The 44,241-nt window shown below is 70.1% G+C and carries 41 protein-coding genes, 1 rRNA gene and 3 pseudogenes; 16 read left to right on the top strand and 29 right to left on the bottom strand.

Translation table 11 applies throughout. From position 1 onward, the window contains the following. Nucleotides 1-86: ribosomal RNA gene (rrf, locus tag AC07EJ_RS44365) — 5S ribosomal RNA — on the top strand; the annotation flags it as partial. 87 nt (nucleotides 87-173) lie between these two features. On the opposite strand, the gene AC07EJ_RS44360 is transcribed toward rrf, so the two are convergent. From AC07EJ_RS44360 to AC07EJ_RS44345, 4 genes are all read right to left on the bottom strand, one after another. Beyond that, complete coding sequence (locus AC07EJ_RS44360) at nucleotides 174-836, bottom strand: response regulator (RefSeq protein ID WP_478886366.1); 663 nt, start codon at nucleotides 834-836, stop codon at nucleotides 174-176. Further along, a complete protein-coding gene (locus AC07EJ_RS44355; RefSeq protein ID WP_478886368.1) occupies nucleotides 833-2,095 on the bottom strand; it encodes a sensor histidine kinase in 1,263 nt (420 codons plus the stop codon). Before AC07EJ_RS44355 ends, AC07EJ_RS44360 begins: the two co-directional genes overlap by 4 nt. Nucleotides 2,096-2,180: 85 nt before the next feature. Beyond that, nucleotides 2,181-2,966 (bottom strand): ABC transporter permease, encoded by a 786-nt coding sequence (locus tag AC07EJ_RS44350; RefSeq protein WP_478886365.1) that lies wholly within the window; start codon nucleotides 2,964-2,966, stop codon nucleotides 2,181-2,183. After that, on the bottom strand, nucleotides 2,963-3,892 hold the full coding sequence (locus AC07EJ_RS44345) for an ATP-binding cassette domain-containing protein (protein WP_389480847.1): 930 nt from the start codon (nucleotides 3,890-3,892) through the stop codon (nucleotides 2,963-2,965). Before AC07EJ_RS44345 ends, AC07EJ_RS44350 begins: the two co-directional genes overlap by 4 nt. 104 nt (nucleotides 3,893-3,996) lie before the next feature. Here AC07EJ_RS44345 and AC07EJ_RS44340 point away from each other — a divergent pair, with 104 nt between their 5' ends. After that, nucleotides 3,997-4,554 carry a GNAT family N-acetyltransferase gene (locus AC07EJ_RS44340; protein ID WP_478886364.1) on the top strand — a complete coding sequence of 186 codons (558 nt, stop codon included), beginning with the start codon at nucleotides 3,997-3,999 and terminating at the stop codon, nucleotides 4,552-4,554. Between the two features lie 6 nt (nucleotides 4,555-4,560). Here the strand turns inward: AC07EJ_RS44340 and AC07EJ_RS44335 are convergent, their stop codons facing one another. The 6 genes from AC07EJ_RS44335 to AC07EJ_RS44310 all read right to left on the bottom strand — a co-directional run bounded on the left by AC07EJ_RS44335 (nucleotide 4,561) and on the right by AC07EJ_RS44310 (nucleotide 11,840). Then, on the bottom strand, nucleotides 4,561-6,141 hold the full coding sequence (locus AC07EJ_RS44335; RefSeq protein ID WP_478886367.1) for a type IV secretory system conjugative DNA transfer family protein: 1,581 nt from the start codon (nucleotides 6,139-6,141) through the stop codon (nucleotides 4,561-4,563). A gap of 93 nt (nucleotides 6,142-6,234) precedes the next feature. Continuing rightward, the gene (locus AC07EJ_RS44330; RefSeq protein ID WP_389480842.1) at nucleotides 6,235-7,662 is read right to left on the bottom strand and encodes an ATP-binding protein; all 1,428 of its coding nucleotides are present in this window, start codon (nucleotides 7,660-7,662) and stop codon (nucleotides 6,235-6,237) included. Nucleotides 7,663-7,677: 15 nt separating this feature from the next. Beyond that, nucleotides 7,678-9,237, bottom strand: coding sequence for an SCO6880 family protein (locus AC07EJ_RS44325; RefSeq protein WP_389480840.1), 1,560 nt, complete (start codon nucleotides 9,235-9,237; stop codon nucleotides 7,678-7,680). After that, nucleotides 9,234-10,586, bottom strand: coding sequence for a hypothetical protein (locus AC07EJ_RS44320; RefSeq protein WP_389480838.1), 1,353 nt, complete (start codon nucleotides 10,584-10,586; stop codon nucleotides 9,234-9,236). Before AC07EJ_RS44320 ends, AC07EJ_RS44325 begins: the two co-directional genes overlap by 4 nt. Continuing rightward, on the bottom strand, nucleotides 10,576-11,388 hold the full coding sequence (locus tag AC07EJ_RS44315; protein ID WP_389480836.1) for a DUF8175 domain-containg protein: 813 nt from the start codon (nucleotides 11,386-11,388) through the stop codon (nucleotides 10,576-10,578). Before AC07EJ_RS44315 ends, AC07EJ_RS44320 begins: the two co-directional genes overlap by 11 nt. A gap of 143 nt (nucleotides 11,389-11,531) precedes the next feature. Beyond that, complete coding sequence (locus tag AC07EJ_RS44310) at nucleotides 11,532-11,840, bottom strand: hypothetical protein (RefSeq protein ID WP_100595588.1); 309 nt, start codon at nucleotides 11,838-11,840, stop codon at nucleotides 11,532-11,534. Nucleotides 11,841-12,457: 617 nt separating this feature from the next. Here AC07EJ_RS44310 and AC07EJ_RS44305 point away from each other — a divergent pair. Both AC07EJ_RS44305 and AC07EJ_RS44300 read left to right on the top strand, forming a co-directional pair. Then, entirely contained in the window at nucleotides 12,458-13,480 is a 1,023-nt protein-coding gene (locus AC07EJ_RS44305; protein WP_393586560.1) for a C40 family peptidase, read from the top strand. A gap of 235 nt (nucleotides 13,481-13,715) precedes the next feature. Continuing rightward, nucleotides 13,716-14,435, top strand: a complete 720-nt coding sequence (locus tag AC07EJ_RS44300; protein WP_478886363.1) for a phosphatase PAP2 family protein — start codon at nucleotides 13,716-13,718, stop codon at nucleotides 14,433-14,435. 378 nt (nucleotides 14,436-14,813) lie between these two features. On the opposite strand, the gene AC07EJ_RS44295 is transcribed toward AC07EJ_RS44300, so the two are convergent. Together AC07EJ_RS44295 and AC07EJ_RS44290 are read right to left on the bottom strand one after the other, a co-directional pair. Further along, nucleotides 14,814-16,388, bottom strand: coding sequence for an FAD-binding oxidoreductase (locus tag AC07EJ_RS44295; protein ID WP_389480829.1), 1,575 nt, complete (start codon nucleotides 16,386-16,388; stop codon nucleotides 14,814-14,816). A gap of 72 nt (nucleotides 16,389-16,460) precedes the next feature. Further along, nucleotides 16,461-16,622, bottom strand: coding sequence for a hypothetical protein (locus AC07EJ_RS44290; RefSeq protein WP_389480827.1), 162 nt, complete (start codon nucleotides 16,620-16,622; stop codon nucleotides 16,461-16,463). A gap of 100 nt (nucleotides 16,623-16,722) precedes the next feature. On the opposite strand from AC07EJ_RS44290, the gene AC07EJ_RS44285 reads away from it, so the two are divergent. Next, the gene (locus AC07EJ_RS44285) at nucleotides 16,723-17,580 is read left to right on the top strand and encodes an SCO4651 family lipoprotein (protein WP_478886362.1); all 858 of its coding nucleotides are present in this window, start codon (nucleotides 16,723-16,725) and stop codon (nucleotides 17,578-17,580) included. 97 nt (nucleotides 17,581-17,677) lie between these two features. Next, a complete protein-coding gene (locus AC07EJ_RS44280; protein WP_389480824.1) occupies nucleotides 17,678-17,884 on the top strand; it encodes a hypothetical protein in 207 nt (68 codons plus the stop codon). Between the two features lie 118 nt (nucleotides 17,885-18,002). Here the strand turns inward: AC07EJ_RS44280 and AC07EJ_RS44275 are convergent, their stop codons facing one another. Further along, nucleotides 18,003-18,353: a metal-sensitive transcriptional regulator gene (locus AC07EJ_RS44275; RefSeq protein ID WP_362898339.1), complete on the bottom strand. Its 351-nt coding sequence runs from the start codon at nucleotides 18,351-18,353 to the stop codon at nucleotides 18,003-18,005. A gap of 188 nt (nucleotides 18,354-18,541) precedes the next feature. On the opposite strand from AC07EJ_RS44275, the gene AC07EJ_RS44270 reads away from it, so the two are divergent. Continuing rightward, the gene (locus tag AC07EJ_RS44270) at nucleotides 18,542-19,162 is read left to right on the top strand and encodes a DUF47 domain-containing protein (RefSeq protein WP_362898337.1); all 621 of its coding nucleotides are present in this window, start codon (nucleotides 18,542-18,544) and stop codon (nucleotides 19,160-19,162) included. 8 nt (nucleotides 19,163-19,170) lie between these two features. After that, entirely contained in the window at nucleotides 19,171-20,169 is a 999-nt protein-coding gene (locus AC07EJ_RS44265) for an inorganic phosphate transporter (RefSeq protein ID WP_389480821.1), read from the top strand. Between the two features lie 239 nt (nucleotides 20,170-20,408). Here AC07EJ_RS44265 and pstB read toward each other — a convergent pair whose 3' ends face one another. The 12 genes from pstB to mshD all read right to left on the bottom strand — a co-directional run bounded on the left by pstB (nucleotide 20,409) and on the right by mshD (nucleotide 33,083). Continuing rightward, nucleotides 20,409-21,185, bottom strand: coding sequence for a phosphate ABC transporter ATP-binding protein PstB (gene pstB, locus AC07EJ_RS44260; RefSeq protein WP_376260719.1), 777 nt, complete (start codon nucleotides 21,183-21,185; stop codon nucleotides 20,409-20,411). Nucleotides 21,186-21,210: 25 nt separating this feature from the next. After that, entirely contained in the window at nucleotides 21,211-22,281 is a 1,071-nt protein-coding gene (gene pstA / locus AC07EJ_RS44255) for a phosphate ABC transporter permease PstA (RefSeq protein WP_389480818.1), read from the bottom strand. Then, entirely contained in the window at nucleotides 22,278-23,285 is a 1,008-nt protein-coding gene (gene pstC, locus AC07EJ_RS44250; protein WP_389480816.1) for a phosphate ABC transporter permease subunit PstC, read from the bottom strand. Before pstC ends, pstA begins: the two co-directional genes overlap by 4 nt. A gap of 99 nt (nucleotides 23,286-23,384) precedes the next feature. After that, complete coding sequence (pstS, locus tag AC07EJ_RS44245; protein WP_389480813.1) at nucleotides 23,385-24,515, bottom strand: phosphate ABC transporter substrate-binding protein PstS; 1,131 nt, start codon at nucleotides 24,513-24,515, stop codon at nucleotides 23,385-23,387. Between the two features lie 239 nt (nucleotides 24,516-24,754). Then, on the bottom strand, nucleotides 24,755-25,216 hold the full coding sequence (locus AC07EJ_RS44240) for an NUDIX hydrolase (protein WP_478886361.1): 462 nt from the start codon (nucleotides 25,214-25,216) through the stop codon (nucleotides 24,755-24,757). Continuing rightward, entirely contained in the window at nucleotides 25,213-26,313 is a 1,101-nt protein-coding gene (locus tag AC07EJ_RS44235; protein ID WP_478886360.1) for a CHAD domain-containing protein, read from the bottom strand. Before AC07EJ_RS44235 ends, AC07EJ_RS44240 begins: the two co-directional genes overlap by 4 nt. After that, the gene (locus tag AC07EJ_RS44230) at nucleotides 26,294-28,666 is read right to left on the bottom strand and encodes an RNA degradosome polyphosphate kinase (protein WP_389480806.1); all 2,373 of its coding nucleotides are present in this window, start codon (nucleotides 28,664-28,666) and stop codon (nucleotides 26,294-26,296) included. Before AC07EJ_RS44230 ends, AC07EJ_RS44235 begins: the two co-directional genes overlap by 20 nt. A 113-nt stretch (nucleotides 28,667-28,779) precedes the next feature. Next, nucleotides 28,780-29,736 carry an ABC transporter permease gene (locus AC07EJ_RS44225; protein ID WP_478886359.1) on the bottom strand — a complete coding sequence of 319 codons (957 nt, stop codon included), beginning with the start codon at nucleotides 29,734-29,736 and terminating at the stop codon, nucleotides 28,780-28,782. Then, on the bottom strand, nucleotides 29,733-30,722 hold the full coding sequence (locus AC07EJ_RS44220; protein ID WP_389480801.1) for a hypothetical protein: 990 nt from the start codon (nucleotides 30,720-30,722) through the stop codon (nucleotides 29,733-29,735). Before AC07EJ_RS44220 ends, AC07EJ_RS44225 begins: the two co-directional genes overlap by 4 nt. Continuing rightward, nucleotides 30,719-31,639: an ABC transporter ATP-binding protein gene (locus AC07EJ_RS44215; RefSeq protein WP_389480798.1), complete on the bottom strand. Its 921-nt coding sequence runs from the start codon at nucleotides 31,637-31,639 to the stop codon at nucleotides 30,719-30,721. The genes AC07EJ_RS44220 and AC07EJ_RS44215 overlap by 4 nt, the downstream gene beginning before the upstream one ends. Next, entirely contained in the window at nucleotides 31,636-32,022 is a 387-nt protein-coding gene (locus AC07EJ_RS44210; RefSeq protein ID WP_266569342.1) for a GntR family transcriptional regulator, read from the bottom strand. The genes AC07EJ_RS44215 and AC07EJ_RS44210 overlap by 4 nt, the downstream gene beginning before the upstream one ends. Nucleotides 32,023-32,150: 128 nt before the next feature. Next, on the bottom strand, nucleotides 32,151-33,083 hold the full coding sequence (gene mshD, locus AC07EJ_RS44205; RefSeq protein ID WP_389480796.1) for a mycothiol synthase: 933 nt from the start codon (nucleotides 33,081-33,083) through the stop codon (nucleotides 32,151-32,153). Nucleotides 33,084-33,257: 174 nt separating this feature from the next. On the opposite strand from mshD, the gene AC07EJ_RS44200 reads away from it, so the two are divergent. From AC07EJ_RS44200 to AC07EJ_RS44170, 7 genes and pseudogenes are all read left to right on the top strand, one after another. After that, entirely contained in the window at nucleotides 33,258-35,087 is a 1,830-nt protein-coding gene (locus AC07EJ_RS44200) for a bifunctional metallophosphatase/5'-nucleotidase (RefSeq protein WP_478886358.1), read from the top strand. 90 nt (nucleotides 35,088-35,177) lie between these two features. Beyond that, nucleotides 35,178-36,443, top strand: a complete 1,266-nt coding sequence (locus AC07EJ_RS44195; RefSeq protein ID WP_478886357.1) for an LmeA family phospholipid-binding protein — start codon at nucleotides 35,178-35,180, stop codon at nucleotides 36,441-36,443. Between the two features lie 165 nt (nucleotides 36,444-36,608). After that, entirely contained in the window at nucleotides 36,609-36,749 is a 141-nt protein-coding gene (locus AC07EJ_RS44190) for a hypothetical protein (RefSeq protein ID WP_478886356.1), read from the top strand. A gap of 286 nt (nucleotides 36,750-37,035) precedes the next feature. Further along, nucleotides 37,036-37,182 (top strand): hypothetical protein, encoded by a 147-nt coding sequence (locus tag AC07EJ_RS44185; RefSeq protein ID WP_478886355.1) that lies wholly within the window; start codon nucleotides 37,036-37,038, stop codon nucleotides 37,180-37,182. A gap of 97 nt (nucleotides 37,183-37,279) precedes the next feature. After that, nucleotides 37,280-39,112 (top strand): ABC transporter ATP-binding protein, encoded by a 1,833-nt coding sequence (locus tag AC07EJ_RS44180; protein WP_478886354.1) that lies wholly within the window; start codon nucleotides 37,280-37,282, stop codon nucleotides 39,110-39,112. Nucleotides 39,113-39,157: 45 nt separating this feature from the next. Further along, nucleotides 39,158-39,571: pseudogene (locus AC07EJ_RS44175) on the top strand (Scr1 family TA system antitoxin-like transcriptional regulator); the annotation flags it as partial. After that, nucleotides 39,568-39,669, top strand: coding sequence for a DUF397 domain-containing protein (locus AC07EJ_RS44170; RefSeq protein WP_389480779.1), 102 nt, complete (start codon nucleotides 39,568-39,570; stop codon nucleotides 39,667-39,669). The pseudogene AC07EJ_RS44175 and the gene AC07EJ_RS44170, both read left to right, overlap by 4 nt. Before the next feature lie 22 nt (nucleotides 39,670-39,691). Here AC07EJ_RS44170 and AC07EJ_RS44165 read toward each other — a convergent pair whose 3' ends face one another. The 4 genes and pseudogenes from AC07EJ_RS44165 to AC07EJ_RS44150 all read right to left on the bottom strand — a co-directional run. Continuing rightward, nucleotides 39,692-41,161, bottom strand: a complete 1,470-nt coding sequence (locus AC07EJ_RS44165) for a sensor histidine kinase (RefSeq protein WP_389480776.1) — start codon at nucleotides 41,159-41,161, stop codon at nucleotides 39,692-39,694. Further along, nucleotides 41,158-41,892 (bottom strand): response regulator transcription factor, encoded by a 735-nt coding sequence (locus AC07EJ_RS44160; RefSeq protein ID WP_393586574.1) that lies wholly within the window; start codon nucleotides 41,890-41,892, stop codon nucleotides 41,158-41,160. Before AC07EJ_RS44160 ends, AC07EJ_RS44165 begins: the two co-directional genes overlap by 4 nt. Before the next feature lie 112 nt (nucleotides 41,893-42,004). Beyond that, nucleotides 42,005-43,102: a S1C family serine protease gene (locus tag AC07EJ_RS44155; protein WP_478886353.1), complete on the bottom strand. Its 1,098-nt coding sequence runs from the start codon at nucleotides 43,100-43,102 to the stop codon at nucleotides 42,005-42,007. A gap of 308 nt (nucleotides 43,103-43,410) precedes the next feature. After that, a pseudogene (locus AC07EJ_RS44150) lies at nucleotides 43,411-43,503 on the bottom strand (IS200/IS605 family transposase); the annotation flags it as partial. A gap of 241 nt (nucleotides 43,504-43,744) precedes the next feature. Between AC07EJ_RS44150 and AC07EJ_RS44145 the strand changes: the two are divergent. Further along, nucleotides 43,745-44,241 (top strand): annotated as a pseudogene (locus AC07EJ_RS44145) (RNA-guided endonuclease TnpB family protein); the annotation flags it as partial.

Here is a 44,241-nt window from a genome sequence, read left to right as displayed (position 1 = left end):
GTTACATTCCGAACCCGGAAGCTAAGCCTCACAGCGCCGATGGTACTGCAGGGGGGACCCTGTGGGAGAGTAGGACGCCGCCGAACTATTTTTGATAAAAAGCCTCATTCCCCGAGTGAAAACTCGGGGAATGAGGCTTTTTTGCGTTCCCGACCATAAAGCAAGCCGCAGATTTACGCTGGCTCCACCAGCTTCGCGTCGTACGCCAGGATCACCGCCTGGACCCGGTCCCTCGCTCCCGTCTTCGCCAGGACGCGGCTCACATGCGTCTTCACCGTCGACTCGGCAAGGTGCAGACGTGCAGCGATCTCCGTATTCGTCCAGCCCTGGGCGATGACCGTGAGGACTTCGCGTTCGCGGTCTGTGAGGGAGGCGATGCGCGGGTCCGGGACCTGAGGAGTGTTCGTGGCCGGCAAGTGCTGTACGTACGCGTCGAGGAGACGGCGCGTCAGGCTCGGGGCGACCACCGCGTCGCCCGTTGCCACCGCCCGGATCCCGGAAAGGAGATCCTCCGGCAGCGCGTCCTTGACGAGGAAGCCGGACGCTCCCGCACGCAGGCCGTCGTACGCGTACTCGTCGAGGTCGAACGTCGTGAGGATCAGGACCCGGGTGAGGCCGCCGGACGCGACGATGCGGCGGGTGGCCTCGATGCCGTCGAGGCCCGGCATGCGGATGTCCATCAGGACGACGTCCGGCTTGAGACGTGCCGTGCGGCGGACCGCCTCGGCGCCGTCGCCCGCCTCGCCGGCGACCGTCAGGTCGTCCTGGCTCTCCAGCAGCATGCGGAAACCGAAGCGCTGCATGGGCTGGTCGTCGACGATGAGCACGCTGGTCACGGGGAGGGTTCCTTCGGGAGGTGGAGACGGACGCGCCAGCCGCCCGGGGGCGTGGGCAGCGGCCCTGCTTCAAGTGTGCCGCCGTAGAGGGAAGTTCGCTCGCGCATGCCGGGCAGGCCGCGTCCGGAGCCGAGGTCCGGTGCCGGCCCTCCGCGGCCCGTGTCCGTGACGCTGACGCGTACCCCGTCGTCCCCGTACGTGACGTCGACGGCCGCGAAAGCGCCCGGACCGGCGTGTTTGAGCGTGTTGGTGAGCGCCTCCTGCACGACCCGGTACACCGTCAGCTCCCTTCCCGGGGCCAGGGAGCCCGGCTGGCCGCGCAGTGCGAGGCGTACGGGCAGGCCCGCCGCGCGTACACCGTCGACCAGCTGGTCCAGGTCCGTGAGGGTCGGCTGGGGTGCCAACTCGGCTGGGGGCCCGGCCTCTTCGCGTAGCACGTCGAGCAGGCGGCGGAGTTCCGCTAGGGCCTGACGGCTCGTCGTGGCGATGGCGTCCAGTGCCTGGCCGGCCCGTTCGGGGTTTTTGGCGGCCGCGTAGGAACCGCCGTCGGCGAGGCCCGTGATGACGGAGAGGTTGTGGCCGATGATGTCGTGCATCTCTCGCGCGATGCGGGTGCGTTCCGCCGCCGCGGCGAGCTGGGCCTGCTGGTCGCGCTCGACCTCCAGGCGGCGGGCGCGCTCGACGAGGGACGACGTGTACTCCTGGCGGCTGCGGACCGCGATGCCGAGCAGTGCCACCAGGGTGATCGACCACACCTGCGGGACGATCTGCTGGTCCCAACTGCCCTTCGGGTAGCGGGCGACGCCCACGACGACAGGCAGCAGCGTCAGCGCGCAGGCGCCGGCAAGGAGCTTGAGGGGGCGGCGCAGCGCGACGTTGAACACGACGATGAGCTGGACCAGCGCCGCCTGGAGGAGGGCGCCCGTCCAGCTGTTCACGACACCTGCGGCCACCATCATCGCGAGCGCCGTCACCGGGCGGGTGCGGCGCCACAGCAGGGGCACCGTCAGGGTGAGGCTCACACAGAGGAGCAGCGGGCCCGGTACGTCGGTGTTGTGGGCGATGTTGCGCCAGCCGCCACCCGTGTAGTCGATGAGGGCGGCGGTCACGAAGAAGCCGCTCAGGAGCAGGTCCCAGACGAGCGGGCGGCGCCGGTCGAAGGCGCGCACCCGCTCGGTGAGCCGCTGGACGTAGGCGGTGAGGTGGAAGGGGGCTCGCTCGGGCTCCTGAGTCCTGTCGCCCGTCACCTCGCCCGTCATCCGGCCTGTCACCTCACCCGCTACCTCGTCCGTTATCTCGTCCGTCACCGCTTCATCCTCGTACGGGAAAGGGTTCCGCGGGGCGTCATACGTCGCGGCGCCTGAGGAGGAGGGCCGCGGCCGTGAGGACCGCGGCGGCCCACAGAGTCAGGGAGAGGAGCCCCATGGCGGGCGAGACCGCGTCGGCGAGCCGGGTGGCGGAGCCGAGGGATTCGGCGGACTGGGTCGGGAAGTAGTTGACGGCGCTGTCCACGGCGTCGTACGGGAGCATGCCGAGGACCTCGGGGAGGATCAGCACGGCGCCGACGAAGGCGCCGATGGCGGCCGGGACCGAGCGGAGCAGGGCGCCGAGGCCGAGGGCGATCAGGCTCATCAGGGTGATGCCCGCGGCGTTGCCCGCGAGGGCGCCGAGGACGCCCGGTCCCGTGAGCGAGGTCGCCTTGTCGCCGTCGGAGAGCCAGATCTGCGCGACGAGGAACGTGACCACGTTCGTCACGAAGCTCAGGGTGAACGCGACGGCAGCGAACACGGCGGCCTTGGACCACAGGACGGGCGGCCGGCGCGGGACCGCCGTCAGGGAGGCGCGAATCATGCCCGTCGCGTACTCGCTCGCCGTGACCAGGATGCCGAGGACGGCGACGCAGATCTGCGAGAGCTGGGTGCCGAGGAGGACGAAGACGACCGTGTCGATCTCGGAGTCGTCGCCGTCGTACGTCGAGCCCATGGTGATGCCAACGGCGAGGACGAGGGCGCTCGCCACGGCGAGGGTGATCCACGTGGAGCGCAGGGTCCAGAACTTGTGCCACTCGGAGCGCAGCACGCGGGGCGTGGTGACGCGGTAGGGGGCCGAGGAAACCAAGGGGGTGGTCATGCTGCTGCTCCCGTCATGGCGGTGGCCTGGTATTCGACCGAGTCGTGCGTGAGGTCCATGAAGGCCTGCTCGAGTGAGGCGGTCTGCGGGGTGAGTTCGAAGAGGGGGATGCCGTGGGTGGCGGCGGTGCGGCCGATGTGCGGGGCGTCCGTGCCCCGGACGTGCAGGGTGTCGGGGGACTCGTCGGTGGCCTCGACGCCGGGGGCGCCGGCCAGGAGCTCGCGCAGGCGTACGGCTTCGGGCGTGACGACCTTGACGTAGGCCGCGCCTGATTCGCGTACGAGGTCGGAGACGGTGGTGTCGGCGAGGAGGCGGCCGCGGCCGATGATGATGAGGTGGTCCGCGGTCAGGGCCGTCTCGCTCATCAGGTGCGAGGAGACGAGGACCGTGCGGCCTTCCGCGGCAAGGGACTTGAGGAGGTTGCGCACCCACAGGACGCCCTCCGGGTCGAGGCCGTTGACCGGCTCGTCCAGGATGACGGTGGCCGGGTCGGCGAGGAGTGCGGCCGCGATGCCGAGGCGCTGGCCCATGCCGAGGGAGAAGCCCTTCACGCGCTTCCCCGCGACGTCGCTGAGGCCGGTGAGGGCCAGGACGTGGTCGACGCGGGAGCGCGGCACGCCGTGTGTGTGGGCGAGCGCCATGAGGTGGTGGAACGCGGTGCGGCCCGGGTGGATCGAGCGGGCCTCCAGGAGGGCGCCGACCTCGTGCAGGGGCGCGTCGTGTGCGGCGTAGGCGCGGCCGCCGACGGTGGCGCGGCCCGAGGTGGGGGCGTCGAGGCCGAGCAGCATGCGCATGGTGGTGGACTTGCCGGCGCCGTTCGGGCCGAGGAATCCGGTGACGGTGCCCGGGTTGACCGTGAAGGTGAGGTCCTGGACGACGGTCTTGTCGCCGTAGCGTTTGGTGAGTCCGTGTGCCCTGATCGTCATGGTTCGACGGTAGGGAGAGGGGCGCGGGCGGGGCGTCCGACCGGGGTGGGGAGCTGTGGAAATGCTGTAGTACCCCGGTACTACGGTCCCGTAGGGTCCGCGCCATGGAGCCTGTCGCGGAGTACGTCGTGCGCCCTGTCCGTGCCGAGGAGTGGGAGGCGGTGCGGGAGATGCGGCTCGCCGCGCTGCGGGATCCGGTGGCACCGATGGCCTTCCTGGAGACGTACGAGACCGCGGTCGCGCGGCCCGAGGAGTTCTGGCGGGAGCGGGCCGGGCGGTTCGAACTGGACGGGTCGGCGCGGCAGTTCGTTGCCGAGGGGGCGGACGGAGGGTGGTGGGGGTCCGTGACCGTGCGGGTGGAGGAGGCGGGGGAGACCCTCATGTTCGGCGACCCGAGCGACGTGCGGCAGGCGCATCTCGTCGGGGTGTACGTGCGGCCCGAGCGCCGGGGGAGCGGTGTGACCGAGGCGCTGTTCCTGGCAGGCGTGGAGTGGGCACGCTCGCTGGAGGGTCTGGAGCGGGTGCGGCTGTACGTGCACGAGGACAACGCGCGTGCCCAGGGCTTCTACCGCCGCTTCGGCTTCGTCCGCAGCGGCGGGACCTTGGCGGTGCCGGGCGACCCGGGGAAGTCCGAGTACGAGATGGTGCTGGAAGGTCAGTAACAGGCCCTAAGGCAGTGGGAGTTCGGTGTGTGGCCAGCGGGCCCTGCCCTGTTCCCGGGAGCGGAGGAGGGCCAGGGTCGGCAGACCCCGGTCCGCTCCGGTGGACAGCAGCTCCGGTAGCTGGGGAAGCGGAGCCACCGCGGCGACGTCGTCGAGGACGAGCGTCATTGGTGGGTCGAGCCGACCGGCAGATGACCGTTCGGCCATGCGCCGGCCGTGCTCGACCACGCTTGAGGCGAGGGCCGTGAGGAAGGGCATCGCGCCCGGGTCCGCCTTGGGATCCTCGATGGCTTCACCCACCACATAAAGCGTTCCCCCTTCGTTCACGAAGGAATCCAGGGTGAGCGCATCAGTTCGGTTCGGGGTGCAGGCCTCGCGGATGTGGACCGAGAACATCGCGGACAGGGCGCGGGCCGTCAACTCCTGTGCCATGTCCCGGCGTTCGGGATGCGAGGTGAGTGCGGCCTCCAGCTCGCCCGCGGCGCCGGCCGCGGCCTTCGGGCTGGTGCGCAGGATGCGTACGGCCTCCTGGACCTGGGTGCCCTGCGCCCAGCGGTGCACGTGCCGGAACGGCTTCGCGTCCACGGCGGCGGCGTGCAGGAAGCTGCGCAGCAGCGTTTCCGCCGTGTCGGCCGTGGCCATGTCGAGTTTGGCGGTGGGCCGGATCGGGGCGAGGAACGCGGCCGCCCTGGACGCGGCCGTGGGCTTGTCCTCGCAGCCCTGCGCCGGGTTCCAGTGGAGGCGGGCGGGGGTGTCGCACAGGTGGGTGGGGTCGTAGACGAGGACGGGGCCGAGCTTCGACCGGGCGTCCTTGGTCTCGGCCCAGACGCCCGCCGACGACGTGATGACGAGGACGGGACCTTCGGCGTCCCTGATGGCCTGGATGGCGCGCGGGGCCCGGGTCTCGGCGGGGCCGAGGACGACGGGGCCGCGGGGGGCGGGGACGGGCAGGGGGGCGGCGACGGTCGAGGTGGCGGGATTCGCGGGGACCTCGGGGACCTCAGGGACCTCAGGGATCTCGTGGTTCTCGTGCTCGATCGGGGGCGGGGCGATGGACGTCGGAGCGACGGGCGCCGTGGCGGCGGTCGCCGGTTCGGGCGAAACCTCATCAGCCTCCCTGGCCCCTGTCCTGGCCCCCGCCCGCTTCCTGTCCCCCGCCCCGCCCTGGCGCCGTACCGCCCGCCACCGCGCCAGCGTCCCCGCGACGAACACCGTGAGCACGACCAGCACAAGGACCTGGCCGATGAACAGGCCCCAGAACAGCCCGTACCCGGAGAGCTGCCCGTCCGGGGTGTCCGGCCACGCGCCCGGGAGGTCGTGCGGGCGGCCGATGAGGGAGCGCATGGCCACCGGTGTGTGGCGGATCGTCACGCCGTCCGGCCAGGCGCCCTTGGAGAACAGGCCCGACAGGCCCGTCGCCGTCCAGATCATGACCGTCATGCCGAGCAGGAACGCGAGCAGGCCGAGGAGCAGTCCGTCGGGAATGCCGCGTTCCCGCGGGCCGGGACGGCCCCGGCCCCGCTCCCCGTACCTGTCGTCCCGTTCCCCGTACCTGTCGTCCTGCTCGTAGGCGTCGTGCCGCCGCATTGCGCTCTCGCTCTCGCCGAGCCCCACCAGTAACTTCCGAGGCCCCAGACCTTAGGCCTCAGACCTCAGGCCTGAGATCTCAGACCTCAGACCTCAGGCCACCGTTGACTCCGACGAGTCCTTGTACCGGTCGCCCATGTGCTGTTCCACGAACGCGGCCGCCCGCTCCTCCGCCTCCAGGTCGGCGGCGCGCAGCGCGTCGTCGCCGAGCGTCTCGGCGGAGGACTCCGTCATGGCGCGGTCGGTGAAGACCAGGGGCCGTTCCGTCTCGGTGATGAGGTGCTTCACGACCTGGACGTTCCCGTTCACGTCCCAGACAGCGATGCCCGGCGTCAGGGAGGGGATGATCTCCACGGCCCAGCGTGGCAGGCCGAGTACGAGGCCGGTGGCCCGTGCCTCGTCGGCCTTCTGGGCGTAGATGGTCCTGGTCGACGCCATCTTCAGGATCGCGGCCGCCTCCTTGGCCGCGGCTCCGTCCACCACGTCACTGAGGTGGTGGACGACCGCCACGAACGACAGACCGAGCCGCCGCCCGAACTTCAGGAGCCGCTGGAACAGCTGCGCCACGAAGGGCGAGTTGATGATGTGCCACGCCTCCTCCACCAGGAAGATGCGCTTCTTGCGGTCCGGCCGGATCCAGGTGTGCTCCAGCCACACGCCCACGATCGCCATCAGAATCGGCATCGCGATGGAGTTGCGGTCGATGTGGGAGAGGTCGAAGACGATCAGCGGGGCGTCGAGGTCGATGCCGACCGTCGTCGGACCGTCGAACATGCCACGCAGGTCACCGTCGACGAGCCGGTCGATGACGAGCGCGACATCAAGTCCCCACGCCCTTACGTCGTCTATGGCGACGTTCATCGCTTCCGCCGACTCGGGTTCCGGGTGGCGGAGCTGCTCGACGATGTCGGTCAGGACGGGCTGGCGGTCGACGATGGTCTCGTTGACGTAGGCGTGCGCGACCTTGAGGGCGAAGCCGGAGCGCTCGTCGAGGCCGTGTCCCATGGCGACCTCGATGATCGTCCGGAGCAGGGCGAGCTGCCCGGTCGTCGTGATCGCCGGGTCGAGCGGGTTGAGCCGGATCCCCATGTCCAGAGCGGCCGTCGGGTCCAGCCGGATGGGAGTTATACCCAGCTCCTGGGCGATGAGGTTCCATTCGCCGACGCCGTCCTCACCCTGCGCGTCGAGGACGACGACCTGGCGGTCCTTGAACCTCAGCTGCCGCATGACGTACGTCTTCTCCAGCGCGGACTTGCCGTTGCCGGACTCGCCGAGGACCAGCCAGTGCGGGGCGGGCAGCTGCTGCCCGTACAGCTGGAACGGGTCGTAGATGTAGCCCTTGCCGGAGTACACCTCCCGCCCGATGATGACGCCCGAGTCGCCGAGGCCGGGGGCGGCCGTCGGCAGATAGACCGCCTGGGCCTGCCCCGTCGACGTACGGACCGGAAGCCGGGTCGTCTCCACCTTCCCGAACAGGAAGGAGGTGAAGGCGTCCGTGGCCATGGACAGCGGATCCCGCATCTCAGAGCCCTGCCTCTACCGTCGGATGCCGGTCGCGAACGGCAATGTGTTGACGAAGGCCCGGTGGTGCTCGCGGTCGCACCACTCCAGCTTCAGATAGGACTTGCCGGCGGAGGCGCGGATCGTGCGCTTGTCGCGCGCGAGGCTCTCCGGGGAGCGGGAGGAGACGGTGATGTAGCCGACGAGATTGACCCCGGCCGCGCCGCTGGCGAGGTCCTCGCCGCGCTGGTCGAGGCGCGTGTTGGCGGCGACGTCGCGCGGGTCGACGGTCCGGTTCATCTTGGCCTGGCGGCTGGCCTCCGCCTCGTCGTTCGTCTTCTCGGTGAGCATCCGCTCGATGGCGACCTCGGTGGGTTCCAGGTCCATCGTGACGGCCACGGTGCGGATGACATCGGGGGTGTGGACGAGGAGCGGCGCCAGGAAGTTCACGCCGACCGGCGTCATCGGCCACTCCTTGACCCAGGCGGTGGCGTGGCACCAGGGCGCGCGCGTCGACGACTCGCGTGTCTTGGCCTGCAGATACGTCGGCTCCATCGCGTCGAGTTCAGCCGGCCAGGCGTTGCGCTTGGTCATGGCCTGGATGTGGTCGATCGGATGGTCCGGGTCGTACATGGAGTGCACGAGCGAGGCGAGCCGCCCCTGCCCGAGAGGCTGCCGCACCCGGATGTCGGCCTCCTGGAGGCGCGAGCAGATGTCGGTCAGCTCACGCGCCATGACGACCGCGAGCCCGGCGTCCCGGTCGACCTTGCGGCCGCTGTGGGGACGGGCCGCGCGCGCCATGGCATGCGCCTCGGCGGCCAGCTCGCGCGTGTAGTGCATGCAGGCCACGAGGTAGGCGCGGTGCTGCTCGCTGCTGGTCGACACCATCGACTGGAGCTGGTTGTAGGACTCCTGCAGCCAGCCCGGCGTGCGGTCGTCGCCGCGCACGGCCACGTCCTTGGCGTGCGCGTCGGGGTCGGCGGGCAGCGTACGGGCGAGCATCTGGATCCGCGTGACGAACCCGTCCCCGTTCGCCACGTGCTTGAGCAGCGTCCCGAACCGGTCGACCAGCGCCTCCTGGTCCTCGCTGTCCCGCAGTCCGACGCCCGGTCCCTCGATCTCGATCGCGGCGGTGACGGTGCGCCGGTCGGCGTGCAGCAGCACGGCGATCTCGTCGGGCCCGAACGGCGCGGCCAGCCAGGTCAGCCGGCCGATGCCGGGCGGCGGCCCGATCTCCACCTCGCGCCCGTCGAGCCGCACCCCCGCGTCCATGGCCCGCGACCGGTACGTCGTGCCGCGCTTCAGCTGCCGCTTGTAACTGCGGTTGATCTCGAACCACTTGTAGAACGTGCGGTGCTTGTACGGGATGTAGACGGCCGCGAGCGCGATCAGCGGGAAGCCCAGGAGCAGCATGATGCGCACGGACAGGGCGGGGACGAGAAGCCCGCACATCATGCCCAGGAAAGCGCCCCCGATGATGAGGGCGATCTCGCCGGTCTCGCGGTTCCTGCCGACGATGGCGTTCGGCCGGGCACGGCCGATCAGATACGTACGGCGGGGCGTGACCGATGGGGACACATGGGACTGGGTCGTCAACGCCCTGCACCTCCTTGCCGATTGCTGTTGCCGGTGTTCCCACCGCTACGCGTGTTGCTCGCGTGCGGCGTGTTCGAGGGACTCGTACGGGGCGGAGGTGCGGCGGAGGGGACAGATCCGCCGCCACCGCCACTGCCCCCGGAAGAGGGGCGTGAGCTGTGTGCGGCCACGCCTCCCGACACGGGGTTCGCGGGACGGGCCTGGGACTGGCCGCCACCGCTGCCACCGCCACCGTCCGCGCGGGCGCTGTGCGTCTTGATGCCCTGCGAGACGAGTGCGGCGGGTGAACTGATGACCGCGGCCGCCTTGTTCTCGGCGCCGCGCATGATGCGGTTGTTGCGGCCGTTGGCGATCTCGTCGCCGAAGCCGGGTACGAAGCGGTAGATCATGCCGCTGGCGAAGATGGCGAGCAGGACGATGGCGAGCCCGGAGACGACGGCGGCGAGCGAGTCGGGCCCGTCGGAACCGGACAACGCGCCGGCCAGTCCGAGCACGATGACAATCACCGGTTTCACCAGAATCACGGCGATCATCACGCCGGCCCACCGCCGGACGTGCCCCCACAGGTTCTTGTCGACGAGCCCCGCGTACACGACGACGCCGAGCAGCGCGCCGACGTAGAGCAGGACGGCCCGCAGGTACAGCTCCAGGTACAGCACGCCCGCGGCGAGGATCGACACGAGCGAGACGACGATCAGCATGATCGGCCCGCCCCCGATGTCGTCGCCCTTCTTCAGCGCACCGGAGAACGTCCCGAAGAACGCGTCCGTCTGATCCCCGGTCGCCTTCGCCAGCACATCCGAGACACCGTCCGTCGCCGATACGACGGTGTAGAGGATCAGCGGCGTGAACGCGGACGCGATGACGGTGAGCCAGAGGAATCCGATGGCCTCGGAGAGCGCGGTACCGAGGGGAACGCCGCGCACCGCCCTCTTGGCGACGGCGAGCAGCCAGAGCAGCAGCGTGAGGATCGCGGAGGCGGCGAACACGACGGCGTACTGCTGAAGGAACTTGGGGTTGGTGAAGTCGACGGTGGCGTTCTGCTTGATGGACTTGCTGAGCATGTCCACGGTCCAGGACGCGGCGTCGGCACAGCCTCTGGCGAGGGAGGAGAGGGGGTCCAGGGGGTTGGTGGTGCCGGGAGGGGTGGTGGGGGTGCCGCCTCCGGATCCTCCTCCGTCTGGCCGCTCGCAGTACTTCTTCGCGGGGCCGATCAGCAGGTCGCAGGGATCGTTCGACGGCTTCGGGTCCGGCGCCGCGAGGGCGCGCGTGGCCAGCAGCACGGCCGTGGTTTGGACGGTTGCGACGAGGGCCGTGAGCTTGAGCATTCGGCGTGGGCTACCGGGCATAGGTGAACCCTCCGTACTCCTCAATGGCCTTGCTGATGTCGTCGGAGGTGGAGGCCCGCTCGTCGCCCGGGACAGGTGTCGGGCCGCTCTTCTGCGAGTCCGCCGTGATCTTCCAGTCACCGTCGGTCCACTGAAGATCGAACGTCCAGGTCAGCCAGGTGGAACTGACGGGGTTCGTCGAGCTGGCTCCAGAAATGCCGAGAAGTCCCATGTACCAGACAGAGACCTTGGCGCTGTCCCCGCTGTGCTCGAGCAGCTTGGAGCCAACGGGGATGGAGCGGGACACGAACGTGCTCCCCTGAGGCGGATTTCCGTCCGCGTCGAGCCCCAGGTTCTTGAGGAAGGCCGTGGAGTAGGCCTTGTCCGTGGGGCCCTTGAGCTTGGAGGCCGCTGACGGCGTATAGATGCCGTCGACGATGGAGTGCCGAGACTCAACCTTGAACATGCCGTCGCCGCCCAACAGCACCGCGTAATTCGCCGCAGCGCTCTGCGCCCCCTGCGCGTCATGCGCGAACCCCGAAGCCACCGGCTTCGTCCCGGTCGCCGCCGTCGCGGACGCGCCCGGCCTCTTGACGTCGCCGCGCGCCGAAGAGGACGTGTCCCCGCCACGGTTGGCGAAGGCGATGGCCGCGATGAGGAGCACCACCACCCCGACCACCGTGACGAGGCTGCGCGATGAGGACCTGGCAGGTCGGCGCCCGTCGCCGTACCCGTCGCCCGGCCCGCCCTCCGGCAGGCGCGTGCGGGTCTGGCCCGTGCCGCCGTAGAGGCCGTCGTCGTCGTTGCCGTCACCCGGACTCATCCCGCGTACGCCCCCTCAAGCTCGTGCTGAACCGCCACGTACGACGGTAGCCGCGCGGCTTTCCGCGCGGGCGCGGTGTGGTGACTCGACATCAGGGAGTTGCAACCTCAGTGCAGATGAGACCGGAGCGGGCGGAACAGGGGCTAGATCGCCATGCCGTACACGATGGTGAAGAGCGTGCCGAGTGAGCCGATGATGAATACGCCGGTCAGGCCGGCGACGATCAGGCCCTTGCCCTGCTCGGCACTGAACGTGTCGCGCAGCGCCGTCGCGCCGATCCGTTGCTTGGCCGCGCCCCAGATCGCGATGCCCAGGCACAGCAGGATCGCCACGGCCATGACGACCTCGACCATGACCTGGGCTTCCTTGCCGAGGTTCTGGAATGGGCCCCAGTCGGGGGCGATCCCGCCGATGATGGTGTCGATGTTGCCCTTGCCGGCTGCCAGCAGCATGTGTAACTCACCGCCCCATGTGGGTAGTTCTGTCGCCCCCGCCGCAGCGCAGAGGTCAGGCCCATTCTTGCCCAGATCGCCGCGGATGCCTGCCGACTTGGCGCCATTCCTTGGCTGAGTTCCTACGTCTTCACATCGGTGCGTATACGAAGGAACGTATGGTCACTCTGTGTATCACGCTGCGTCACTCCGGGCAATGAACCTCAGGCCTGCGCCGTGACCTGAAGGGTGACGGTTCGTTGGCCACTCACTGAACGTAGTGCGGGCGGGCGCCGGGGCGAATTGAGTGTTGTGAGTGCTGCGGCTTTCCCGTGTGGTGCCCCGCCGGTCGGAAGAAGACCGCAGTAGTGAAGGCGATGCCCGCTGGGCGCCAAGTGCGCTGGTCCCACGCCCTACTTGGCCTTCAGCATCCAGTTCACCGGCAACCACCCACGGACCCCAGCCACCCAATCCGCTTTTGATTGGTAACCCGCACCCGCCGAACCGGACCGGCGAAGGGCGCGGCGTGCGTGATTCGGACAATTCGGGGGGTGCGAACTCGTCATGAGGGCCGGTGAGAACCCTGCCCACCTACACTGAGGACCGGCGTACTACCGGGCTTCGAGGGGCGGTTGACGGTGCGTAAGGCGTGGGTCGTCGGCGGTGCGCTCGCCGCCGGGGGGACCGGGTTCGTGACGCTCCTCGTCGTCGGTACGTACATGGCCGCCGGCTCTCTCGCGAGCGGGGTCGGCAAGGGGGCCGTGGGGCTCGCCAAGGGCGCTGTGCCCAGCGCGTACCAGTCGATCGTGCAGGAGTGGGGGAACCTCTGCCCCGCGATCAACCCGGCGCTGCTCGCCGCTCAGCTGTATCAGGAGAGCGGGTTCAATCCGAATGCGAAGAGCCCGGCGCAGGCGCAAGGGATAGCGCAGTTCATCCCGGGGACGTGGGCCGCGCACGGGGTCGACGGTGACGGGGACGGGGACCGGGACATCTGGGATCCGAAGGACGCCATTCCGTCCGCGGCCTCGTACGACTGCTCGCTCGCGAAGTACGTGAAGGACGCGCCGGGCGATCAGACCAAGAACATGCTCGCCGCGTACAACGCGGGTGCGTACGCCGTCATCAAGTACGGGGGCGTACCGCCGTACCGCGAGACGCAGAACTACGTGAAGACGATCACGAACCTGGAGAAGAGCTTCGCGCGGCCGGTCGGGCGGGTGCAGCCGTCGCAGCAGGCGGCGGGTGCCATCTACTACGCGCAGAAGAAGCTCGGGACCGAGTATCTGTGGGGTGGGAACGGGACCGCCGACCAGGGTGGCCGGTTCGACTGCTCGGGGCTGACGCTCGCCGCGTACCGGGAGGTCGGGATCGAGCTGCCGCGCGTCGCGAACGACCAGTACAACGCGGGGCCGCACCCCAAGCGGGACGAGCTGCTGCCGGGGGATCTGGTCTTCTTCTCGGACGACCTCACCAACAGCCGCGCGATCCGGCACGTCGGGATCTATGTGGGTGGCGGTTACATGATCGACGCGCCGCGTCCGGGTGCCGTGATCCGCTTCGATCCGGTCGACACACCCGACTATTTCGGGGCGACGCGGGTGACCGAGGATGGCGCGAAGGCCGTGCCGAGTGAGAGGCCGGACGGAAACCCCGAAGTGTGACGTGGCCGGAACTCTCCGTCAGAGCCCTGCCCTGAGCTGCGGCTTCGTGTCTCTCTTCGATAACGTCTGCGTGATCATTCGGTGGATTGTGGAACGAAGGAGAGGGGACCGTGCGTTCCTTTTCCTGAGCCGATCGCGGATCGACGAAGACCGCAGATCTATGACCACGGGGGTGGACGAGCGGCGCACGACAGTGTGCGCCCGCTGAGCGACAAGACGAAGGGGCCGCGACGAGATGGCTGGACTGGCTGGACTCTCGGCACTCGGGGCCTCCGGGTCCAACCCCGACGTCGGTCTGCTCTACGACATCAACGGCCTGGCGAAGGACGCCCCCGGCTGGTTCGACAGCGCCATGGCGTTCGTCGGTGAGTACGGGCTGCTGCTGGCGCTCGTGCTGCTCACGCTGTGGTGCTGGTGGGGCGTGCGGAAGCGCGACTCGCTCGACGGCGCCGCCTCGTCCGTCGCCTCCGTCGTGTGGGCGCCGCTCGCGGCCGGGATCGCCGTCCTGGTGAACGTGCCGATCCGCAGTTTCGTGGAACGGCCCAGGCCCTTCACCGACCACGACGGCCTCGACGTACTGGTCGACGGGAAGTCGGACTTCTCCTTCGTCAGTGACCACGCGACGCTCGCCATGGCCATCGGCGCCGGCCTCTTCGTCGCCCACCGCAAGTTCGGCCTGATCGGGCTCGGCCTCGCTGTCCTCGAAGGGTTCTGCCGGGTCTTCATGGGCGTGCACTACCCGACCGACGTCGTCGGCGGATTCGCGCTCGGCACGGCGGTGGCGCTGCTCCTGTCGCCCCTCGCGTCCGCGCTGCTCACCCCGCTGGCGCGCGCCGTCGGACGGACGACGCGGCTGCGGTGGCTGGTGTGGTCGCCTAGCTCGGCCCCGCAGGCTCGCGAGACGGTGGAGATTCCTGAGGCCCGGGAGTCGGAGGAGCGGGATCTGGCCGCTTAGTCCCCCAGGGCTCCGCGGGTTCCGCCGGCTCCCCGGGTTCCGCGGCTGGTTCGCGGCCGAGCAGCAGGGCTGTTCCGCCGACCGCGGCGGCAATCGCCACGACGACGCACGTGAAGGCGAGGGGGCCCGCACCGGGGTGGTCCGAGCCGTCGTAGGTGACGGCGGCGGTCGTGACACCCAGGGTGAACGCGGCGGCGGGTGCCACGATGGCGGCGGCTATGCGGGCTATCCGAGGCTTGTTCATGGTTCCAGCGGAACGCTGCGCTGTGCCGTGGGCCAGCCGAGGGCGTGTGTGGGTGGGCCGTACGGGTCGCTTACCGCTGGAACGGTCGTGCATCGCATCCGTCATCCGACGGGGGCCGCACCCCGCAGGGGGCCTCAGAGCGCCTGCGGGAACGTGAAGAACCGGTTCGGGTCGTACTGCTTCTTGACCGTCGCCAGGCGCGCGGCCGTGTCGCCGTAGTACGCCTTGCGCCAGTTCGTCAGCGTCGGGTCCGTGTAGTTCTGGTAGGCCGCCCCCGATGCGTACGGCCGCATTGCCGCGTGGGTGGAGTCGAGCCAGCCGCGGGCCGTGGAGCCGGACGTTCCGGCCCGCCAGGACACTATGTACTGCGCGAGCATCCGGGAGCGCCGGTGCACGAACGCGGTGGCGGTCGGGTCGACGCGGTTGATCGCCCCGCCGAGCGCGGTGAGCGCGATGCTGCCGGCGCCCGAGGTGACGTTCTCCATCTTCGCGAACAGGGCGCGGATGCCGGCCGAGGAGATCGAGCGGTCGAAGAAGTCCGAGTGGGCCGCGTACGTCTCGCGCCCCAGCGCCCCCTGCGTGCTGCGCCCCGGGGTCGTGCCCGGCAGATGACACATCGCGTCCTCGGCGAACGCCGAGCAGCCTGCGTACACCTCCATCGACTCCTCGTAGGAGCGCCGCTTGAGGGAGACGTTCGACGCGGGGCCGGGGCCGCCGGGGCCGTCGGCGAGGCGGTCGACGGCGTTCTGGAGCTCGCGGTACGTGCCCAGGGAGAACGCGGCGATCGAGATGGTCGGCCGGCCCCCGACCGCGTTCGCCAGGTGGCAGGACGACCAGATCTCGTCGGGCTGTGAAGGGCCCCACTCCTGCCAGGCCTTCAGTACGGAGGCGGCCTTCGACCAGGGCCAGGTCATGTACGCGGAGACGGCCTGCGGGGCGGGGTGCGTGCGGAAGCGGAGCTCGGTGACCACGCCGAAGTTGCCGTTGCCCGCGCCGCGCAGGGCCCAGAACAGGTCCTTGTTCTCGCTCTTGTCGGCGACGACCCGCTTGCCGTCCGCCGTGATCAGGGTGGCCTGGGTGAGGCTGTCGCAGGTCAGGCCGTAGGCGCGGGATACCACGCCGTGGCCGCCGCCGAGGGTGAGGCCGGAGACGCCGACGGTGGGGCAGGAGCCGGCCGGGATGGTGACGCCCTTCGCGGCGAGCGCGCGGTACACGTCGATGAGCTTGGCGCCCGCGCCCACCACGGCCTCGCTCCCGGAGGCCCTGATCGCGGAGAGCTTCGACACGTCGAGGATCAGGCGGCCGTCGCCGGACGACCAGCCCGCGTACGAGTGGCCGCCGTTGCGGATCGAGACGGGGACGTGGTGCGCCCGCGCGTAGGCGAGCGTGGTGCGGATGTCGTCGGGGTGGGCGACGTAGGCGACGGCGGTCGGCTTCAGGCTGTCGAAGCGGGTGTTGTAGAGCTGGCGTGCGGCCGCCCACTTGGCCTGGCCGGGGGTGACGAGCGTGCCGTCGAGGTCCTTGGCGAGTGCCTTGAGGTTCGCCGCGGCGGAGGCGCTCGCGCTGGTGGTGCGGATGGGGGGCGCGCTGGACGATGCGCCGGACGTCGCCGTCCCGCCGCCGGCCCCCGCCGTTCCCGTGCTGCACGCCGTGGCCGCGCCTGCCGTGACGGTGGCCGCGCCGACTGCGATGAACGTACGCCGATCCATGGACGCCTCCCGTTGTTTCCCGGGGTACGAGACGTCGTTGGGGAGCGCCGGGTTCCACGCCGGACGGTCGGGTCAGGGGTGGGCCGTGTGTTCGTCCGCGTCGGCTCTCGCCTTCGAGCGGGCTCTGCGGGAGGGGCCGCGCCAGCCGCAGGTGCAGCGGGCCAGGCAGAAACGGCCTTGTTCGGCCGTGGTCGTCTGGTGGGTTCCGGGGAGTTCGGACTGCTCTTGTGCCACAGCTCAACGGTACGCGTGACGGGTGCAGGCAACTGTCGTTATCCGGTCGACAGAGGGGCCGCGGACGCTCGGATCGACAGAGCTTGGGGGCAGACAGGCGATGGTGCAGCACGGACGCGCAGCACGGGCGGTCGCGGCGGCCGCTGCGGTCGGCCTGATGGGCCTCTCCACCGGCTGTTCGGCCGCCGCGCAGGCGGACAACGAGAGCCCGGCCGACTCGGCCGCCGCGGTGCACGACGCGGCCGACCGCCTGGTCAGGGAGGGCAGTTCCAAGGCCCGTACGTCGATGGAGATGGCCAGCGGCGGGACCCGCGTCACCATCAGGGGCGAGGGCGTCTACGACTACCGGGCGCGCGTCGGGCAGTTGAAGGTGGTGCTTCCGCAGGATCCTTCCGGCACCGAGGAGCACCGGCCGATCACCGAACTCCTCGCGCCCGGCGCCCTGTACATGAAGAACCGGGGCGCGGGTGTGCCCGCCGACAAGTGGGTGCGGGTCGAGACGGCGTCCATGTCGGACGGGAACCTGGTCACGGGCGGGGCCACGGATCCGCTGGCCGCCGCCGAACTGCTGCGGGGGGCGCGCAAGGTGACGCACATGGGGGAGAGCGAGCTCTCCGGGGCGGACGTCCGGCACTACCGCGGGACCGCCGACATCGCGGCCGCCGCCCGCGCCGCCTCCCCGGCCGGCCGGCCGTCCCTGGCCGCCGCGGCGAAAGGGTTCGCCAAGGACCAGGTGCCGTTCGACGTGTACCTCGACGACGAGGGCCGGGTCAGGAAAGTGCGCCTCCGGTTCAGCTTCGTGAATACGAAGGTGACGGCCGGGGTGAAGGGGAAGGCCGGGAAGAGGGAGGTCGTCGATGTGGCGTCCACCACTCTTCTCTACGGCTTCGGGATTCCCGCGAATATCGAACTTCCCGACACAAAGGACATCTTCGCCGGGAAGATCGCCGAGAATTAGCCGTCCGGAAATGGTCCGTCCGTGCCATGCGCAGCGCGTAGGCCGCTCCCTACCCTAGGAAGTCGGTTACGGCTACGGCTTACGGCTGGAAGAGGTGATGAACGTGGCTCCGGTGGGCGGCACGGCGGTTCATGACCACGTCGCCCTCGCCGAGATCGAGCTGTGCGGTGAATTGATCATCGCGGCGTCGGTCGCGGATGAGGACCGGCTCAGTGCGGACCGTATCGACGAGGTGCTGAGGGTCGCCGAGGAGCGGTGGCCCCGCGGCGAGGAGTTCGGGGACGAGGGGCGCGGGGAGCCCTGAAGCCCGTGGGGAGCCCTGAACCCGAAGGGGGCGCGGCCGGCTGTCCGGCGCGCCCCGGGTCCGGCTCCGGGTCGTGTTCCTCACAGGGGCAGGGCGCGCGGTGTCCGTCCCGGGCGTCTCAGGTGCGGAGCATCCGGGCGATCGCCTTCGTCGCCTCCTCGACCTTCGCGTCGATCTCGTCACCGCCCTTGACCGCCGCGTCGGCGACGCAGTGGCGCAGGTGCTCCTCGAGGAGCTGGAGGGCGAAGGACTGGAGGGCCTTGGTGGAAGCGGAGACCTGCGTGAGTATGTCGATGCAGTAGACGTCCTCGTCGACCATGCGCTGCAGGCCCCTGATCTGGCCCTCGATGCGGCGCAGGCGCTTGAGGTGCTCGGCCTTCTGGTGGTGGTATCCGTGGATTCCGCGGTCGTGGTCTGTCACGGTCTCACCGTCGTGGTCGGTCACGATCTCCGTCGCTTCCGTGGTCATCGCGTCCTCCCGTTGTATACCCCTACCGGGTATATGGTACCGAATTCCGAGGGGGTCCGACGGGTTCGCGGGACCCCGTGCTCATCACAGTGCCTGATGGGCGACACTGGGGTATTGCCGGTTAGCCGTGGCCGGATGATGCGCCTAGCATCAGCCTGACCGAATCCAAAGCACCCCGAGGACCCCACGTGCGCTTTCGTCTGACCCCCAGGGAGACGAGCTTCTACGACATGTTTGCCGCATCCGCGGACAACATCGTCACGGGCTCGAAACTCCTGATGGAACTGCTCGGCGCGGATTCCTCCGCCCGAGTCGAGATCGCGGAGCGGATGCGGGCAGCGGAACACGCCGGTGACGACGCCACCCACGCGATTTTCCACCAGCTGAACTCCTCGTTCATCACGCCCTTCGACCGCGAGGACATCTACAACCTCGCGTCGTCCCTCGACGACATCATGGACTTCATGGAGGAGGCCGTCGACCTCGTCGTCCTCTACCAGGTCGAAGAGCTTCCCAAGGGTGTGGAGCAGCAGATCGAGGTCCTGGCCCGCGCGGCCGACCTGACCGCCGAGGCCATGCCGAACCTGCGGACCATGGACAACCTCACCGAATACTGGATCGAGGTCAACCGCCTCGAGAACCAGGCCGACCAGATCCACCGGAAGCTTCTCGCGCAGCTCTTCAACGGCAAGTACGACGCCATGGAGGTGCTGAAGCTGAAGCAGATCGTGGATGTGCTCGAAGAGGCGGCGGACGCCTTCGAGCACGTGGCGAACACGGTGGAGACCATCGCCGTCAAGGAGTCCTGAGCCGTCTCATGGACACCTTTGCACTGATCGTGACGATCGGCGTCGCGCTCGGATTCACGTATACGAACGGCTTTCACGACTCGGCGAACGCCATCGCCACGTCGGTCTCCACGCGTGCGCTGACGCCCCGGGCGGCGCTGGCGATGGCTGCGGTGATGAACCTCGCCGGTGCCTTCATGGGCAGCGGCGTCGCCAAGACGGTGAGTGAGGGGATCATCTCCACGCCCGAGGGCAGCAAGGGGATGGGCATCCTCTTCGCCGCGCTCGTCGGCGCGATCATCTGGAACCTCGTCACCTGGTACTTCGGCCTTCCCTCCTCGTCGTCGCACGCGCTGTTCGGCGGCATGGTCGGCGCGGCGCTCGCCGGCGGCACGGCCGTCTACTGGTCCGGCGTGCTCGACAAGATCGTCATCCCGATGCTCACCTCGCCGGTGATCGGTCTGGTCGTCGGCTATCTCGTCATGTGCGCGATCCTGTGGCTGTTCCGGCGGTCCAACCCGCACAAGGCCAAGCGCGGATTCCGTATCGCGCAGACGGTGTCGGCGGCCGGCATGGCGCTCGGTCACGGTCTGCAGGACGCGCAGAAGACCATGGGTGTCGTGATGATGGCCCTGGTCATCTCCGGGCACGAGACGTACAGCGACGCGATCCCGGTCTGGGTCAAGCTCGTCTGCGCCCTGATGCTCTCGCTCGGTACGTACGCGGGTGGCTGGCGCATCATGCGCACCCTCGGCCGCAAGATCATCGAGCTGGACCCGCCGCAGGGCTTCGCGGCCGAGACGACCGGTGCGTCGATCATGTTCGGCTCGGCGTTCCTGTTCCACGCGCCGATCTCGACTACGCACGTCATCACCTCGGCGATCATGGGCGTGGGCGCGACCAAGCGCGTGAACGCGGTGCGCTGGGGCGTCGCCAAGAACATCGTCCTGGGCTGGTTCATCACGATGCCGGCCGCGGCGCTGGTGGCCGCGGCCAGTTACTGGGTCGTGAATCTCGCGTTCGGCTGACCTGCGGGTGGGCTGATGCGGCTGGGGGTCCGGGGGTCGTCCCCCGGGTGGTGCAGTATCACGATGCCGGCCGCGGCGCTGGTGGCAGCGGCCAGCTACTGGGTCGTGAATCTTGCGTTCGGCTAGCAGCTCACGCAGTCCTCGTAACGCAAAAGAGGGCCCGCCCCCCGGGAGCCAGGGGGCGGGCCCTTTGCCTTGCGGTGGCACCGCCATGCAGCACCGCAAGGAGTCGGTGGTGTCTAGCCGAAGCGGCCCGAGATGTAGTCCTCGGTGGCCTGGACCGACGGGTTGGAGAAGATCCGCTCGGTCTCGTCGATCTCGACGAGCTTGCCGGGCTGGCCGACGGCGGACAGGTTGAAGAACGCCGTGCGGTCCGAGACGCGGGCCGCCTGCTGCATGTTGTGCGTCACGATGACGATCGTGAAGCGCTCCTTGAGCTCGCCGATCAGGTCCTCGATGGCGAGGGTCGAGATCGGGTCGAGGGCCGAGCAGGGCTCGTCCATGAGGAGCACCTGGGGCTCGACCGCGATGGCGCGGGCGATGCACAGACGCTGCTGCTGGCCGCCGGAGAGGCCGGAGCCGGGCTTGTTGAGGCGGTCCTTGACCTCGTTCCAGAGGTTGGCGCCCTTGAGGGACTTTTCGACGATGTCGCCGAGCTCGCTCTTCTTGTACGAGCCGTTCAGGCGCAGGCCCGCCGCCACGTTGTCGAAGATCGACATGGTGGGGAACGGGTTCGGGCGCTGGAACACCATGCCGACCGTGCGGCGCACGGCGACCGGGTCGACGTGGGTGCCGTAGAGGTCCTCGTCGTCCAGGAGCACCTTGCCCTCGACGCGGCCGCCGGGGGTGACCTCGTGCATGCGGTTCAGGGTGCGCAGGAAGGTGGACTTGCCGCAGCCGGACGGGCCGATGAAGGCCGTCACGGAGCGGGGCTCCACGGTCATCGAGATGTCCTCGATCGCCTTGTGGGAGCCGTAGTACGCGGTGAGGCCGCTGACGTCGATTCGCTTGGCCATAACTAATTCACTTCCAGATGCCGCGTCAGCGGCCGGTCTTGGGGGCCTTCCAGCGGGCGATGCCGCGGGCCACCAGGTTGAGGATCATGATGAAGGCGATGAGGACGAGAGCCGCCGCCCATGCACGGTCGTACGCCGCCGGGCTGCCGCCGCTGTTCTGGTACTGCTGGTAGATGTACAGCGGCAGCGAGGACTGGGGTCCCTGGAACGGGTCCGTGTTGATGAGCGGGTTGCCCCAGACCAGCAGCAGTACGGGCGCGGTCTCACCGGCGATGCGGGCGATGGCCAGCATCACACCGGTCGTGATGCCGCCGATCGACGTCGGCAGGACGACCTTGACGATCGTGCGCCACTTCGGTACGCCGAGCGCGAGGGAGGCCTCGCGCAGCTCGTTCGGGACGAGCTTGAGCATTTCCTCGGTGGAGCGGACGACGACCGGGATCATCAGGATGGACAGCGCCATGGACCCGGCGAAGCCGGAGTAGCTGAAGCCGAGGATCAGGATCCAGAAGCTGAGGATGAACAGGCCCGCGACGATCGACGGGATGCCCGTCATGACGTCGACGAAGAAGGTGACGGCCTTGGCGAGCCTGCCCCGGCCGTACTCGACCAGGTAGACCGCGGTGAGCAGGCCGATCGGCACGGAGATCAGGGTGGCGAGGCCGACCTGCTCCAGGGTGCCGATGATGGCGTGGTAGATGCCGCCGCCGGGCTCGGCGTCGGTGACGACGCCCATCGAGTGCGTCAGGAAGAAGACGTCCAGGACCTTCACGCCGCGCGAGACGGTCTCCCAGATCAGGGAGACCAGCGGGATCACGGCGAGGATGAACGCGACCCAGACGACGCTGGTCGCGACGCGGTCCTTGGCCTGGCGCTTGCCCTCGACGGCGGTGGCGATGCCGTACGTGCCGAGCACGAACAGGATCGCGGCGATCAGACCCCACTGGATCTGGCTGTCGAGTCCGGCGCCCAGGCCGATCGCGCAGCCGAGCGCGATGGCGCCGGCGGCGATGGCGTACGGGGACCAGCGCGGCAGGCGCGCGGCGCTGAGGGAGTTGGTGCCGGGGGCCGGCGGGGTGATGGTTGCGTTGCTCATGCGTTGGCCCCCGAGTACTCCTTGCGGCGGGCGATGATCGCGCGGGCCCCGCCGTTCACGACCAGCGTGATGATGAACAGGACCAGACCGGAGGCGATGAGCGCGTCACGGCCCTGCTCGGTGGCCTCGCTGAACTTCGCGGCGATGTTCTGCGCGAAGGTGCCGCCGCCCGGGTCGAGCAGGCTGGCGTTGATCTCGAAGCTGGGGGAGAGGACCGTCGCGACGGCCATGGTCTCGCCGAGCGCGCGGCCGAGGCCGAGCATCGAGGCGGAGATGACGCCGGAGCGGCCGAAGGGGATCACCGACATGCGGATGACTTCCCAGCGGGTGGCGCCGAGCGCGAGTGCGGCCTCCTGGTGCATCAGGGGCGCCTGCCGGAAGACCTCACGGCTGACGTTCGTGATGATCGGGAGGATCATGATGGCGAGCAGGATGCCGACGGCGAGGAGGGTGCGCGGGGCGCCGCCCTGCCACTCGAGGATGCCGGTCCAGCCGAAGTAGTCGTTGAGCCAGCTGTAGAAGCCGGTCAGGTGCGGCACCAGGAAGAGGGCGCCCCACAGGCCGTACACGATGGACGGTACGGCGGCGAGCAGGTCGACGACGTACGCGATCACGCCGCCGATCTTCTTCGGCGCGTAGTGCGTGATGAACAGCGCGATGCCGACGGCGATCGGGACGGCGATCGCCATGGCGATGACCGAGGACACGATCGTGCCGAAGGCGAGGACCGCGATGCCGAAGACCGGCGGGGTGGCGTTGGCGTTCCACTCGAAGGTCGTGAGGAAGTTGCCGTCGTTCTGGGACAGCACCAGCGAGGCGCGGTAGGTGAGGAAGGCCGCGATGGCGGCCATGATCACCAGAAGCAGGATGCCGGAGCCGCGCGAGAGACCGAGGAAGATCCGGTCACCGGGGCGGGTGGCGCCGCGGCCGGCGCGCTGTTGCAGCGCGGGCGTCGGCGGGTCGGCTGGGGCGGGTGGAGCAGTCGTCTTCGTGGATATATCCATGGGGTTCTCCGGTCTGCGGAGCCGCGGTCGGGCGGCTCCAGGCGGCGGTGCACCGGACGGTGCGGCCCGCCCCCTTCAGGGGACGGGCCGCACGCTGGGTCAGCTCAGGCTCGCGATGGTGTCGCGGACCTTGGTGTTGATCTCGGAGGGGATCGGCGCGTAGCCGAGGGCCGCCAGGGAGTCCTGGCCGTCCTGGCTCGCGATGTAGGTGAGGAAGGACTTGGTGGCCGGGAAGGTGTCGGCCTTGTTGCCCTTGTCGCAGACGATCTCGTAGGTGACGAGGGTGATCGGGTAGGCGCCGTCGGCCTTCGTCGCGTAGTTCAGCTCGAGGGCGAGGTCCTTGCCGGTGCCCACGGTCTTGGCCTCGGAGATCGCCTTGGTGGCGTTCTCGACGGTGGCCTTGACCGGCGCGGAGGCGCCCGTGTCGAGGTCGACCGTCTTGATGCCGTCCTTGGCGTAGGAGAGCTCGAAGTAGGAGATCGCGCCGGCGGTCTGCTTGACCTGCTGGGCGAGGCCGGAGGAGCCCTGCGCCGACTGGCCGCCCTTGGCCTGCCAGGCCTTGCCGCCCGAGTACTTCCAGTCCGCCGGGGAGGCGGCCTTGAGGTACTTGGTGAAGTTGTCCGTGGTGCCGGACTCGTCCGAGCGGTGGAACGCCTGGATCTTGGTCTTGGGCAGCTTCGCCTTGGGGTTCAGCTTGGCGATGGCCTCGTCGTCCCAGGTGCTGATCTTGCCGTCGAAGATCTGGGCGAGGGTCTTGGCGTCCAGGATCAGGTTGTCGACACCCGGAACGTTGTAGCCGACCGCGATCGGGCCGCCGACCATCGGGAGGTCGATGCCCTGGCCGCCGGAGCAGACCTTCTTGGAGGCGGTGACCTCTTCGGGCTTCAGCGCGGAGTCCGAGCCGGCGAAGGCGACCTGGCCCTGCGTGAACGCCGTGACACCGGCGCCCGAACCCTCGGGCTTGTAGTTGATCTGAACGCCCTTGCACTCGGCGGTGTACGCCTTGACCCAGGCCTGGATGGCGTTGGCCTGTGCGGAGGAACCGTTCGCGAGGAGCTGGCCCTTGGCATCGCCGCACTTGATGCTGCCGGCCTTGGCCGTCGGGCCGCTGTTCGAACCGCCGTTGGCACTCGTGTCGTCCGAGCCGCACGCCGTGAGGGCCAGGGCGCCGGAGACGGCGATGGCGCCGAGGGAAAGGGCGCGGAGCCGGTTCTTGCGCTGAAGCTTCACTTTCGGATGTTCCTTCCAGGAGCCGCCGGTCGGTGAATCCGGGACGGCGTGCGAAGTCTGTTCGTTCCAGGCAGGCGGTGCGGTGTTCGCCCTGGTGGGCGACTCGCTCCGTGTAAGGCCGAAATTAGGCAGGACAGGTGAAGCGACCGATGGGCATGAGTGAACGGCGGGTGAACCTCGGCGGTCGGTGCGGTGAGCTACTGTGTGACGTTTTGTGATGATGCCGACACTGGCTGCGACTATGCCAGGTGGAGGGCGTCGAGCAGCGCGTCGACGAGCGTCTTGTCGCGGGGCTGGGTCAGCCGGTGGCGGGCGGCGGTCGGGGAGAGCCAGGCGACGCGGTCGACCTCGCGGTTCGGTGTGAACCCACCGTCCGTCGCCTCGGCGGCCCAGTAGTCGACGCGTTTGGGGCGGCCCCTCGCGATGTAGCGGGTGGTGGGGAGGCGGGCGCCGGGAGCGCACTGGAACCCGGTCTCCTCCGCCACCTCGCGCAGCGCGCCCGCGAGGGCCTCCTCGCCGCGCTTCAGCTTGCCCTTGGGGTGCGACCAGTCGTCGTACTTGGGCCGGTGCACGAGGCAGATCTCGATCGGGGCCTCCCCCGCTCGATCGAAGTCGAGGGCTTGGGGAACGTGGCCGTAGGAGGAGCGGCGCCACAGCACGCAGCCGGCCGCGCGGATCGTGTCGTCGCCGCTGCTGCTCATGGCGTGTGGACCGTCTCCTTCAGCCAGGCCCGCTGGAACGCGAAACGGGCCGCTTCCACCTCGTGGCGCTGGTCGGCGTGCAGGACGCCGAGCGCGTAGGCCGTAGCCGGGGCGATGCGCGGGGTGCGGGCCGCGTGGGCGGCGGCGGCCGCGGCCTCGGCGGCGTCCCGGTGCCGGTCGAGCGCGGCGGCCGCCTCGGTCTCCGCGTCGGCCGGCCCGCCGCCGGTGCCGGGCCCGGCGGGCGCGACCTCCTGGGCATAGCGGTGCAGCCGCAGCAGGAGGCGTACGTGGTGCCAGGGCGCGTCCTGGGACGGGGGCGCCGTGTCCGCGGTGAGGCCTTGGACGAGGGCCTCCGCGTTGTAGGGGTGGCCCGCCCGGTGGAGGGGGAGCGCGGTGACGGCCTCGGCGAGGCGGGACCGGGCGGAGGCGGTCAGCGCGTCGAGGTCGGCCGTGGTGGCGCGCAGCGGGACCTCGCTGGCGAGTACGGCCACGTTGTCCGCGACCGCGTGGAAGCGGCTTGAGCCCAGGGCCTGGAGGGCCGTGGAGTGGGCTCGCGTGCGGGCCAGTGTGAGCTGGCGTTCCAGGAGGGCGCCGGCCTTCGCGGCGCCGACGGTGAGATTTCCCGACGCCCGATTCTCGTTGCGCGGCAACTGGGCTGTGCCCAGTCGTTCCGCCCCGGCGGAACGACTGCCCACGGCAGGGAGGGCAGTGGCCACGGAGGCCTGTCCCGGAAGCATGTGCGCGCCGGACAGACGGTGCAGCGCCGACAGCAGTCGCTCCAGGCGGCCCGCGTACGCGTGCTCCTGCGCCAACGTGCCCGAGAGCCACGCCAGTTCGGGGCGCAGCGCGTCGGACCACTCGGCGTCGAGCAGGGGACGGAACGTGTGGAGGGTGCCGCTGATGCGGCGGGCCGAGCGGCGCAGGGCGCGCGCCGCGTCGGCCGCCTCCTCGGCGGTTCCTCCGGGTGCGGCGCCGCCGCTCTCGCGGTGCTGCCTCAGGGAGCGCAGGAACTCCGTGGCCTGCTCGCGCAGATAGGCCGCGACGACCTCGCCCGCGCAGCCCTCCGCTCCCGTTGTCTCAAGGTGTTGCTGTGCCACGCCGGCGCCTCCGGGCGTCTATGAGCATCTCCTGTACGTTCCGCAGGGGCCGGCCCTCCGCGTCCTTGGCGTGCCGGACCCAGTTCCCGTCCGGTCCCAGGTGCCAGGAGGCGGTGGTGTCGGACATCCCCGTCTCCAGGAGCCGGTTCAGTGCGCCCCGGTGGGCCGGGTCGGAGACCCTGACCAGGGCCTCGATGCGGCGGTCGAGGTTGCGGTGCATCATGTCCGCGCTGCCGAACCAGACCTCGGGCTCGCCGCCGTTGCCGAAGGCGAAGACCCGGGAGTGCTCCAGGAAGCGGCCGAGCACGGACCGTACGCGGATGTTCTCCGACAGGCCCGCGACGCCCGGCCGCACGGCGCAGATCCCGCGGACCCACACGTCGACGGGTACGCCGGCCTGCGCCGCCCGGTACATCGCGTCGATGACGGCCTCGTCGACCATCGAGTTGACCTTGAAGCGGACGTAGGCGGGGCGGCCGGCGCGGTGGTGCTGGACCTCGTTGTTGATCCTCGAAATGAGGCCGTCGCGCAGGGACTTGGGGGCGACGAGGAGCCGGCGGTACGTCTCGCGGCGCGAGTAGCCGGACAGCCGGTTGAAGAGGTCGGAGAGGTCGGCGCCCACCTGCGAGTCCGCGGTGAGCAGGCCCAGGTCCTCGTAGAGGCGGGCCGTCTTCGGGTGGTAGTTGCCCGTGCCGACGTGGCAGTAGCGGCGCAGCGTGTCGCCCTCCTGGCGCACGACGAGCGACAGCTTGCAGTGCGTCTTCAGGCCGACGAGGCCGTAGACGACATGGCAGCCGGCCTCCTCCAGCTTGCGCGCCCACTTGATGTTGGCCTGCTCGTCGAAGCGGGCCTTGATCTCGACGAGGACGAGGACCTGCTTGCCGGACTCCGCGGCGTCTATCAGCGCGTCGACGATCGGCGAGTCGCCCGAGGTCCGGTACAGCGTCTGCTTGATCGCGAGGACGTCCGGGTCGGAGGCGGCCTGCTCCAGGAACGCCTGCACGGACGTGGAGAACGAGTCGTACGGGTGGTGGAGCAGCACGTCCCGCTCGCGCAGGGCGGCGAAGATGTCGGGCGCGGACGCGGACTCGACCTCGGCCAGGTCGCGGTGGGTGCCCGCGATGAACTTGGGGTACTTCAGCTCGGGCCGGTCGAGGCTGGAGATGCCGAAGAGGCCCGTGAGGTCCAGGGGGCCCGGCAGCGGGTATACCTCGGACTCGCTGATCTTCAGCTCGCGCACGAGGAGATCGAGGACGTACCGGTCGATGGTCTCCTCGACCTCGAGCCGCACCGGCGGGCCGAAGCGGCGCCGCATGAGCTCCTTCTCCAGCGCCTTGAGGAGGTTCTCCGCATCGTCCTCCTCGACCTCCAGGTCCTCGTTCCGGGTCAGCCGGAACATGTGGTGCTCCAGGACCTCCATGCCGGGGAACAGCTCGCCCAGGTGCTTGGGCGCCGAGATGACGTCCTCGATGGGGACGTAGCGCTGCGGCGAGGCCTCCAGGAAGCGGGAGAGCAGCGGCGGCACCTTGACGCGCGCGAAGTGGCGGTGCCCGGAGACCGGGTTGCGCACGACGACGGCGAGGTTCAGGGACAGGCCGGAGATGTACGGGAACGGGTGCGCGGGGTCCACGGCCAGCGGGGTGAGCACCGGGAAGATCTGCTGCTTGAACAGCGTGAAGAGCCGGGACTGCTCCTTGTCCGTGAGCTCCTCCCAGCGCACCAGGTGGATGCCCTCGTCGGCGAGCGCGGGGGCGACGTCCTCCTGGAAGCAGGCGGCGTGCCGGGCCATGAGCTCGCGCGAGCGGTTCCAGATCAGTTCGAGAACCTCACGGGGCTGGAGCCCTGAGGCCGAACGGGTGGCGACGCCCGTCGCGATACGGCGCTTGAGTCCGGCCACGCGGACCATGAAGAACTCGTCCAGGTTCGACGCGAAGATCGCCAGGAAGTTCGCCCGCTCAAGGAGCGGGGTGTCCGGGTCCTCGGCCAGTTCGAGCACGCGCTCGTTGAAGGCGAGCCAGCTGCGCTCCCGGTCCAGGAAGCGGCCCTGGGGCAGCTCGGCGCTGTAGTCCTCGAACTCGTCCGGGTCGGCGTCGATGTCGGACGTGAGCTCGGGGAGATCGGGTTTGAAGTCACCGCCTGCGACCGTGTGCGGGCGGTGCGCGGCTATCGAGCCGACGGACGGCTGCGCCTGCCGGTCGGAGGCCTGGTCCTGGGCGTTCTGCTGGCTCATGGACCCATTCTTCCGCGCCCGGACCACGATGGGCGCGTCGGAGAGCGCGGGCGTGAGGCGGAGTCTCCCGTTCGGGGAGCTCTCCGCCGGTGCCCCGGTGGGGTCGGGCGCGGCGGGCTGCATTCTGTGAGGGTGGCAAGCCCGTCTGAATGGTTGGTTACGGCGACATGACGTGCGGGGCATGGCGGGGCGTCCCGCGGACGTTCCCGGGACGCCCCGCCACGCCCCGCACGTCGTCAGGGACGCTGGTTCCTGCGCAGGAGGGCGAAGGCGGCGGCTGCCACCAGTGCCGTCAGGGCGAGGAGGATGCCGGTTTCGACGAGCTGGAGCGGCCAGAAGTGGGAGGCGGGCTGGAACTCGCGGTAGAAGCCCGTGATGTTGTGCTGGACGAGGCAGCTCTTGTCGTCGACGCACAGGGGGTCGGCGATGTGCGCGCCGCTGCCGGTGACCGCGCCCTCGTCGAGGAGGAGGCCGGCGAAGGCCCGGTAGCCCTCGTGGACGTCGCCGATGATGGTGACGGGGGGCCAGAGGTGGTCGCGGATCTCGCCGAGCGAGACGGTCACGATGCCGAGGAGGGCGAGCGAGACACAGATCGACGGGATCACGCGCTTGGAGATGAACGCGACCAGCGCGCCGAGTGTCAGGCCGAGCAGCGGGAGCGCGACGGCGGTCGGGCCCAGGGCGCCGTAGACGCCGTTGGTGAACCACTGGTTTGACGGGAGGCCGCTCGCCGCAGAGGCGACCAGGTGGCGCAGGGCCACGAGGATGCCGGTGCCCACGACGAGGAAGGCGGCCGGGAGGGCGAGCTTCGTCGTCAGCCAGCGGGCCGGCGGGACGGACTGCGTCCAGGCGAGCGAGGCCGTGCCGCGCTCCAGTTCGCGGCCTATGAGCGTCCCGCCCGCGAAGGCGGCGGCGATCGCGGGCACGATCGTGATCAGGCCGGTGGTGAGCGCGAGCAGGTACTCGTACGTGCCCGCGCCAGGCCCTGTGGCGCTGCAGGCGTTCATGACGCCTGCGACGCACTTGCCCGTGATGTGCCACCCGGAGCTGCCCGGTCCCCACAGCCACAGCAGCATCGCCGCGGTCAGCGCCACGTACACGGCCCACAGCCACAGGGCGAGGCGGTGCAGCCGCAGCACCGTCCAGGTCAGGCCGGTCGAGGGGGAGAAGGGGGAGAGGGAGGCGGTGCTCATGCGGCGGTCTCCTTCTTCGGCTGGTACCGGCGCAGGACGAGGAACGCGCCGACGACGGCGAGCGCGGTCAGGCCGAGCAGGATGCCCGTCTCCGCGAGCTGGCGGGGCCAGTAGTCGGGGGAGGGGAGGTAGCTGCGGGTGAAGCCGGTGATGTGGTGGCGGTCCAGGCACTTCTGGCTCAGGTAGCAGCCGGGGTCGGAGACCTTGGCGCCCGTGGACGTGATCGCCTTGCTGTACACCGGCAGTTCGGGCTGCAGACGCGAGAACGGCGAATGCTGGAACGGCCAGTTGTTGCCGCGCATCGCGCCGGCCAGGAACTGCACGACACCGGCGACCGCCAGGGCGGGCAGCGTACGGCGCAGGACGAGGGCGGCGAGCACGCCGACGGCGAGGCCGAACAGGGCGTTCGCCACGGTGGCGGGGCCGAGGGAGAAGGCGAACGAGCGGGGGCCGATGCCCGCCACAAGGAGGTGGTTGTGCGCGTTCCACACCAGCCGGTACAGGACGACGAGCAGGCCCGTGCCGACGGCGACGAACACCGCGGGCACGGCCAGCTTCGCGGTGAGCCAGCGGGCGGGGGACACGGACTGGGTCCAGGCCAGCCCGGCCGTCCCCCGCTCCAGTTCACGCGCGATCAGCGGTCCCGCCGCGAAGACGGCGATGGCGCACGAGGCGATGCCGATCAGCGAGGACGGGCCGTAGAAGCGGGAGTCGAACGAGCCGCCGAAACCGAGAAATGAGAACCCGTCGAGGTACGCGTTCTCCTGCGCACCGCTGTAGCCGAACACGTCGAACGCCTTCTGCGCCGCGTTCGCGCCCGGTCCCCACAGCCACAGCAGCAGGCCCGCGGTGATGACGACGTACGCCGTCCACACCCACAGCGCGGTGCGGTGCAGGCGCAGCACGGTCCAGACGAGGCCGTCGGGGCCGGGGAGGGTGCGGCGCGCGGCGGGGCGGCCGGTGTCCTTGTCCAGGAGGGCGGTCATGCCGTCACCGCCGCGGCGGTGACGGTCGTGCCCGGCGTGATCAGCGCGGGGGCGCCGGGGTTGCGCAGATGGGCGAGGATCAGCTCCTCCATGGACGGCTCCTGTGCTTCCCAGGCGCTGTCGAGCGGCCCGTCGCGGCGGATCAGGGCGGTCAGTCCGCGGCCGGCGGCGCGGGACTCGACCACGGTGTGCGGAGCGAGGTCGTCGGCCGTGCCGCGCCCGGTGACCAGGCTGTGTGCGGCCGTCAGGTCGTCGATGCCGCCGCCGAGCCGGATGCGGCCGGCGCCCAGGAGCAGCAAGTGGTCGCAGGCGTCGGTCAGTTCGGCGACGATGTGCGACGACATCAGGACGGTGGTGCCGTGTTCGGCGGCGTCCGCCATCAGCGTGCCCATCAGCTCGTGGCGGGCGAGCGGGTCGAGGTCCGCCATCGGCTCGTCGAGGAGCATCAGCTGGGGCCGCTTGCCGAGCGCGAGGGCGAGTGCGACGCGGGTGCGCTGTCCGCCGGAGAGCGAGCGGACCCGGGCCGCGGGGTCGAGGTCGCCCTGCTCCACGATCCCGTTGGCGTACGCGGCGTCCCAGCGGCCCGGGTTCAGCTCGGCGCCCATGCGCAGGGTGTCCGCGATGGAGAGCTGCGGGTACAGCGGCTTGTCCTGCGAGAGGTACGCGACGCGGTCGCGGTGCACGCCGGGGGCGGCGCCGAGGACCGTGAGGTGCCCGGAGGTGGGGCGCATGAGCCCGGCGGCGATCGCGAGGAGGGTGGACTTTCCCGCCCCGTTGGGCCCGACCAGGGCGCTGATCCGCCCGGCGGGCAGCCGGAAGGAACACAGGTCGAGCGCGGCGTGGCCGTGGCGGCCGTAACGCTTGCCGAGCCCTGTCGCCTCGATGGCGACGGCCGGGGTGGTGCTGGTGGAACTCACTGATCCCCCTTCGGGAAGTTTTCGTCCAGTACGGCGCCGAACAGGGCGGCCGCGTCCTCGCGGTCGAGGCCCGCGGCACGGGCACGCCGGGCCCAGTCCGCGAGTTCGGCCCGCAGCGGCGAGTCGGCCGGGGCCGCGCCGAGCGTCCTGCGGACGAACGTGCCGAGACCTCGGCGGGCCTCGACCAGGCCCTCGCGCTCCAGCTCGCGGTACGCCTTGAGCACGGTGTTCGGGTTGATCGCGGTGGCTTCGACGACCTCGCGGGCCGTGGGCAGCTTGTCTCCGGGCTCCAGCAGGCCGAGGCGCAGGGCCTGCTGGGTCTGCTGGACGATCTGGAGATAGGTGGCGACGCCGCTGCGCCGGTCGATCCGGTACTCGACCACGTTCTTCAACACCACCCTTTCACTAATCAAGTAGTGAAAGGGTGGTGCAAAGGAGGGGCAGTGTCAAGTGACGACTGCCCCTCGGTGCTGCTGACCCGTGTTTCTGCTGTTCTGCGACCGGCTACGACCTACGACTCCGTGCGGTACATCAGGTCCGTCTCGTACGTGACGAAGCCGAGGCGCTCGTAGACCGTGACCGCCGGCTTGTTGTCGGCGTCCACGTAGAGCATCGCCGTCGGCAGGCCCGACCTCGCCAGATGCCGCAGGCCCACCGCCGTGAGCGCCTTGCCGAGGCCGCCGCCCTGGTTGCCCGGCGCGACCCCGACGACGTACACCTCGCCGAGCTGTTCCTCGGCGTGGACCTTGGTCCAGTGGAAGCCGATGACCTCGCCGTCGCCCTCCCGCACGGCGAGGAAGAAACCGTTCGGGTCGAACCACGGCTCGGCCTTGCGGTCGTCCAGGTCGCGCTGGGTCAGCGAGCCCTGCTCGGGGTGGTGGGCGAACGCCGCCGCGTTCACCGCGAGCCACGCCGCGTCGTCCTCGCCGGGCACGAAGGCCCGGATGGTGACGCCCTCGGGGAGCACCGGCTCGGCGAGCGAGGGGCCCTCCGCCAACGGGCGCCGCATCTGGCGCAGTTCGCGGAACAGGGTCAGGCCGAGGACCTGCGCGAGGTGCCGGGCCGCCGAGTGGCCGCCGTGCGCCCAGACCCGCAGCCGCTTGCCGGACGCGCCGAGCAGCGCCGAGCCGAGCGCCCGCCCGTGCCCGTGCCCGCGGTGCGCGGGGTGCACGACGAGCTCGGCGGCCGGGGCCTCGATGGGGTCGGTGTCCTCCAGCTGGCCGTACCCGATCAGCTCGCGGTCGACCTTCAGCAGGAAGTGGCGCACGCCCTCCCTGGGGCCGCCGCGCAGCTGCAGCCTGCCCTGCTCCGACACCGCCTGCTGCCCGTCGGCACGGGCGGCGTCGGCAAGGATCTCCAGGACGGCTTCCGCCTGGTCGGGAGTGAGGGCGGTGAGCGTCTCGATCTGGCGGTCGGGGGCGGTGGGCACGGCGTCGCTGGTCATGCACAAGAGGGTACGGCGACGGGCCCGCGACGGGCTTGCGCCGAGTGATGGCAACCAGCTCGTAACCGGCAAACACCTGTTGTGCTACGCGCGTTGACCTTAGGCTGCCGACTTGGTCACGGCACACCGCCACCACCGTCGCCACACGGCACCCACACAGGGGGACGCAATCCGATGAACCCGTTGCCACCGCAGTCTCCGCCGGCACCGCACCGGCCCGGACGCCGCCCCGCATCGCGGATACTCGCCGTGGCGGCCGGGCTCGCCACCGTCGGCGCGCTCGTCGCGGCCCTGCCCGCGAACGCCACGCAGGACCGGCACCACGGCGGCAAGGACCGGCACACGGTCGACGTGCAGCTGCTCTCCTTCAACGACTTCCACGGCAACCTGGAGCCGCCGGCCGGTTCGTCGGGCCAGGTCACGGAGAACCTGCCGGACGGCACCACGAGGAAGGTCGACGCGGGCGGTGTCGAGTACCTCGCGACGTCCCTGCGGACGGCCAGGAAGAGCCACCCGTACAGCGTCACCGCCGCGGCCGGCGACCTGATCGGGGCCAGCCCGCTGCTGTCGGGGCTGTTCCACGACGAGCCCACCGTCGAGGCGATGAACAAGCTCGACCTGGACGTGACGAGCGTCGGCAACCACGAGTTCGACGAGGGCGCCACGGAGCTGGCGCGCATGCAGAACGGCGGCTGCCACCCCAAGGACGGCTGCTTCGAGGACGGCAAGAAGTTCAAGGGCGCCGACTATCCCTACCTCGCCGCCAATGTGACGAACGAGAAGACCGGCAAGCCGATCCTCGCCCCCTACTGGGTGTGGAAGCACAACGGCGTGAAGATCGGGTTCATCGGCGTGACCCTGGAGGGCACCCCCGACATCGTCTCCGCCGAGGGCGTCAAGGGCCTGAAGTTCCACGACGAGATCGAGACCGTCAACAAGTACGCCAAGATCCTCGACAAGCAGGGCGTGAAGTCGATCGTCACGCTCATCCACGAGGGCGGCGTGCCGGCCTCCGGCTCGTACAACTACGACTGCGACTCCCCGAGCGGCGGCGCGGGCATCTCCGGCCCGATCGTCGACATCGCCAAGGGCATCTCGCCGAAGGTCGACGCGCTGGTCACCGGCCACACGCACAACGCCTATGTCTGCACGATTCCCGACCCGTCCGGCAAGCCCCGTCTGGTCACTTCGGCGTCCTCGTACGGGAAGCTCTACACGGACACGACGCTGACGTACGACCGCCGCACCAAGGACATCGTGCGTACGTCGGTGAAGTCGGCCAACCACGTGGTGAGCCGCACGCAGCCGAAGGCCGCGGACATGACCGCGCTCATCGGCCGCTGGAACAAGATGGCTGCGCCCGTCGCGGGCCGGCCCGTCGGGTACATCTCGGCGGACATCCCGGGCCGCGGCGCCGAAACGCCGGAGGCGCCGCTCGGCGATCTGATCGCGGACGCGCAGCTCGCGCACGCCAAGACCCTCGACCCGAAGACCTCGCTGGCCCTGATGAACCCCGGCGGCGTGCGCTCCGACCTCGTGTACAAGGCGAGCGGCAGCGAGGGCGACGGCGTCGTCACCTACGGCGAGGGCTTCACCGTGCAGCCCTTCAGTAACACCGTGAACCTGGCCGACCTGACCGGCGCGCAGGTCATCGCCGCGCTCCAGCAGCAGGTCAGCGGTTCCAATGAGTCCTCGCCGAAGATCCTCCAGCCGTCGGCGGGCCTGACCTACACGCTCGACATGACGAAGACGGGCGCGGCCCGGGTCGTCGTCGACTCCATCAAGCTGAACGGCGCCGCGATCGACCCGGCGGCGACCTACCGCGTCGCGATGAACTCGTTCCTCGCGGGCGGCGGCGACGGCTTCGCGGCGCTCGGCCAGGGCAAGAACCCGCTGGTCGGTGACGACGACCTGAAGGCGCTCAACGACTACCTGACGGCCAACTCGTCGGCCACGTCACCGATCGCGCCCCCGAAGGCGGACCGCATCACCGTCGTGAAGTGACGTATCGCACGGCCGGGTTGGGGACCTAAACCGTCCCTTACTGGGAGTAATGCTTAGCGGTGGGGTTGGTTCGTATGGTGAAATCTCACGATGCGTTCCCCCCACCGCATAGCCACGTTCACGTCCGAGTCCGCGTCCGCCGAACTGTCTGATGTACGCACGGAGGAATCCGTTCCATCGGGCACTGTGCCGCACAACCCGTACGACGAACTGGGCGCCCTCGCGGACAATCCGCTCGACGAGTTCCTGTACGAGGAGGAGCCCGGCGAGGTCGAGTGGGCGCCGCCCAACCACCGCCGCGGCAGCCGCCGCCGCACCAGGTTCGCCGGACTCCCGCTCGCCGCGAAGGCCGTCGTCGGACTCGTCGTCCTCTCCGCGTTCCTCACCCTCGGCGACCGCTGGGCCCTCCTCTACGCCGAGCACCGCGCCGCGGACCGGCTCAAGGACCAGCTGCATCTGAGCGCCGCGCCCGAGGTCGACATCGAGGGCTTCCCGTTCCTCACGCAGCTCGCCGACCGGCGCCTGGACGAGGTGAAGGTCACCGTCCCCGACGTCGCCGCGAGCCGCGTCTCCCTCGCCAAGGTGTCCGCGACCATCCGTGACGTCCGCATCGAAGGCGACGGACCCACCGATGTGCGCGGCGCCCGCATCGGCGACATGACCGGCGAGGTCCTGCTCACCTTCGACGACCTGAACCGCGAACTCGGCGCATCCCAGGTCACGTTCAGCGGCCGGGGCCGCGACCGGATCCTCGCGCGCGGCACGCTGCCCGTCGCCGGACACGACCTGAAGGTGCGTGCCGACGCGACGATCCGGCGCATCGGTGACACCGGCATCGCCACCGACATCGGCGGCATGCGGCTCGACATCGGCGACCTCGCCACGTACCGGCCCGGCACGCGTCCCTCCGAGGGCCTGCACCTGAGCCGCCGCTCGGTGGCGCGCCTCGCGACCGAGACCGCCAAGGCGAAGGCCCTGCTGTCCGTGCCGTCGCTCGTGCACCGGCTGGGCGTGCCCGACTCCGCGGTGCGCGAGGCGCTGCGCAGTGACCGGCGGCTGAGCGAGCTCACCGGCTCGCCGCGCTTCGTGCACCAGCTGATGTCCCTGAACCTGGTCGACCTCGCGCTCGCGCACCCGGCGCTCCTGAAGAAGTTCGGCCTCGACCCGGCCCTGCTCCAGGGCCTCACCCGGCTCACCCGCCCCGAACTCGCCGACCGGCTCTCGCTGGCGTTCCGGCTGCCGAAACTGCCGGGCGACGGGACGGGCGACGTCCGGCTGAGCGACGTGAAGGTCGAGAAGGACGGGATCAGGGTCGGCCTGACGGGCTCCGGACTTGCGGTGGGCGGTTCCCGGTAATCGCTGTGAATGTGTCCGTGAATTCCCTTTGTCTCGATTAATTGGAATCTCATCGGAATTGGCGATTTCCGCTCCGTGTGGCGCGTAATGTTTTCCGTGTCGAGCCGGACGCGGCACGACACGGAAAGGCATTCGCTAAGCATTCGCTGTTCAGAGAGGAACCCCATGAGCTTCCACAAGATCACCCCGGTCAAGAAGAACCGCAAGCCTGTCGCCCCGAAGGCGAAGCCGGCCGCTCACCGGCACGCCAAGCCGGCCCCGAACGCCGCGCCGAAGCGCCGTCCGGTCGGCGGCCAGGGGCGCTGAGCCCCCCGCGCCAAGGGGTGTAGGCGCGGTGTGAATGCACGCTGTGCGCAGCCTTGGAAAAGGCGTTAATCGGCTGTCAATTGACCGTCAAAAGGCTGTCGATAGGCTGAGTAAATGCCGTTCTCGCACATGCATTGCCCGCCCTTTGCCTGGCCTTGTATTTCCTTGGCGTTCGGTGCGTAATGTCGCCGACGTCGAGAGCCGCACTGGCCACGCGGCCGACGCGTCAGAAGTCACAGAATTCATCTGTGTCAGTCATCTGCATCGCATGAAGAGGGAGAGCTCCATGAGCTTCCGCAAGATCGCCCCGGTGAAGCCCGCTCGCAAGCCCGCGCCGCCGAAGCCGCACGAGCACAAGCACCCCGCGAAGCCCGCCCCGAAGCCGGCCGCCAAGAGGGCCCCGCGCCGTCCGGTGGGCCCGCAGCAGGGCTGATCTTCGCCCCATCGCCAACGGCGGGTCCCCGGACGTACTTCCGGGGGCCCGCCGCGGTCGTACTGCCACAGAAGGCCACGGAGTAAAGAGGAGTCCAGTGCCGAGCCTGCACACGTCCGGCGGAGTCGGGCTGACCTTCAGACGGTTCTGGCCGCTGACGCGGGGGGACCGCAAGTGGCTGCTGGCCGTCATCCTGTGCGTGATCGTCTCGGCAGTCGCCGAGACCGCGTCGATCCTGATCTTCTCGAACCTCACCGACCACGCCCTGCAAGCCGGTTCCGTATCCGCCTTCTGGAATCCGGCGGGCCAGTGGCTCGGTGTCGCGGTGCTCGGCGCGATCGTCGGATACCTGGGCAACTCGCTCGCCACCTGGACCGCGGAGCGCTTCGTCCTGCGTCTGCGCGCCCACGTCTTCCGGCACATCCAGGACCTGCCGCCCGACTTCTTCCAGCGCCACCGCCGGGGTGACCTCGTGGAACGGCTCACCGGTGACGTGGAGTCCATCGAGGCGCTCGTCGTCTCCGGCGTCGTGGGCACGGTCGCGGCGCTCTTCTCCACCGTGTTCTACGCGGGCGCCGCCCTCTGGATGCGCTGGGATCTGGCCCTCGTCACCTTCCTGCTCGCGCCCCTCTTCCTCCTCGCCGCGCGCCGCTTCTCCGGCCGTATCAAGGAGTCCTCACAGGACGAGCGGGCCGCCGACGGCGCGATCACCTCGGTCGTCGAGGAGTCCCTCGGCAACATCGTCCTCACCCAGGCCTACAACCGGCGCCGCGCCGAGGAACAGCGCCTCGACAAGGAGGCCCGCGCCTGGATGCGGGCCTCGGTACGCGGGGCGCGGGCGAGCGAACTGTACGAGCAGCTCGTCGAGGTCGTCGAGACGGTGTGCGTGCTCGCGGTCATCGGCTTCGGAGCCTGGGAGATCGCCGAACAGCGCATGACCCTGGGCGAGTTGCTCGCCTTCGCCGCCTTCCTCGGCTACCTCTACCCGCCGATCCGTAACCTCGGCCAGCTCGGCCTCACCTTCACCGCGGCCACCGCCGGCGCCGCGCGCCTGCTGGAGATCCTCAGCGCCCGCCCGGCCGTCACGGACCCCGCCGCGCCCGTCGAACCGTGGTGGGTGCAGGGCCGGATCTCGTTCGACGATGTCACCTTCCGCTACCCGGGCGCCGCGGACGACTCGCTCACCGGCGTCTCCTTCGCCGTGCAGCCGGGCGAACTGGTGCTCGTCACCGGCCCGAGCGGCGCGGGGAAGTCCACGCTCTCCCGGCTCCTGCTCCGCTTCTACGATCCGGACGCGGGCGCCGTACGCCTCGACGACGTTCCGCTGTCCGACGTCCCGCTCGAATTCCTCCGCGACCATGTCACGCTCCTGCCCCAGGAGACGCTGATCCTGCATGGCACGGTCCGCGAGAACATCGCCTGTGGCCGCTCCTGGGCGAGTGACGAGCAAATCGAGCAGGCGGCCCGCGCGGCCGCCGCCCACGACTTCATCGCCTCACTTCCCGAGGGCTACGACACCCCGATCGACCCCGGCACCGCGGCCCTGTCCGGCGGCCAGCTCCAGCGGATCGCCATCGCCCGCGCGATGCTGCGCGCCGCTCCCGTCCTGGTCCTGGACGAGCCGACGGCCGGCCTCGACGCCATGGCCGCCCGCCGGGTCGTGGAGCCGCTCCGCCGCCTCATGAACGGCCGTACGACCCTGATGATCACGCACGACCTCGCGCTCGCCCCCGACGCCGACCGGATCCTGGTCGTGGCCGGCGGACGGGTGGTGGAGAGCGGCACGCACGGAGAGCTGCTGCGACGCGGGGGCGTGTACGCGGGGCTGCACCAGGCGGGCGGCGGCACGGTGCCCGACCAGGCGACGATGACGCTGAAGGCGTTCAGTTCGGCTGACTCTGCTCACTCTGTTCACTCCGCGACGCCGTAGTCGTGGGCAGCCTCCCCGCGGGCGCCCCCGAGGCTCTCCGCCACGCGCAGGGCGTCCCGCAGTGCAGGGCGTCAGCAGTTCTTGGAGCGTTCTCCGGCCCCTGAAGTCCGCATCATCAGCGACGAGTTCGCGTCCCGTCGTCCTGCCGCGCTCGCCCAGACCTGGGACGACCAGCTGCTGCGCATTGAAGCCGTCGCGATGTGGCGGCATGTGGCACTGAAGGTGCTGCCCTTTGCTGCCGGCGCCCACCACCACATGAGCGGGACGTCGGCCTTGCTGTGGCAGAAGGACGGGATGGCCGTTGCCTACAAGGAGGGCAACGGGCGCAGCGAGTTGACCGAGGATCAGGAGGAGGTCCTGAAGGCTCACCTGTCCTGCGATCGCCTTTGGGATCTGGCATTGTCCCCGCCGGAGTCACTCGCGTTCAGCAGGGGCGCACTGGGGGAGCACAGATCATGATGCGGAGTCCTGACCTCAGCACCGCTGTGGGCCCGGCCCTGGTGTTCGGCATGGGCGCCTGGGCCGCCTTCGTCGGTGACGTACGGGAGCCGAGGTGACGCGGCGGGGATGCTCAGCCTTTCACTGACCTGCGTCGGCGCTCCCGCCGTGCTCGCTGTGATCGGCATCCGGCGGCGGCGTAGGCGCCCCCGGAAGACGCAGGACCGCCACCGTGCCGCCGCCTTCCGCCGGGGCCAGCGCGACCTCGCCGCCGTAGCTCTGTACGGTGCGGGCCACGATCGACAGGCCGAGGCCCGAGCCCGGCAGTGCGCGGGCCGTCGGTGAGCGCCAGAACCGGTCGAAGACGTGCGGGAGTTCGTCGGCGGGGATGCCGGGGCCGTGGTCCCGTACCGTCAACTCGCCCCGCATCAACCGGATTTCCACAGTGGCGCCGGGCGGGCTGAATTTCACCGCGTTGTCGAGCAGGTTGACGATCGCGCGCTCAAGGGCCGCCGGCTCGGCCCGTACGTACCAGGGGGCGAGCTCGGACGTGATCTTCAGCTCGGGCCCGCGCAGCGCGGCGCGCTGCAGCGCGGTACGGACCGTGTCGTGCAGGGCGACGACCTTGAGCGGCGCGTCGCCTGCGGCAAGGCCCGTACGGGACAACTCCTGCAAGTCCCCGATGAGTGCGGCCAGTTCGGTCATCTGGGCCTTGAGCGAGGCCATCAGCGCCTTGCGGTCGTCCGGTGGGATCGCCCGGCCGGTCTCGTCGCTGCGGGTGAGCAGTTCGATGTTGGTGCGCATGGAGGTGAGGGGCGTGCGCAGCTCGTGCCCGGCGTCGGCGATGAGCTGCTGCTGGAGGTCGCGCGACGAGGCGAGGGACGCGGTCATGGAGTTGAAGGACGCGGACAGCCGCGCGATCTCGTCGTCTCCCTCTACGGGGATGCGGACCGTGAGGTCTTCCGTGCGGGCCACGTGCTCGACGGCGTCGGTGAGTTCGTCGACGGGGCGGAGCCCGGACCGGGCGACCCAGAGTCCGGCGGCCCCGGCGCCGACGACGCCGATTCCGGAGACGAGGAGGAGGACCAGAGCGAGTTCGTTGAGCGTGGACTGGGTGTCCTGGAGGGGGAGGGCGATGAGCAGGGCGTTTCCGGCGAGCACCGGCTGACCGGGGCCGCCGAGCACGACGGGGACGGTCACCACCCGGACGGGGTGTCCGTCGGTGTCCGTGCCGTTGCGGTAGGTCTCGACGCCCGGGTTGGGGTCACGCGCCACGGCCTTGTCGATGCTGGTCACCTCCACGGTGCCGCGGGAATTGGGGAAGACGCACGGGGTGCCGTCAGCTTTGACCAGCTGGGCGTAGGAGGTGCTTCGCAGGGCGCTCGGACGGTCGCTGGGCCGTTGGCTGCAGTTCTGCAGGAGGCCGTTGATCTCGGCGGCCTGGAGCGTTTTGCCCGACGAGTGCAGTTGGTCGTCCACCTCCGCGTACAGCTTCTTCTGCACGATCACCCAGCAGGTGACCGAGACCGCGGCCACCGCGACGGCCACCGCCACAGCGACGAGCAACGCCAGCCGCGACCGCAGGGGCAGCGCACGGACCCGACTGATCACTCCGCGCCCCCGGCCCGCAGCACGTACCCCACGCCCCGCACCGTGTGGACGAGCCGCGGCTCCCCGCCCGCCTCCGTCTTCCTGCGCAGGTACATCACGTACACGTCCAGGGAGTTGGAGCTCGGCTCGAAGTCGAAGCCCCAGACCGCCTTGAGGATCTGTTCGCGGGTGAGGACCTGGCGCGGGTGGGCGAGGAACATCTCCAGGAGCGTGAACTCCGTGCGGGTCAGTTCGACGGTGCGCGCGCCGCGGGTGACCTCGCGCGTCGCGAGATCCATCCGCAGGTCGGCGAAGGACAGGACGTCACCGGCGTCGTCCGTCGGGCCGCCAGCCGAGGCGTAGGCGCTGCGCCGCAGCAGGGCCCGTACCCGCGCGAACAACTCGTCCAGTTCGAACGGCTTGACCAGGTAGTCGTCGGCGCCCGAGTCGAGCCCGGTCACGCGGTCGCCGACGGTGTCGCGGGCCGTGAGCATCAGGATCGGGGTGCGGGACCCGCCGGCCCGCAGCCGCCGGGCGGCCGTGAGGCCGTCCATGCGCGGCATCTGGATGTCGAGGACGACCAGGTCGGGCTGGTACGCGGCGGCCTTGTCGAGCGCGTCCGCGCCGTCGACCGCGACCTCCGTGCCGTACCCCTCGAAGGCGAGGCTGCGCCGCAGCGCCTCGCGGACGGCGGGTTCGTCGTCGACGATGAGAATGCGCTGGGGTTCGCGGTCGCCTTCGGCGGGGCTCATGGGCGGGCTTCCTCGGGGTGCGGACGGTGGTGCGGGGCCGGTATCAGCCTCGCACGGCGGCTCTACGGGTGCGTGCGGCGCGGCGGCGCGCGGCCGGGGTCGGCCGGCGGGGTCAGCTGTTGGAGGTGCCCCCGCTGCGCAGCGAGTCGAGGTCGGCCTTGACGGTGTTGACGGGGATGGCGAAGCCGAGACCGACGCTGCCCGCGCCCGACGATCCGGACCCGCTGTCCGAACTGGCCGAGTACATCGCGGAGTTGATGCCGATGATGTTGCCGTTCATGTCGATGAGGGCGCCGCCGGAGTTGCCGGGGTTGAGGGACGCGTCGGTCTGGAGGGCCTTGTACGTCGTCTTCGACGAGCCGGTGTCGCCGTTGAACTGCTGCCCGCCGAACTCGAACGGCCACCGGCCGTCGCTGCCGCCGCCCTGCTGTTGCTGCTGCTGTTCCTCGTCCGTGGAGACGGTGACGTCGCGGTCGAGGGCGGAGACGATGCCGCTGGTGACGGTGCCGGTCAGGCCCTCGGGGGAGCCGATGGCGACGACCTCGTCGCCGACCTTCACGTTGTCGGAGTTGCCGAGGGACGCGGTCTTGAGGCCCGACGCGTTCTTCAGCTTGATGAGGGCGAGGTCCTTCTTGGCGTCCGTGCCGACGACCTCGGCGGTGTAGGTCTTGCCGTCGCTCGTGCGCACCTTGACCGTCGAGGCGCCGGAGATGACGTGGTTGTTGGTGACGATCTCGCCGTCACTCGTGATGACGACGCCGGAGCCGGTGGAGCTGCCCGCGTTCGAGGTCGCGCTGATCTCCACGATGGCAGGGCTGACGGCCTCGGCGACGCCGGAGACGGTGCCCTTCTGGCTGGTGGGCACGACGCTCGCCCCGGCGTTCGTGGACGTGGAGTCCTTGCCGGTCAGCTCCTGGAAGGCGTACGCGGTGCCGCCCCCGACGGCCGCGGCGGCGATGGCGACCGCGGCCAGCAGGCCGAGCGGACCCTTGACCCGTCGCCGCCGCGGTGCGGGCGGCGCGGGGGAGCCCTCCGGTACCGGAGCGGGCCACATCTGCGAACCCGCGGCGGCGTTCGCCGGCTGCGGCGGGTCGTACGCGGGCGGAGGCGGGAAAGCGCCGCCCGCCTCGGGGGTCCCCGGGTACGGGGACTGCGAGTGCTGCTGCTGGCCCTGGGGGTACTCGCCGCTTCGGCGGAAGCTCTCGGTCATGGAAGCAAGCCTGAGCCGCGTTCATGAGAGCCACCTGAGCGTGCCCTGAGAGTCCCGCGAGAACCCTGTTTGCCCGATATAAAGGCGCACTCGGGAAACAGCCGGTCGACGCAGGATGAGATGCGGGCGGGCGCTGGGACAACTCTCACCTGCCTGCTCAGTGGATGCAGATCGCGTCGGTGTGGGGCGGCTACCGGGATCATTCGCAGTGCTCCGCCCTTCAGGGCGGGGTGAAGCGAATCTTCAGCCCGCTCTGACCTCGGCCGTGGGCACGGATCTGCACTGTTGACCCGCGCCCACGACGGCGGTCACGCCGGGCGGTTCTGCTGCTCTGTGTACTGCCTCACGATCGACAACGGCGCCCCGCCGACCGACCCGGCGAAGTGCGACCCGGACCGCAACTTGTTCGCCTGGTTCTGTCGAGGAGGCCCTGGCGTTCACGCCGGGGAGGAATCGACTCCTGTGTTCGCGACGCGGAGCGTCGCCGCATCCCGGTAGGTAGTGGGAGCGCGCGGAGCGCCCGCGATCGGTCCTGTCCGGCGGAGCCGGGAAAAGCGAACACTCGTCCAGGCGTCACCGGATCGCGGACAGGAATGCGAAAGTCGTGTGGACGTACGACAGGTGGTCGTAGCGTCACGTGTCATGAAGCTGGTGGTGCAGGTCAAGCTGCTGCCGACGCCCGAGCAGGCGGCGGCTCTGGAAGCGACCCTGCGCGCCTGCAACCGGGCCGCTACCCACGTCGCATCCGTCGCGTTCGACAAAGGTGTGAAGGACCGCAACGGCCTGCAGAAACTCCTCTACGCGGACATCAAGGCGACCTTCGGACTGTCCGCGCAGCCCGCGGTGCGGGTGGTGAAGAAGGTCGTCGACGCCTACGCCACGCTGGCCGCTCAGGCCAGGGCGGGGCTCCTGGGCAAGGCCACCTCGAGGCGCTACCGCAGGGCGATGAGCAGTCCGGTCAGTTTCCGGTCCGAGGCGGCGCAGCCGTTCGACGACCGCTGCCTGTCCTGGCAGAGCGATGCTCGCACCGTCTCGATCTGGACTGTCGACGGCCGGATGAAGAACATCCGCTACACCGGCTCCGCCGACCAGCTGAAGGTCCTGCACGAGCACCGCAAGGGCGAGTCCGATCTCGTGCG

This window comes from Streptomyces sp. NPDC045026 (assembly GCF_056432625.1).
The sequence above is the reverse complement of the archived record's forward strand: the minus strand, read 5'-3'. Positions and strand labels throughout refer to the sequence as shown.

Bases quoted from the DNA above. Each gene is read 5' to 3' on its own strand.
- AC07EJ_RS44155 (WP_478886353.1), bottom strand. From the start codon at position 43,102: ATGACCGAGAGCTTCCGCCGAAGCGGCGAGTACCCCCAGGGCCAGCAG.
- AC07EJ_RS44310 (WP_100595588.1), bottom strand. From the start codon at position 11,840: ATGCTGCTGGCAGCCGGCAAGGGCAACATCGACACCATCATCGGCGGG.
- AC07EJ_RS44330 (WP_389480842.1), bottom strand. From the start codon at position 7,662: ATGCGGGATCCGCTGTCCATGGCCACGGACGCCTTCACCTCCTTCCTG.
- AC07EJ_RS44335 (WP_478886367.1), bottom strand. From the start codon at position 6,141: ATGCGGCGGCACGACGCCTACGAGCAGGACGACAGGTACGGGGAACGG.
- mshD (WP_389480796.1), bottom strand. From the start codon at position 33,083: ATGACCAGCGACGCCGTGCCCACCGCCCCCGACCGCCAGATCGAGACG.
- AC07EJ_RS44275 (WP_362898339.1), bottom strand. From the start codon at position 18,353: ATGACCACGGAAGCGACGGAGATCGTGACCGACCACGACGGTGAGACC.
- AC07EJ_RS44295 (WP_389480829.1), bottom strand. From the start codon at position 16,388: ATGGATCGGCGTACGTTCATCGCAGTCGGCGCGGCCACCGTCACGGCA.
- AC07EJ_RS44240 (WP_478886361.1), bottom strand. From the start codon at position 25,216: ATGAGCAGCAGCGGCGACGACACGATCCGCGCGGCCGGCTGCGTGCTG.
- AC07EJ_RS44280 (WP_389480824.1), top strand. From the start codon at position 17,678: ATGAACGTGGCTCCGGTGGGCGGCACGGCGGTTCATGACCACGTCGCC.
- AC07EJ_RS44265 (WP_389480821.1), top strand. From the start codon at position 19,171: ATGGACACCTTTGCACTGATCGTGACGATCGGCGTCGCGCTCGGATTC.
- AC07EJ_RS44185 (WP_478886355.1), top strand. From the start codon at position 37,036: ATGAGCTTCCGCAAGATCGCCCCGGTGAAGCCCGCTCGCAAGCCCGCG.
- pstA (WP_389480818.1), bottom strand. From the start codon at position 22,281: ATGAGCAACGCAACCATCACCCCGCCGGCCCCCGGCACCAACTCCCTC.
- AC07EJ_RS44190 (WP_478886356.1), top strand. From the start codon at position 36,609: ATGAGCTTCCACAAGATCACCCCGGTCAAGAAGAACCGCAAGCCTGTC.
- AC07EJ_RS44320 (WP_389480838.1), bottom strand. From the start codon at position 10,586: ATGCCCGGTAGCCCACGCCGAATGCTCAAGCTCACGGCCCTCGTCGCA.
- AC07EJ_RS44160 (WP_393586574.1), bottom strand. From the start codon at position 41,892: ATGAGCCCCGCCGAAGGCGACCGCGAACCCCAGCGCATTCTCATCGTC.
- AC07EJ_RS44195 (WP_478886357.1), top strand. From the start codon at position 35,178: ATGCGTTCCCCCCACCGCATAGCCACGTTCACGTCCGAGTCCGCGTCC.
- AC07EJ_RS44355 (WP_478886368.1), bottom strand. From the start codon at position 2,095: ATGACGGGCGAGGTGACGGGCGACAGGACTCAGGAGCCCGAGCGAGCC.
- AC07EJ_RS44220 (WP_389480801.1), bottom strand. From the start codon at position 30,722: ATGACCGCCCTCCTGGACAAGGACACCGGCCGCCCCGCCGCGCGCCGC.
- AC07EJ_RS44315 (WP_389480836.1), bottom strand. From the start codon at position 11,388: ATGAGTCCGGGTGACGGCAACGACGACGACGGCCTCTACGGCGGCACG.
- AC07EJ_RS44345 (WP_389480847.1), bottom strand. From the start codon at position 3,892: ATGACGATCAGGGCACACGGACTCACCAAACGCTACGGCGACAAGACC.
- AC07EJ_RS44230 (WP_389480806.1), bottom strand. From the start codon at position 28,666: ATGCAGCCCGCCGCGCCCGACCCCACCGGGGCACCGGCGGAGAGCTCC.
- AC07EJ_RS44285 (WP_478886362.1), top strand. From the start codon at position 16,723: ATGGTGCAGCACGGACGCGCAGCACGGGCGGTCGCGGCGGCCGCTGCG.
- AC07EJ_RS44300 (WP_478886363.1), top strand. From the start codon at position 13,716: ATGGCTGGACTGGCTGGACTCTCGGCACTCGGGGCCTCCGGGTCCAAC.
- AC07EJ_RS44340 (WP_478886364.1), top strand. From the start codon at position 3,997: ATGGAGCCTGTCGCGGAGTACGTCGTGCGCCCTGTCCGTGCCGAGGAG.
- pstB (WP_376260719.1), bottom strand. From the start codon at position 21,185: ATGGCCAAGCGAATCGACGTCAGCGGCCTCACCGCGTACTACGGCTCC.
- AC07EJ_RS44200 (WP_478886358.1), top strand. From the start codon at position 33,258: ATGAACCCGTTGCCACCGCAGTCTCCGCCGGCACCGCACCGGCCCGGA.
- pstC (WP_389480816.1), bottom strand. From the start codon at position 23,285: ATGGATATATCCACGAAGACGACTGCTCCACCCGCCCCAGCCGACCCG.
- AC07EJ_RS44225 (WP_478886359.1), bottom strand. From the start codon at position 29,736: ATGAGCACCGCCTCCCTCTCCCCCTTCTCCCCCTCGACCGGCCTGACC.
- AC07EJ_RS44170 (WP_389480779.1), top strand. From the start codon at position 39,568: ATGATGCGGAGTCCTGACCTCAGCACCGCTGTGGGCCCGGCCCTGGTG.
- AC07EJ_RS44350 (WP_478886365.1), bottom strand. From the start codon at position 2,966: ATGACCACCCCCTTGGTTTCCTCGGCCCCCTACCGCGTCACCACGCCC.